Here is a 54,105-nt window from a genome sequence, read left to right on the forward strand (position 1 = left end):
GGCGGTGGATCAGTCATGCATGTAGTGACTGACACACTGCTATCGGGGGCAAGCCCCCTCCCACATTTCTGACCGAGTTCGGCTTGCAGGATCAGGTCGGATATAAGGCCGCGCCCAAGAGCAAGAGCAGAACGAGCCCTATCTGATCCATGGAGATCAAAATGTGGGAGGGGCAAGCCCCTTCCCACACTTTTTTGACCGCGTTGGGCTTTCAGGATCAGGTCGGCTATAAGGCCGCCGCGCGTTGGTTACTTTTCGGGTTGGCCATTACCGAAGAAACGCATCGCCACACCACCTAAACCTTAAACCGCGCCACCGTCTGATGCAGTTCCCCCGCCATCCCTGCCAGATCATGCCCCGCCGTTTCGGTATGCAAGGCCCCTTGCAATACCTGTTGCGACAGGTTCCGAATCCCCACCAGGTTGCGATCCACTTCCCGCGCCACCAGTGCCTGTTCTTCGGTGGCGCTGGCAATCATCAAGTTGCGCTCATTGATCTGCGAAATCGAGCGGGTGATTTCATCCAGCGCCTCCCCCGAGCGTTGCGCCACGCCCAAGGTCGCCTGCACCCGTTCGCTGCTGCTGTGCATGGCGGCCACGGCGTGTTCAGTGTCCTGGCGGATGTTGCCGATCATCTGCTCGATCTCCTGGGTCGAGGTCTGGGTACGATGGGCCAGGGCGCGCACTTCATCGGCGACCACCGCAAAACCGCGCCCGGCATCGCCGGCCCGGGCCGCTTCGATCGCGGCGTTGAGGGCCAGCAGGTTGGTCTGGTCGGCGATGCTGCGGATCACGTCCAGCACGCCGCTGATGTCTTGCACGCGGCCGGCGAGTTGCTGGATGCGTTCGGAGGTTTCCACCACACCGGTGGCCAGGGTGTTGATCGAGGCCACGGTTTCCTGCACCTGCGCCCGCCCAAGCTGGGCGGTCTGTTCCGACAGGCGCGAGGCTTCGCTGGTGCTCACCGCGTTGCGCGCGACTTCATCGACGGCGGCGGTCATTTCGTTCACCGCGGTGGCGGCCTGTTCGATTTCCTGGCCCTGCAACTGCAGGCTGCTGCTGGTCTGGCTGCTGACTGCGCTCAACTCTTCGGATGAACTGGCCACGCCATCCACCGAGGCGGCGATCTGCCGGACCATCTGGTTGAGGTTCTGCTGCATCTGGTGCAGGTTGCGCATCACGCTGCCGTCGGCACTGTTGCCCAGCGGCACCTCGATGGTCAGGTCGCCCTGGGCGATATGGCTGAGCACCCGCGCCACCTCGTCCGGCTCGCCGCCCAAAGGCCGGGTGACGCTGCGCGTGACGATCACGGCGGCCGCCACGACCAGGCTCACGCATAGCAGGAATAATCCGATCATCGTGCGGCGCGCATCGTCGTAGAGAATTTGCGCAGCCTGCTCGCGCTCGACGAACAGTCGGCCTTGCATGGCCATCAACGCATCGAGGCTCTTGAACACCTCAAGCTCGGCCGGCACCACCTGCTGTTTGAGCTGGGCCAGGCCCTGCTCGCGGGCGCCCTGCTTGATCAGCGCCTGCACCTGGGTAAAGGCCGCGACGTAGGTTTCCCGATGGGTTTTCAACGCGGCATAGGCCGCCTTGCCTTCGGCGGTATCGAACAGTGGCTCCAGGGTGGCGAACGCCTGGGTAATGCGCTGCCGGGTGGTGCCAATGGCCTCTTGGGCCTGCTGGTTATCCTGGTCGATCAGCAGGTCGCGGGTGTTGCGCCCGTTATCGCGCACGCCGGTGGCGATCACCATGATCGGTGCGATTTTCGGCCAGTCCTGCTGCACGATCTGTTCGGACTGTTGCTTGAGGGTTGCCAGGTCGTGCAAGGCGTAAAACACCAAACCGACCAGAGCCAGCGGCGCAATCGCGAAGCCGATGACAATGCGTTGTGCCGTGGTTAACTGCGTCATTCTAAACATTCCTTGATGAATACCTGCCCAAAACGGGCAGCATCTTTAAAAATCCTGGGAGGGCGATCGGTCACCCTCGTAATACAAAAGCCGGAAACAACTCGCGCATGTGGCCCCACAACTCCGGCAATGCCATCTGTGCCGGGGCAATCGGCAGTTGCTCATCGAGCATACTTGCCGTGCGGACCATCTGCACGGCGAAGCGCTTGACACCACTGGCTTGCAAACGCTGGGCCAGGCGCAACAGGCGCGACGTATCGATCAGATGCCAATGCACCGTGGTGCGACACTCGTAGTCCACGCCACTGGCCAGCAAGGTCTCCAAACTGCGCCAATTAGCGGTGCCGCTGCCTTTGACCTGGGTGACCAGTTGATAGTCCTCGACCAGGGCCTTCACATCGAAGCCCACCCAGTCGGCATGGCGCAGCGCATTGGCAAAGCCTGCCGGTTTGATCCCCGCACTGTGCAGGCCCACGCGAAAGCCCATGGCGCGTACCTCGTCCATCGCCGCTGGCAAACCTTCCTGCAAGGTCGGCTCACCGCCGCTGAACACCACCGCGTCCAACAGGTCCTGGCGGCGCTGCAAAAACAGCAAAACCCGGCGCCAATCGATCTCCGCGCTACCGCGCGGTGCAATCAGGTCCGGGTTATGACAGTAACGACAGCGCCAGGCGCAACCCTGGCAGAACAGCACACAAGCGAGCATGCCGGGGTAGTCGAGGGTGGTCAGGGGCACCATGCCCCCAACCCGTAGCATTCGACTCATTGGCGCCCGGCCGCGCAAGCCGCTTCGGTAAAGTGAACACGCTCCTTGTGTTCGGACTGTTTGCCGGGGTTGAACGCGGACACCGGCCGGTGGTAACCCATCACCCGGGTCCAGACTTCGCAGCGCTGACGTTGTGGCTGGGATGTTTGCATGGTGAATCTCCTTGCGGGTTGAAAAACAGGTTCAAGACTGGGCGGCAAGCGCGAGGATCTCATCGCACTTGGGGCAGAACTCGTGTTCGCCGGCGAGGTAGCCGTGTACCGGACAGATCGAGAAGGTCGGGGTCACGGTCAGGTACGGCAGGCGGAAACGCCCCAGCGCTTTGCGCACCAATTGCTTGCAGGCCTGCGCCGAGGAAATCTGTTCGGCCATATACAGGTGCAGCACGGTGCCGCCGGTGTATTTGCATTGCAGTTCGTCTTGCAGCTCGAGGGCTTCGAAGGGGTCTTCGGTGAAGCCCACCGGCAGTTGCGACGAGTTGGTGTAGTACGGCGCATCCAGGCTGCCGGCTTGCAGGATGTCCGGGTAGCGCTTGCGGTCTTCCTTGGCGAAGCGGTAGGTGGTGCCTTCCGCCGGTGTGGCTTCGAGGTTGTAGAGGTGACCGGTTTCTTCCTGGAAGCGCAGCAAGGTGGCGCGCACATGATCGAGCAGGCGCAGGGCGAACGCGCGGCCTTCTTCGGTGTGCGTGCCCTGCGTGTCATCCGTGAAATTGCGCAGCATCTCGTGCATGCCGTTGAGGCCGATGGTGGAGAAGTGGTTGCGCAACGTCCCCAGGTAACGCTTGGTGTAGGGGTACAACCCGGCGTCCATGTGGTGCTGGATCACCTTGCGCTTGACCTCCAGGCTTTCCATGGCCATTTCCATCAGGCTGTCCAGGCGTTGCAGCAAGCCGCCGGTATCGCCCTTGAACAGGTAACCGAGGCGCGCGCAGTTGATTGTCACCACGCCCAGGGAGCCGGTCTGCTCCGCCGAACCGAACAGCCCGCCGCCGCGCTTGAGCAGCTCGCGCACGTCCAGTTGCAGGCGACAGCACATGGAGCGCACCTGGTTGGGTTGCATGTCCGAATTGAGGAAGTTCTGGAAATACGGCAGGCCATAGCGCGCGGTCATCTCGAACAGGCGGTCGGCGTTCTCGCTGTCCCAGGGGAAATCATGGGTGATGTTGTAGGTCGGAATCGGGAAGGTGAACACCCGCCCCTTGGCATCCCCGGCCTGCATCACTTCGATGTAGGCGCGGTTGATCAGCTCCATTTCCGTTTGCAGGTCGCCATAGGCAAATGGCATTTCCTCACCGCCGATCACCGGCACCTGCTCGCGCAAGTCTTCCGGGCAGACCCAATCGAAGGTCAGGTTGGTGAATGGCGTCTGGGTGCCCCAGCGCGACGGCACGTTGAGGTTGTAGATGAACTCCTGCACCGCCTGGCGCACCTCGGGGTAGCTCAACTGGTCTTTGCGCACATAAGGCGCAAGGTAGGTGTCGAACGAGCTGAACGCCTGGGCGCCGGCCCATTCGTTTTGCAGGGTGCCGAGGAAGTTGACCATCTGCCCCAGGGCACTGCTCAAATGCTTGGGCGGCCCCGCTTCGACGCGACCCGGCACGCCATTGAGGCCTTCGTGCAGCAACGAACGCAGCGACCAACCGGCGCAGTAGCCGGCGAGCATGTCGAGGTCGTGGATATGCAGATCCGCCTCACGGTGTGCGCGGCCGATCTGCTGGCTGTAGACCTCGTCCAGCCAGTAATTGGCGGTGACCTTGCCCGATACGTTCAGCACCAGCCCGCCGAGGGAATACCCCTGGTTGGCATTGGCCTGCACGCGCCAGTCTTCACGGTCGAGGTATTCGTTCATCGAGGTGGCGACTTCCACCAGGGTCTTGCGGTCGCGGCGCAAGCGACCGTGCTGTTCGCGGTAGACGATATACGCGCGCATCGACAGGAAGTAACCGGCATCCATCAACACCCGCTCGACGCTGTCCTGGATCTGCTCCACATCCAGCCGTTCGATGCCGCGCAGCCGCGCCAGTACCGCACCGAGCAACAGGTCGACCTCGGCCTCCCGATACTCGCCGGTGGCATTGCCGGCGGCGATCAGCGCCTGACGGATTTTTTCGGCGTCGAAGGCAACGAGGCTACCGTCGCGTTTGTGCAGGCGGTTACTGACCAGCGGGCTGAGCATGCTTTGCATTGGAAGGCTCCAGACACTACATATAGATTTAATAGATCTTTGAAACACAATATGCAGTGATATTACGGTCAAGCGTTTGGGCTGCCATTGATCAAGGTCAAGTCTGAACGAAGATCAAAATGTGGGAGGGGCGGTGCGGTGCGACGATTCGCACTTGTTCCCGATAGCGGTGGATCAGTCGTGCATGTATTGGCTGACACACTGCTATCGGGGGCAAGCCCCCTCCCACAGTAAGCCTCCTCCCACAGTAAGTTCCCTGCCACAGCAAGTCCCCTGCCACCTTCAACCGCCGCTCATATTCATGAAGCGCACCACCTGCACCTCCCCTGCCCCGGTGAAATCATGGCGCAGCGGCTTACCCCGCAATCCCTTGTGCAACGCCTCGATCAACGGCGCGTCGTCCAACGGGTAACGCCGCAGCAAAGCGCGGAAGTCCACCGCGTTGTCCTGCCCCAGGCACAGCAGCAACTGCCCTTCGACGGTCATCCGCACACGGTTGCAACTGCCGCAGAAGTTGTGGGAGTTGGGCGAGATAAAGCCGATACGCGTGCCCGGATGCCGCGCCAGGCGCACATAGCGCGCCGGGCCGCCGCTGTTTTCGGTGCTGTCGAGCAAGGCATGGTGACGGGCGATCACGCTGCGTACTTCATCACTGGCACAGAACGTCTCGCCGCGGGAGCGGCCCACGTCGCCCAGGGGCATTTCCTCGATAAAGCTGATGTCGATACCTTGGTCGATCGCGTACTGCACCAGCGCCGGCACTTCATCGAAGTTGCGCCCTTTCATCACCACGCAATTGAGCTTGACCCGCTCGAACCCGGCCTCTCGCGCCGCCTCGATACCGTCCAGCACCTGGCGCAGATCACCGTTGCGGGTGATCGCGCGAAAGCGCTGCGCATCCAGGCTGTCGAGGCTGATGTTCATGCGCTTGACCCCGGCGTCCACCAGCGGCTGCGCGAGGCGCGCCAACTGCGAGCCGTTGCTGGTCATCACCAGTTCGCGCAAGCCCGGCAGTGCCGCGATATTGCGGCACAACCCGACAATGCCCGGGCGGATCAACGGCTCGCCGCCGGTCAGGCGGATCTTGCGCACGCCCTGGCCGACGAACAGCGCGGCCAGGCGTTCCAGCTCTTCCAGGGTCAGCACCTGCTGGCGCGGCAGGAACGTCATGTTTTTCGCCATGCAGTACACACAGCGGAAATCACAACGGTCGGTCACCGACAAGCGCAGGTAATCGATCGAACGGCCCACCCCATCCACCAGGCTCATGTCACTGCACCAGCGGCGAGTCGGCGCCCTGCAGCGCGATGCCACGAATGTCCGCCGCGCCGATCAGGGTTTGCAGGTACTGCACCAATGCCTTTTGCCACACGCCTTGCTGCAACTGGGTGCGGATCGCCACCGCCACCGCTTCATACGGCAGCGGTTGGCCTTCGATACGCTGATCGACATAGATCACATGCCAGCCATAACGACTCTCCAGCGGCTTGCCGGCCAGGCCCGGCGCGAGGGTGAACAACTGACGCTCCAGCTCGGGCACGGTCTGGCCCTTGCTCACCTGGCCCAGCGAACCGCCCTGGGCCTTGGACGGGCACGCCGAATACTGCAGGGCCAGCTCGGCGAATTGGCCGGGCTGCTCGTTCAGGTTCTGCAGCAGCACTTCCGCCTGGCCGTGCGCCAGATGGCGCGCCTCGGCGTCGTCCGGCGCGCACTCGAGCAGAATGTGCCGCACCGCCAGCAACGGCGCGCTGTGAAAGCGCCCGCGGTTGTTCTCGAAGTAGCGCACACAGGTGGCCTCGTCGCACTCAGGCACCTTGACCTCACGCTCGAGCAGCAAGCGCGTGGCGGCTTCTTCTTCGTTCTCGCCGGCGGCGATCTCCACCGCCAGGCCCAGCTCGGCGATCCGCTGCTGCAACAGCTCGCGGATCACCAGCGCACGGGCGGCCAGATACACCGCCTCCTCGCGGCTTTCGGCCGGGTGATATTGCAACTCCAGGGCCATGGCCTCCGGCGTGACGGGCACGCCGTTGACGCTGATGATCGGCCATTCCTGTTCACTGCTGGCGATCAACTCAGGCGCCTTGAGTTCCTCGAACAGAGCCGGGGCCGCAACCTCGGCCACCACCGGTTCTTTGACCGACGAGCCGCAACCGCCGCTGCCGCCATTACCGCCACCACATCCGCATCCAGTTGTCATGACGCTCTCCTCAATACTTCTGCCGCACGATTTGATAACGACGCCCCAGGTACCAGATCGGCGCGCTGACCATATGCACCAAGCGGGTAAACGGGAACAGCACGAACAGGGTCAAACCCAGCGCCACATGCGCCTTGTAGATCAGGCTGACCGGCTCGATCGACGCCGCCGCGTCCACTGGTCGCAACAGCACCACGTTCTGCGCCCAGTCGGCGAGCATCACCATGACCGAACCGTCCATATGCCCGGTGGACGCGACGATGGTCAGCAAACCGAGCACCAACTGCGCGAGCAGCACCAGCAGGATCAGGATGTCCGACGGGCTCGACGTGGCCCGTACACGCGGGTCGCCCAGGCGGCGCTTGACCAGCATCAGCAAGCCCACCAGGCACAGCAGGCCGAAGACGCCACCGGAGACCATCGCCAGCAACTGCTTGTGCTCAGTGCTGATCACATGGTGATAGACCGACGCCGGGGTCAGCAGGCCGACAAAGTGCCCGGCCAGCACGAACAGCACGCCAATGTGGAAGAAGTTGCTCGCCACGCGCATGCCACGGTTGTTGAGCATCTGGCTGGAGCCAGCCTTCCAGGTGTACTGCGACAGGTCGAACCGCGCCCAACTGCCCAACAGGCAGATCGCCAGGGCGACATAGGGGTACACCCCGAATACCAGCAAATTCCACTTAGACATTACTCACCTCCGTGGCCGGCACTGTGGCCTGCCCTTCTTGCTGAAAATCCACCCAGTGCAACGGCACCGCGCTTTCTTCGCGGGCTTTGCCCGGTGCGCTGGGCATCGAGCTGCAACGGTCTTGTTGTTCGGCCTGCATAAAGTCCACCGCTTCCTCTTCCCAGATCTTGTCCAGGGCTTCGAGGGAGTCGTCACGCGGCTCGGCGGCGACCTGCGCGCGCAGTTCGGCCACGGCCTGGTGCGGCTCGGCACCCGAGATCTGCAGCAACGCACGGAAGCAACTGGCGTAGGCGCTCTCGCGCTCGTCCAGACGTGCGGCGAGCAGCGCCAGCAGGTGCGCCACATCCGCCAGGCCCTCGCGGGCCTCGATGTCTTCGCGGGTCGAGAGGAACTCCAGGTACAGCGGGATATAGTCCGGCAGCTCCTTGACGCCGATGGCAAACCCGGCCTCTTCGTACTGGGCCATCATGTCGACCATGGCCTGGCCACGGTCGCGGGACTCGCCGTGGACGTGTTCGAACAACAGCAACGACAGCGAGCGCCCACGGCCGAACAGCGCGCCGTAGTGTTCCTGGCCGTCCATCAGGTCATTGGCGCAGATCAGCTCGAGCAACTCGAACAACGCGCCGCGCTGCTTGGGGCTGATCTCCCGCGACTCGATGATCGCCTGTTCCAGTTCGTCGCGGCCGCTCACCAGGGTTTCGGTGGGGTAGTCCAGCAGCAACGAAATCACTTTGAGAATACGCATGCTCAGTCCTCCCAGATCTGTACGGTTTTCAACACGTCGCGACGGTTGGCCTTCTTGGCACCGAACATGTTGGTGTCGGAGCTGCCGCTGCAACCGCTGCCGAAGCTGAAACCACAGCCGGAGCGTTCGGCGAACGCGTCGCTCATGGCGTCTTCACGGTGCGCGCTCGGCACCACAAAGCGGTCTTCGTAGTTGGCGATCGCCAGGTAGCGGTACATCTCTTCCACCTGTTCCACGCTCAGGCCGACGTCTTCGAGCACTTGCAGGTCCTGCACGCCGTCGACTTGCTGGGAGCGTTTGTAGGCACGCATCGCCAACAGGCGTTTGAGCGCACGCTTGACCGGTTTTTCATCGCCGGCGGTGAGCAGGTTGGCCAGGTAACGCAGCGGAATGCGCAGGCTGTCGACATCCGGGATCACCCCGTTCATGCCCACGGTGCCGGCGGCGGCAGCGTTCTGGATCGGCGACAGTGGCGGTACGTACCAAACCATCGGCAAGGTGCGGTATTCCGGGTGCAGCGGCAGTGCGAGTTTCCAATCGACGGCCATTTTGTAGACCGGCGAGCGCTGGGCCGAGTCGATCACCGACTGCGGCACGCCATCGGCCAGGGCCTGGCGAATCACCGCCGGGTCATTCGGGTCGAGGAAGATTTCCAGCTGTTTCTCGTACAGGTCTTGCTCGTTGGCGGTGCTCGCCACTTCGCTGATGCGGTCGGCGTCGTAGAGCAGCACACCGAGGTAGCGAATCCGGCCGACGCAGGTTTCGGCACACACGGTGGGCATGCCGGCTTCGATGCGCGGGTAGCAGAAGATGCACTTCTCGGATTTACCGCTCTTCCAGTTGAAGTAGATCTTCTTGTACGGGCAGCCGCTGATGCACATGCGCCAGCCGCGGCACTTTTCCTGGTCGATCAGCACGATGCCGTCTTCTTCACGCTTGTAGATCGCACCGCTCGGGCACGAGGCCGCGCACGCCGGGTTGAGGCAGTGCTCGCACAGGCGCGGCAGGTACATCATGAAGGTGTTTTCGTACTCGCCATAAATGTCGGCCTGGATCTGGTCGAAGTTCTTGTCCTTGCGGCGCTTGGCGAACTCGGTGCCGAGGATTTCTTCCCAGTTCGGGCCCCACTCGATTTTCTGCATGCGCTTGCCGGACACCAGCGAGCGCGGACGCGCGGTCGGTTGGTGCTCGCCCAAAGGCGCGGTGTGCAGGTGCTGGTAGTCGAAGTCGAACGGCTCGTAGTAGTCGTCCAGGCTCGGCAGGTCAGGGTTGGCGAAAATGTTCGCCAACACGCGGAACTTGCCGCCGATGCGCGGGTTGATCGAGCCGTTGGCGTTGCGCACCCAGCCGCCCTTCCACTTGTCCTGGTTTTCCCATTCTTTCGGGTAACCGATGCCGGGCTTGGACTCGACGTTGTTGAACCAGGCGTATTCCATGCCTTCACGGCTGGTCCAGACGTTTTTGCAGGTGATGGAACAGGTGTGGCAGCCGATGCATTTGTCCAGGTTCAGGACCATGCCGATCTGTGAGCGAATCTTCATCTCAGTTCTCCTCGATATCAGTCGGCAATGGGCGCGGCAAGTCATCGCCGGTGGAACCATCGAGCCAGTCGACCTTGGCCATTTTGCGCACCACGACAAACTCGTCGCGGTTGCAACCGACCGTGCCGTAGTAGTTGAAACCGTAGGCCTGCTGGGCATAGCCGCCGATCATGTGGGTCGGTTTGAGCACCACGCGGGTCACCGAGTTGTGGTGGCCGCCGCGGGTCTTGGTGGTTTCCGAACCCGGCACGTTCACGATGCGTTCCTGAGCGTGGTACATCATCACCATGCCTTCCTTGACGCGCTGGCTGACCACCGCACGGGCGGTCAGTGCGCCGTTGACGTTGAAGCACTCGATCCAGTCGTTGTCCTCGATCCCGGCGCGCTTGGCGTCGATCTCCGAGAGCCACACAATCGGCCCGCCGCGGCTCAAGGTGAGCATCAGCAAGTTGTCGCTGTAGGTGCTGTGGATGCCCCACTTCTGGTGCGGAGTGATCCAGTTCAGCACGATCTCGGTTTCGCCATTGCTGCGCTTGCCCTTCACGCCTTCGATGGTCTTGGTGTTGACCGGTGGCCGGTAGCTCATCAACTGCTCGCCGAACGCCTGCATCCACGGGTGATCCTGGTAGAACTGCTGGCGGCCGGTGATGGTGCGCCATGGGATGTTTTCATGGACGTTGGTGTAGCCGGCGTTGTAGCTCACGTGTTCGTCTTCCAGGCCGGACCAGGTCGGGCTGGAGATGATCTTGCGCGGCTGCGCCTGGATATCGCGGAAGCGGATCGCTTCATGGGCCTTGGAAATCGCCAGGTGGCTGTGGTCGATGCCGGTGAATTCCGACAGCGCGGCCCAGGCTTTCAAGGCGACCTTGCCGTTGGTTTCCGGGGCCAGGGACAGGATCACCTCGGCCGCGTCGATAGCCGTGTCGATTTTTGGCCGGCCATGGCTGATCCCGGCATCGTTTTCGTGATGGTTCAGTTCGCCGAGGAACTCGACTTCTTCATCAGTGTTCCAGTTGATGCCCTTGCCGCCGTTGCCGAGTTTTTCCAGCATCGGGCCCAGCGACGAGAACTGTTTGTAGATGTTCGGGTAGTCGCGTTCCACCACTGCGATGTTCGGCGCGTTCTTGCCGGGTACCGGGGCCACGCGTGCGCTTTTCCAGTCGGTGCCGCCAAACGGTTGGGCCAGTTCGCCGACGCTGTCGTGCATCAGCGGTACGGTGACCAGGTCTTGTTCCACACCCAGGTGACCGACCGACATGGCCGAGAACGCCTTGGCGATGCCTTTGTAGATTTCCCAGTCGGAACGCGATTCCCACGCCGGGTCGATAGCCGCCGACAACGGGTGGATGAATGGGTGCATGTCCGAGGTGTTCATGTCGTCTTTTTCGTACCAGGTAGCGGTCGGCAAGACGATGTCGGAATACACGCAGGTGGAGGACATGCGGAAGTCCAGCGTGGTCACCAGATCGAGCTTGCCGATGGCGCCGTCCTCGACCCATTCGGCCTCGGTGGGCTTGCATTCGGTGCTGTGGCCGATGTCTTCGTTCATCACGCCGTTCTTGGTGCCCAACAGGTACTTGAGCATGTACTCATGGCCCTTGCCCGACGAACCGAGCAGGTTGGAGCGCCAGATGAACATGTTGCGCGGGAAGTTCACCGGGCTGTCCGGCTGTTCGCAGGCAAAACGCAGGCTGCCGTCCTGCCAGGATTTGACCACGTAGTCTTTCGGCGTCATGCCGGCTGCGGCGGCCTCACGGCAGATGTGCAGCGGGTTGGTGTTGAGCTGCGGCGCGCTGGGCAACCAGCCGGCGCGTTCGGCGCGGATGTTGTAGTCCAGGGCGTGCTCGGGGAACTGCGACTTGTCGGCCAGAGGCGAGAGCACATCGTGCATGCTCATTTTCTCGTGGCGCCATTGCGAGCTGTGGCCGTAGAAGAAGCTGGTGCCGTTCATCTGGCGCGGTGGGCGGTTCCAGTCCAGGCCGAAGGCCAGGGGCAGCCAGCCGCACTGCGGGCGCAGTTTTTCCTGGCCGACGTAGTGGGCCCAGCCGCCGCCGGTCTGGCCGACGCAACCGCAGAGCATGAGCATGTTGATCAGCCCGCGGTAGTTCATGTCCATGTGGTACCAGTGATTCATCGCCGCGCCGACGATGATCATTGAGCGACCCTTGGTCTTGTCGGCGTTGTCGGCGAACTCACGGGCGATCTGGATGGCTTTCTCGCGGCTGACGCCGGTGATCGCTTCCTGCCACGCCGGGGTGCCCGGCACGCTGGCGTCGTCGTAGTCCTTGGCCACGTTGTGGCCGCCCAGGCCACGGTCGATGGCCAGGTTGGCCGCCGACAGGTCGAACACGGTCGCCACCTTGGCCACGCTGCCGTCGGCCAGGGTCACGTTGTGGACCGGCACGCGGCGGTACTGCACCGCCTCGCCAGCGACGTGCTGGAAATGCTCCTGGACTTCGCCGGCGAAGTACGGGAACGCCACTTCGGCGACGTCGTCACCGATCAGGCTGAGTTTCAGGTCGATCGCGCGGCCTTCACCGCCCTCTTTGGCGAGGATGTTCCACTTGCCCTTCTCGCCCCAGCGATAGCCGATGGAGCCTTGCGGCGAGACCAGTTCACCGCTCTCGTCGAGGGCGATGGTTTTCCATTCCGGGTTGTTGTCCTGGCCGAGGTTGCCGGTGAGGTCCGAGGCGCGCAGGAAGCGGTCCGGCTGGAAGCCTGCGCCGGGAGCGAAACCGGTCATCGGCTTGAGCATCACCAGCACCGGCAAGTCGGTGAAGCGCTTGGCGTAGTCGGTGAAGTAGGCGCTCGGCTTGTCCAGGTGAAATTCTTTGAAGATCACATGGTTGAAAGCCTGGGCCAACGCGGCGTCGGTGCCCTGCTTGGGGTTGAGCCACAGGTCAGTGAGCTTGGCCACTTCCGAATAGTCGGGGGTGATCGCCACGGTCTTGGTGCCCTTGTAGCGCACCTCGGTGAAGAAGTGCGCGTCCGGGGTACGGGTCTGCGGGACGTTGGAACCCCAGGCGATGATGTAGTTGGAGTTGTACCAGTCGGCCGATTCCGGCACGTCGGTCTGCTCGCCCCACACCATCGGCGAGGCCGGTGGCAGGTCGCAGTACCAGTCGTAGAAGCTCAGGCACACGCCGCCGATCAGCGACAGGTAACGCGAACCCGCCGCGTAGCTGACCATCGACATGGCCGGGATCGGCGAGAAGCCGACGATGCGGTCCGGGCCGTATTGTTTGATGGTGTAGACGTTGGAGGCGGCGATGATTTCATTCACCTCCTCCCAGTTCGAGCGAATGAAACCGCCCATGCCGCGCTTGCTTTTATAGGAGTCGGCCTTGGCCTTGTCCTCGACAATGCTCGCCCAGGCTTCCACCGGCGCCAGGGTCTGGCGCGCTTCACGCCACAGCTTGAGCAGCGGCTTGCGGATCTTCGGGTACTTGAGCCGGTTGGCGCTGTAGATGTACCAGCTGTAGCTCGCACCGCGCGGGCAGCCACGGGGTTCGTGGTTGGGCAGGTCGTTGCGGGTGCGCGGGTAGTCGGTCTGCTGGGTTTCCCAGGTGATCAGGCCGTTCTTCACGTAGATCTTCCACGAGCAGGAGCCGGTGCAGTTCACGCCGTGGGTGGAACGCACGATCTTGTCGTACTGCCAGCGCGAACGGTAGACGTTTTCCCAGTCGCGGGACTCTTTACGGGTCTCGCCGTGGCCGTCGGAAAATTCGTTTTGTTTGCGGTTGAAGAACCGCAGTTGATCCAACAAATGACTCATGGTGCTTTCCTCATCAGGCGTGCTGCGGGGTGCGTTGCCCCGCGAATTCAGGTCGGACTAGCAGGGGGTGGCGCAACCTTTGCGGGCATACCACCACCAGGTCACGACAATGCAGCTCAGGTAGAAACCGACAAACATGTAGAAGGCCATCGCCGGGCTACCGGTGGCGGCCATGGAGGTGCCGAAGGACTTGGGAATGAAGAACGCACCGAAGGCGCCCATGGCCGAACTGAACCCCAGTACGGCGGCGGATTCCTTGCCGGCATTCTTGATGGCCTGCTCGCGCTCGGCGGCGGATTTACCGGCGCTGGCTTTCTCGTGCTGGGTGCGGAAGATCACCGGGATCATGCGGAAGGTGGAGCCGTTGCCCACGCCTGTGGTGATGAACAGCAACATGAACAGGCCGAGGAAGCCGTAGAAGTTGCCGCCCTGGCCGTTCTGCGGCAGGAAGTGCAGCACGCCGAATACCATCACGATCATCAGCACGAAGTTCCACAGGGTCACTCGCGCGCCGCCCAGTTTGTCCGCCAGCCAGCCGCCCAGTGGGCGCACCAGGGCGCCGACCAGCGGGCCGAGGAAGGCGAACTTCAACGCCACCACGTCCGGAAACGAGGTTTTGATCAGCAGCGGGAACGCCGCCGAAAAGCCGATGAACGAACCGAAGGTCGCCAGGTACAACCAGCACATCAGCCAGTTGTGCTTGCGTTTGAAGATCACCGCCTGCTCGCTGAACGAAGCGCGGGCGCTGGACAGGTCATTCATGCCGAACCAGGCCGCCACGGTGACGGTGAGGATGAACGGCACCCAGATGAACCCGGCGTTCTGCAGCCACAGCTGGCTACCGTCGGGCAGGGTTTGCGCTTGCCCGCCGACCATGCCGAACACCCCGAAGGTGATCACCAGCGGCACGCAGAACTGCATCACCGACACGCCCAGGTTACCGAGGCCGGCGTTCAGGCCCAGGGCCGTGCCTTGCTGCGCCTTGGGGTAGAAGAAGCTGATGTTGGACATGCTGGAGGCGAAGTTGCCGCCGCCAAAGCCGCACAACAAGGCGATCAGTACGAACACGCTGTAAGGGGTGTTGGGGTCTTGCACCGCGAAGCCCATCCACAGCGCCGGCAGCAACAGCGACGCGGTGCTCAGGGCAGTCCAGCGACGCCCGCCGAAGATCGGCACCATGAACGAATAGAACACCCGCAAGGTCGCGCCGGACAGGCCGGGCAACGCCGCCAGCCAGAACAGCTGGTCGGTGGTGAAGCTGAAGCCGATGGCGTTGAGGCGCACGATCACCGTGCTCCACACCATCCACACGGCGAAGGCCAGCAGCAGCGCGGGAATCGAGATCCACAGGTTGCGGGTAGCGGTCTTTTTGCCGCTGGCCCCCCAGAACGCGGGGTCCTCGGGGCGCCAGTCGTGAATCACCGGGCCCGAATCGGGCTTTTGCGCGATGGACATGTTCATTCTCCTTGGAGACGTTGGGCGGTGTTGCCCAGCAGCGGTTGTTTGCGGATTTCGCTGAGGTACATCCAGGTCAGGGACACCCAGACCACGCCGTACATCAACATGAAGCAGGACGAGCGCACGCCGGTGAGGTCCACCAGGGCGCCAAACAGAATCGGCAGCACAAAGCCCCCCAGGCCACCGGCCAGGCCGACGATGCCGGACACCGCGCCCATGTTCTGCGGGTAGTCATTGGCGATGTACTTGAACACCGAGGCTTTGCCGAACGCGAAGGCGATGCCCATCACGAACAGCAGCACGGTGAACAGGGTGGGGTTGAGGCCGATATGCAAATCCAGGGGACCGTTGACGGTCTGCACCTGCAATTGGGTCTGCGGGTAGCTGAGCAGGAACAGGCAGACCCAGCTCACCCACAACACCCACCAGGTCACGCTCTGGGCGCCCCAGCGGTCGGACATCCAACCGCCGACCGCGCGCAGCACACCGCCGGGCAGGGAGAAACAGGCGGCCAGCAGCGCCGCGCTTTGCAGGCTGAAACCGTATTCCTGCACGTAGTACTTGGTCATCCACAATGCCAGGCCGACGTAGCCGCCGAAGACAATCGAGTAGTACTGGCAGTAGCGCCACACGGCCGGGTCTTTCAGGCACCGCAGTTGCTCGCGCAAGGTGGCGCCGCCGGCACTGCGGTGGGCCTTGTTCTCGCTGGTGAGGAACCAGAACAACAGCGCGGTGATGAACAGGATCGCGCCGAACACCTTGGGCACCAGGTGCCAGGTGCCAAGGGCGATCAGCGCCGGGGCGAGGAACTTGGTGACCGCGGCCCCGGCGTTACCGGCGCCGAACACGCCCATGGCGAAGCCCTGGTTGTCCTTGTCGAACCACTTGGCGACGTAGGCGATGCCCACCGAGAACGAACCGCCGGCCAGGCCGACAAACAGGCCCAGCACCAGGAACTGCCAATAAGCGGTGGCGTAGGTGATCAGGTACAGCGGCAGCACGCAGGCCAGCATCAACAGGAAGAACACGATGCGCCCGCCGAAGCGGTCAGTCAGCAAGCCCAGGGGCAGGCGCACCAGGGAACCGGTCAAGACCGGCGTGGCGGCCAGCAGGCCAAACTGGGTTTCGTTGAGTTGCAGCAGCTCTTTGATGGGCACGCCCAACACGGCGAACATCATCCACACCATAAAGCAGACGGTGAAGGCCAGCGTGCTCATGCCCAGCACCAAGCCTTGTCTTATACGGGGTTGAGTCACGGTATGCGCTCCGAAAGGTGATTTCATGAGCGCAGGTTAGGGGCGACACCCCCTTGGAACTTGACGCAGATCAACGTCGGCCAGGTGGGTATAAGGCTATGCTGATCCCATATACCTCTAAGGAGGTAGTTCCTATAACAAGAGAAAGTCTTTATTTATCAATGGATTGATCTCTTGTGCCGGCGTTTTCCCGTGGGAGGGTTTGCCGGCAACTCTTTAGAGGTAGTGCGCCAGGGATCGCCGTTTTCCAGCTCGTTTTTCCTTTTCAGGTGCCGCCATGCAGGCTTTCTCCCCCCTCCGACTACGCCGTGATGTTTAGCTGGCTACGCAGCTCCCTGCCCGCACGCGCCGGCTTGGCTGTGATCCTGATCGCTATCCTGGCCCTTGCCAGTTCCTTGAGTGCGGGGCTGATCGCCTGGTTCAGCCAGGGCGACGCCGCCGCAATCAACACCGCCGGCTCCGTGCGTATGGAGACCTACCACCTCAGCTGGCGGCTCGCCGCCGCCGCGCCGGCCGAAGAGATCGACAGCATCACCCAGAGCCTGCAAGGGCGCCTCGACAGCGACTCGCTCAAGGCGGTGCTGGAAGACGGCCCGAACAGCGCCCTGCTGCAGAGCTACCAACAGATCCAGCAACGCTGGAACGACGAGCTGCACCCGGCCCTGACGCGCGGTGATACGGCGCAGTTCCAGGCCAGCGCGCCGACATTCGTCGAGCAAATGAATCAATTCGTCAGCCTGTTGCAGCAACAGAGCGAACGCAAACAAAGCTGGCAGCAAGGCATCCAGGGCCTGGCGCTGTTCAGCACGTTGATCATCCTGTTGATCGGCCTGTATGAGTTGCAGTACGGCGTGGTCAACCCTTTGCAGGAACTGGTACAGGCCACCCGGCGCTTTCGCGACGGCGATTTCAAGACCCGGGTCAACCACCGTTCCGAAGATGAGCTGGGGCAACTGGCCCTGAGCTTCAACACCATGGCCGAGACCATCGAGGCGTCCCACCGCACCCTGGAAAGCCAGGTGCGCCTCAAGACCCTCAACCTGCAACAAGCCAACGCCGCCCTCGAACTGCTGTACCAGAGCAGCAGCAGCCTGGCCACGCGCCTGGCCAATGCCGAGGGCCTGGACGAATTGATCCGGCGCTTCCAGAAACGCCTGCCGGGGTTGCGCCTGTCGTTGTGCCTGCAAGGCCACTTCCTCGCACCGGCCCAGCAGATGCTCGCCTTGCACGGCGGCGACAGCCGTAACATCTGCGCCATCGGCGATTGCGCGAGCTGCCATAAACACAAAGTGGCGCCGCCGCAGATATTCAGCATCAGCAACCAGGGCTCGGAACTGGGCGAACTCAAGGCCCACTTCGACGATGGCCACCCTCCGCAAGACTGGGAAAAGCAATTGATCCAGGCCCTGGCCAACCTGATCGGCACTTCGCTGTCGCTCAAACGCCAGCGCGAACAGGACCATCGTTTGCTGCTGCTCGACGAGCGCACCATCATCGCCCGGGAACTGCACGACTCCCTGGCGCAGGCGCTGTCGTACATGAAGCTGCAAGTCAGCCGCATGCAAACCCTGATCCGCCGGGGCGAACCCGTGGAAACCCTGGCCACCGTCACCGCCGAACTGCGCGACGGCCTGAACAACGCCTACCGCCAACTGCGCGAGCTGCTGACCACCTTCCGCCTGCAAATCCACGATGCCGGGTTGGTACAAGAGCTATCGGAAACCGCCGAAGAGTTCTCCCGGCGCGGCGAATTCCAGGTCCACCTGCACGTCGACGCCCTCGCCTTCCAATTGTCGGCCAGCGAACAGATCCACTTGCTGCAGATCACCCGCGAGGCCTTGTCCAACTGCCTGCGCCACGCCCATGCGCAAAACGCCTGGCTGCAACTGCGCCAGGAGGGCGAGACCGTGAGCCTGAGCATTGAGGACGACGGCCGTGGCTTTTGCGGCGCCGTCGACCAACGCGAACACCACGGCCTGACCATCATGGACGAACGCGCGCGCAGCCTGCACGGCCAACTCGACATCAGCCCCCGCGAGCCCCAGGGCACGCGGGTGCATTTACGTTTTCAACCGGAATTTCTCGGGCAACCTCTACAAGGTAACCTCCCATGAGCACACTCCCCCGCCACCGCATTTTGCTGGTCGACGATCACCCGATGATGCGCCATGGCATGCGTCAGATACTCGAACTCGAAGACGATCTGCAGGTGGTCGGCGAAGCCGGCAATGGCCAGGAAGCCCTGGACCAGATCGAAACCCTGCAACCGGACCTGGTGCTGCTGGACAACAACATGCCGCAGATGAACGGCCTGGAAACCCTGCGCCGCCTGCGCGCCATGAACTATGCGGGCAAGGTGCTGCTGTTTACCGTGTCCGATGCCGAGGATGACATTCGCGATGCATTGCGCCTGGATGCCAACGGGTATCTGCTTAAAGACATGGAGCCGGAGTTGGTGGTGGAGTTCATCCGTGATGCGTTGCATGGAGCGCTGGTGATCAGCCCCGGGTTGACGCGGGTGCTGGCCCAGGCACTGCGCTCGCCGCAACCCCATGCGGCAGTGGACTTGACGGAGCGGGAACGGCAGGTGCTGCGCACGATTGCCAGTGGCTACAGCAATAAGGTGATCGGGCATAAGTTGGGGATTACCGAAGGGACGGTGAAGGTGCATGTGAAGAATCTGCTGCATAAGTTGGGGTTGCGGTCACGGGTGGAGGCGGCGGTTTGGGCGATGGAGCACTTGCGGCAGGCGGGTTGACGGTTTTTCGGGGGATTGGGTACATATCTGTTTCTTCGGTAGCGGCGGCTGGTGGCTCCGCTCTTACAGTGGGTCATCTTGGAAAACTCCCAAAATAACCAAAGGGCTCTTGCCCCAACACTCGGCACCTCGCTAATGCTCGGGCAAGAGCAAGAGCGAGAGCAAGAGCAAGAACAGATCAAAAGCAGAGCAAGGTCTATCTGATCTATGGAGATCCAAATGTGGGAGGGGGCTTGCCCCCGATAGCAGTGTGTCAGCCACTACATGCATGACTGATCCACCGCCATCGGGGGCAAGCCCCCTCCCACATTTTTGACCGCGTTCGGCTTCCAGGATCAGGTTGGCTATAAGGCCGCGCCTAAGAGCAAGAGCAAATACAGAATGAGGTCAGATCCACCGCCATCGGGGGCAAGCACCCTCCCACATTAAGGCCGCCTCTTTAACCCAAGCTGACCGAACGTGGGAAGAGGTACCCCCTTCGAGGCATATCCCCAAACCCCGGGCCGCCCTACCCTGATGAACCGCGGAGGCCCTTATGCTCACCCATCCCAACATCGTTCTAACCCTGCGCAGGCATCACCTGTTCAGCCGGCTGCCTGAAAAAACCTTCCAGGATGTCTGCACCCTGGCCAGTCTCAAGCGTTTGCCCAATCACACCCCGCTCATGCACCAGGGCGATCCCGCCGATCGGTTCTTCCTGCTGGTCAGCGGCCAGATCAAGCTGCACCGGGTCACTGGCGAAGGTCAGGAGCATCTGGTGGAAGTCATCCGCCCCGGCCAGACGTTTGCCGAAGCGCTGCTGTTCACCCAGGCCAAGGCGTACCCGGTGAGTGGCACCGCGCTCAAGGACAGCGTGCTGGTGAGTATCGAAGGCCAACACTATCGCCGCGCCCTGGAAGACCAACCGGCCATTTGCCTGGCGATTCTGGCGAGCATGAGTATTCACCTGCATCAGCGCCTCCAGGACATCGACACCCTGACCCTGGCCAATGCCAGTCGCCGGGTGATCAATTTCCTGTTCCAGGAGCGCGACGACGTCAGCGGTGAGGTGGTGTTGCAGGTGCCCAAGCGCCTGGTGGCGTCGAAGCTGGGGATTCAGCCGGAGACGTTTTCGAGGATTCTGCATCGGCTGGTGGAAGGCGGGTTGATCGAGGTGCGCCAACGCACCATTCGAATCCTGAACGCAGAACAGTTGATGGGGTATCAAGCCGGTTGATACCCCCTCGCGGTCAATGCCCGCTGTGCATCATCGGCATCGGTTGCTGCAACAGCGCCAGGTCGATCTGCTCGAAACGCAACAGCCGGCCACCGGTGTCCGCCGCGACTTTCTGCGCTTTGGCCTCATCGGCAAACGAAGCCAGTACCACGCCCATGGCGCCCTTGAGCCCGGTGCCGATCACGTAGTACGCGGTGCGGGCGTCGATCAGGTGCTTGTCGTCCGGTGCATTCCATTGGCTGCGGCCCATGTCGTGTACGTACAGCTTCGCGTCGTCGTGCCGGTTTTCCGGTTGCAGCCACCAGCCGAGCATTTCGGCGGTAGAACAGAATTTCTTCACCCCGCCCCGCTCCACCACTTGGCCCTTGGGCCCGGGGAATTCGTTGATCACCATACCGCACACGTGGCACTCGTCGTTGGGATGAAACGCCACCGGCGCGTCACTGAAGCTCGACTCCGGCGCCTTGTCGCAGGCGCTCATCAACAAGCCGACCAGCAAGGCCGCCACTACCCGTGTCTTGAAACCCATTTCACTCACTCCAGCAGTCATAAAAAATCCTCACGCCGCGCGGCGGCGGAACAGCCCGTAGGCCAGCGCCAGCGGCACGGCCACCCACGCCAGCAGGCACGCCCACAGGGCCAGCGGCGGCACGTCCAGGTCCGAACCCAGGGCCATGACCCCGACGGAGTGGGTGCCCGTACCGAAACCCGAGAGGTTGATCAACCGATACACGTCGGTGGGGTTGAGCAGCAGCAACCAGGGCAGCCCCTGCGGGTTGAACTGGCCTTTGCTGAGCACCAGCAAGGCCAGCAGCGCCAGGTCGAAGACCAGCACGAAGAAGAACCACACGCCGAGCGCCAGCCCGGCGGCGGTGGATTTTTCCGCGCACAGGCTGCTCAGGCCATAAGCCAGCCCGAGAAAGCACCAGCCAAGCAGGGCCGAGGTCAGCATGAACCGGCCAAAGGCCCAGAGCAGCATGGCGAAGTCCACGTCGTCGACCAGCAACGCAATGGCGAGCATCGCGCAGCCGAAGCCGAGGACCGTGGCCAGCGCGAGGATCAGCCCATGGCCGACGAACTTGCCGAGCAGGATCTGCCCGCGCCCCAACGGATAGGTGAGCAACAGCAACAAGGTGCCGCTCTCGTCTTCGCCGACGATCGCGTCGTAGGCCAGCAACAGCGCGATCAGCGGCATCAGGAACGTCGCCAGGCTGGCCAGGCTGGCGATGGTCGCCGGGATCGAGGTGAAGCCCAGTTGCCCGGCGGCGGCGGCGCCCAGCCAGGCGATGCCGATGGCCAGCACCGCGAACAACAGGCTGATCGCCAACAGCCAACGGTTGCGCAGGCCGTCGCAGAACTCTTTGCGGGCCATGTTCCAGATCGGGTTCATAAGGCCGCCTCCTGTGCCGTGACCATCGCGCTGTCCATGTAATGCCGGTAGATGTCTTCAAGGGACGGCGGCAGGATTTCCACGTCGCTGGGGCTGTCCTCGGCCAGCAGTTGGCGCAGCAGTTGCACCTTGCTGCCGTTGTGCGCCGCCACTTGCAGCCCTTCGACGCCCCAGCGCCGGGTGACATGGCCGGCGGCGCTCCAGCGTTGTTGCAGCGATTCGACGCGCTGCAAGCCGCAGGTGCGGATCAGCGTCGGCAAGCCGGCCTCGGCGCGCAACTGCGCCAGGCTGCCCAAGGCCAGCAGGCGGCCCTGGGTCAGGATCGCCGCACGGTTGATGTGCGCCTCGACGCCCGGCAGCACGTGGGAACACAGGATGGTGCTGGTGCCGGCCGCACGCAGGCGGTCGAGCAGGCGATACAAGTCCTGGGTAGCGAACGGGTCGAGGCCCACGGTGGGTTCGTCGAGCAGCAACAGGCGCGGCTCGCCGAGCAAGGCCTGGGCCAACCCGAGGCGCTGGCGCATGCCCTTGGAATAGGTCTTGACCCGCCGCCCTGCCGCCGCAGTCAGGCCGACGTCGTCCAGCAGGCTGTCGACCTGATGCATCGGCGCGCCCTTGAGCCGGGCGAAGTGACGCAGGGTTTCGACGCCGCTCAACTGTGCATAGAACGTGACGTTTTCCGGCAGGTAACCGAGCCAGCGGCGCACGTGGGGATCACTCGGCGCACGGCCGAACACTCGCACCTCGCCGGCGCTGGCGCGCAGCAGACCGAGCACCAGCTTCATCGCCGTGGTCTTGCCCGCGCCGTTGTGCCCGAACAACCCCAGGACTTCGCCGGGGGCCAGGCTCAGGTCCAGGTCGTGCAGTACCGTGGCACGCCCATAGCGCTGGCTGACGCCTTCGATCTCGACGACATTCATCATGCAGGTTCCTTCTGAGTGGGGGCTTGCATCAGGGGGTGGCTGTCCATCACACCCGGCGACTTCATCACCGGAAACGCACGTTGCACCCAGCGCAGCAACTCGATGCCGGGGCTGTTCATCAACAGCCGCACCTGGGGGTACAACCACAGCAGGCGGTCGACGTTGTCGTTCGGCTCATACGCCACATCGCCGAGGCCATCGCCGTTGCGGTCCCAGCCGAGGTAGTCGCTCCAGTAGTTGCCCCGGCCGTCCGCCGACCATTCCTGCAAGCGACTGGCGACGTATTTGACCTGGCGCTGGTTGTCGATGAAGGCGTTGCCGGCGATGCGGTTGTCTTCGGAGCCGGCGGTCAGGTGGATGCCCACCGCGCTGCGCGCGAAGCGGTTGTTTTCGATGCGGTTGAACAGCGAGTTGTAGATGAACAGTGCCTTGCCTTCGCCGCCGGCGATCATGGTGTCGCCGGTGGAGCCGTCGCGCACATCGGTGACGACGTTGTCCTGCAAGGTCGAATAGGTGATGTAGTTCATCAGGATGCCGTAGTTCTGGTCCTGCTCGGAGCGATTGCCGATCACCGTCAGCTTGCGGCTTTGCATCAACGCATAGCCGGTGCGGGTGCGGCGGGTGGTGTTGCCCAGGACCTGGTTGTCGTTGGCAAACATGTAGTGGATGCCGTAGCGCAGGTCTTCCAGGGTGTTGCCTTGCAGCAGGTTGCCGTTGGAGGTGTCGATGTAGATGCCGTCGCGGGTGTCGCGCACGTGGTTATCGATGACGCGGGCACCGTGTACCGCGTACAGGTGAATGCCGTTGCCCCGGTCCTGCGAACGTACCGAGGTGTCACCCTGGATGCGGTTGCCGATCACGCTCACGTCCTGGGTGCCATCGACCCAGATGCCAAAGCCCTGGCCTTGCAGGCGGTTGCCCAGCACTTGCGCGCCGCGCGCCTGGGGCTGGATGAACACAGCGGCGTTCATGGCCGTGAGGTCGTCGCCCCAATCGAGGAATGTGCAGCCTTGGACGCTGACATCCGGCGCGCTGATCAGCAGGCCGTTGCCCTGCCCTTCGGCCTGGAAGATGGCGCCGGGGGCGCAGGTCAATTGCAGCGGTTGGTCGATGCGGAACGAGCCCCGGTACTCGCCAGCAGGCAAGCGCCAACGGTTGGGGCCGTCGGCTTGCAGGGGTAAGTCGGTGATGGGGCGAACGGCGGCGACCGCTCCCGCCGAAGCCACTATCAGCATCACCAGGATGACGAGTGATCGAGCCACGATGATGTCCTCTTAAAGGAAATGCGGCTAAAAGTGGGAGGGACGGTGCGACGATTCGACTTGCTCCCGATGAGGGTGTGTCAGTTGATGCATCTGTGACTGATTCACCGCCATCGGGAGCAAGTCGAATCGTCGCACCGTCCCTCCCACATTTGCCTTGTGTCGTTTCTCAAACAGCGTGTCAGGCGGGCTCGACCTTCATCCGCCCGACCATTTCCATGTGCAGGGCATGGCAGAACCAGCTGCAGTAGTACCAATGCAGCCCGGGCTTGTCGGCAATGAACGTGATCGACGAGGTCTGCTGCGGGCTGATCTCCATGCTCGCGCCGTGGTTGACCATGACAAAGCCGTGGGTCACGTCTTCGATCATGTCGATATTGGTGATGGTCACGGTGACTTCATTGCCCTGTTTGACGGTGAACTCCGAAAGCCCGTAGGCCGGGGCCATGGAGGTCATGTACACGCGCACCTTGTTGCCGTCGCGGATCACCTTGCTGTCGGTTTCCAGGTTGATCCCGTCCTTCTTGGCGATGGCCACCGTTTCGGCGAAGAATGGATCGTTGCGCTCCCAGATTTTCTTGGTCTTGATCTGGTCGCGGCGCGCCATCACACAGTCATGGGGTTCGGCGAAGGCCGGGCCGTCGTGGACCAGTTTCATTTCATCGCCGGAGATGTCGATCAACTGGTCGTTTTCCGGGTGCAGCGGGCCGGTGGGCAGGAAGCGGTCCTTGGAGAACTTGCTCAAGACCACAAGCCACTGGCCGTCGGCGTCGCGGGTTTCGGTCAGCGACGCATGGTTGTGACCGGGCTGGTACTGCACATCGAGCTTCTGCTTGATGTAGTTGACCTTCTCGCCGCCATAGGCACGGATGGCCTCGGCGATGTTCCACTTGACCACCTGGCTGTCGATGAACAGCGTGGTGTAGGCAAAGCCGCGTCCGTCGTAGGTGGTGTGCAGCGGGCCCAGGCCCAGCTCCGGTTCACCGACCACCACACCGCGCGGGTCGCTGATCTTGCCGCTGAACAGGTCGTCGAGTTTGTCGATGGCGATAATGGTGCAGGTCGGCGACAGCTTGCCGTTGGCGATGAAGTACTTGCCATCCGGCGAGGTGTTGCAGCCGTGGGGGTTTTTCGGCACCGGAATGTAGCGGGTGAACTCGCTGTCCTTGCCGTCCTCGGATTTGCGTCCGTCCACCACCGGCACCTTGACGCCGTCCACATTGATGAACTTGCCGGCCTTGATCGCCGCTTCGATGCGCGGGATGTTGAACACCACCACCCAATCGCGCTCATTGCGCATCATGCCGGCCAGGTCGGTGGCCTTTTCCGAGTTGTAGCAGGTGGCCGCTGCGTACTTGCCGGTGTAGTCCATGTCGGCGTTGTCGAGGTTGCCGTCGACGATCACCTGGAAGGCCATCTCCATTTTTTCCGCATCGATGGCGTTGAACATGGTGAAGCTGTTGCGATCCTGCAGGTCGAAGTTTCGGCCGTCATTGGGGTGCGGGATGATGAATTCGGCGTTGCAGAACACGTACTTGGTGTAGGGCACCTTTTGCAGGCGCAGGCCGTGGATGGCCTGGACATTCGGTACGGTGAGAATTTTGTCGCACTTCATGATGTCCAGGCGGATGCGCGCCACCCGGCTGTTGGCCTTGTCATTGATAAACAGGTACTTGCCGTCGTAGTGGCCGTCGGTGGTGGACAAGTGCGGGTGATGGCAATCGCCGTTGGAGTACTTGGCGCCCTCGCCGAGGATGCGCTTGCTCTCGTTGGTCAGGCCCCAACCGGTGGCCGAATCGACGTTGAACACCGGGATACGCATCAGCTCGCGCATCGACGGGACGCCCATCACCCGCACTTCGCCCTGGTGACCGCCACTCCAGAAGCCGTAGTAATCGTCGAGCTGGCCGGGTTCCACATGGATTTTCGATTTGGCGTCCTTGGCCGCCGCCGCGAAGGATTCACGGGTAAACACCGCGCCGCCGAGGGCCGACGCACCCGCCAGTACGGCGCCGGTCACCGCACCGGTGCCGAGGAAACTGCGCCGGGTCAGGCCGTCATGTTTATCGTCTGTATCGTTCATGGGTTGCTCCTTCAAGTGTTGGGATTTATCTGCACTACGGGAATCTGTTCGGGCGCCGCCTTGTTGCGCTTCTTGCGTTTGTTGATCAGCGGCGGGCATTTGTTTTCGTTGTGCCAGGTCATCTGGCAGTCGAGGCAGTAGTGGCATTCGTTGGCGTTGATATGGCCGTCCGGGTGGATCGCCTGGATCTCGCATTCCTTCGCGCACAGCTGGCACGGGTTGCCGCATTCCTGGCGCCGCTTGAGCCAATCGAACAGGCGGAATTTGCTGGGGATCGCCAGGGCGGCGCCGAGGGGACAGAGGTAGCGGCAGTAGACTTTGCGGGTGAACAGGTTGATCACCAGCAACGCCACGGCGTAGAGCACAAACCACCACTGGCGGTCGAACTTGAGCGTGATGGCGGTCTTGAACGGTTCCACTTCGGCAAAGCGTTCGGCGGTGGCCATGGATTCCAGGGAGAGGCCGAACAGCACCAGCAGGATCAGGTACTTGATCGCCCACAGCCGTTCATGCACCGCGAAGGGCAATTCGAACTGGCGGATCTTCAGGCGGCGCGCGGCCTCGTTGAGCAGTTCCTGCAAGGCCCCGAACGGGCACAGCCAGCCGCAGAACACCCCACGCCCCCAGAGCAGGATGCTGGCGGCGGTGAAGACCCAGAGCATGAAGATCAGCGGGTCGGTGAGGAACAGTTCCCAGCGGAAGTCCTGGACCAGCGCATGCACGAAGGTCAGCACATTGACCACCGACAACTGCCCCAGCGCATACCAGCCGATGAACCCCACGGTAAACACCAGGTAGCCGCGGCGCAGCCAGTGCAGCAGGCGCGGGCGCCGGGCCAGGCTGTCCTGCAGGAACAGGATTGCGGTAAGCAGCAGCAGCGCGACGCCGAGCACCATGACCTGCACCTGTTTCTGGTACCAGATGCTCAACCACAGTGGGCGGCTGGCCTCATCCAGCGCGGCTTGTTCGGCGGCGGTGGGCAGCGGCCGTTCCAGGTACTGTTCGGGCATCTGGTAAGGCAATTCGAAGCTGCTGAACGTGCCGCTGACCGGGCCGGTCTGGCGCCGCACCAGCAGTTCCAGGGTCCAGGGCGAGCCGGGGTCGAAGCCGGCCTGCGGGCGCACGATGAATACCGACATCTCGTCGAAGGCCGGGATGCCCTCGGCGTAGACATCGTCGACGCGCTGGTGGTCGAGGTCGCGGAAGCTGATCACGTTGCCGAACTGGCGCAACTGCACCCGGTCGAAAATCCCGCCGCGCACATAACCCGAACCCTTGAACGAAAACAGCCCACGGCCGAGCACGGCGATGGCCTGTTCGCCGGGTTTGAGCCCCTGCATCAGGTTGCGGTAGTGCTCTTCGCCCAGCAGGTTGCGGCCGATGCTCGGCGGGTTGATGTCGGCCACATAGAGGTCGATGAAGGTCTCATCCGCGGCCTCGGCGCCTTCGGCGGCGGTGTCCTTGAAGGCCGCGTCGACCTGCCCCCGGGTCAAATGCAGGCGGCGGATCGCGCCATTGCCGGTCAATTGTGCCCAGGTGGCGGGGTCAAACCGGTCGGTGCGGATCAACGCGACTTTCTGCGCGGTCGCGGCCTTGCCGTCGATCAGCTTGAGCCACACCGCCACGTCATGGGCCGCCCGCATCACCACTTCATTGACCACCATCGCGGTCACGGTCGCACCGGCAATCGCGTCCACCGTCACCGCCTTCGGATCGCTGGAACGCCCGACCACCACGCGCTGGCGCACATCGACGCCGGAATAGTGCGCGGTGAATTCGTGCAGTTTGATCTCGGGAATACCGATCAACAGGATCGGCTCGTGGTGTTCCAGCACGTAGGCATCGCGGATCACCCCGGCGGCGTCGAGGATCACCAGGGTGTTGATCGGCTTGCCCGAATACGCCGGGATCGCCACCACATCCAGGCTCTGAAACACGTAGCCAATGGGCTTGCCGGCAGTCGAAATGGTCCGCACCTTGAACGGCCCGTCGGGTGCGGAGACCGCATCCTGGGCGGGGAAAGCGCGTTCGATACGCTGCTGTTCGATGTCGCCGTAAGGCCGGGCCTGGGCGGTGAAGCTGGTGATGAGCAACACCACCAGCAGCGTCAGCCAGTGGCGTGTCAAGCGCGCGGAGCAAGTCATGGAGTCCCTTGAGGCGTCGGGCTGAAGATGGGACGGATGGTAGGGGTGGTGATGGCAGGTGGCCCTTGACCAGAATCAAGTCTGGCCGGTAGGTAGTGCGGCAGATACGCACAGCTGGCGTGTTGTCACACCCCTTACTTGAGCTTCAGGCGCCGCGCCAGCTTGTGCAGGTTGCTCGCGTCCACGCCGAGCAAACGCGCGGCACTCGCCCAATTGCCGGCGCAGTGTTCCAGGGCGTGGCGAATGTTCCAGCGCTGGCACTCGTCCACCGCCACCGCCAAGGGTTGGAAGGCCTCGATCGATGACGCGGGCATGGCTCGTTCCACCGCGACGGCGGCCGTGTCCAGGCCCAGAGCGTGCGGTTCCAGGCGGATCACCGAACTGCGCGGTTCGCCACGACTGAGCTGCTTCAACGCGGCGCGACTGATCACATGCTCCAGCTCACGCACATTGCCCGGCCAGGCGTACTCGAGCAGCGCCTGTTGCGCCGTCGGCGACAGTTGCAGGTCATGCAAGCCCAGGCGCTCGCGGTTGAGCTCAGCGAAATGCCGCGCCAGCAGCAACACATCCTCGCCACGCTCGCGCAACGCCGGGATCGGCAGCGGGTACACCGACAGCCGGTGATACAGGTCGGCGCGAAACAGGCCGTCACGCACGCGGTCGGGCAGGTGGCGATTGGTGGCGGCGATGATGCGGACATCCACATGCAATGGCCGATCGGCGCCCAGGCGTTGGATCTCGCCATTCTCCAGGGTACGCAGCAGCTTGGCCTGGATGCTCAAGGGCAATTCGCCGACCTCATCGAGGAACAAGGTGCCGCCGTTGGCCGCATCGAACCGCCCGGCGCGGTCGTGGGTGGCGCCGGAGAAGGCGCCCTTGACGTGACCGAACAGCTCGCTTTCGGCCAACGCCTCCGGCAGCGCCGCGCAGTTGACCTGCACCAGAGGCTTGTTGCCGCGTTGCGACAGGCGATGCAGGCGCCGCGCGAACAGCTCTTTGCCGACCCCGGTTTCGCCGAGCAACAACACCGGCAACTGCGTTTCGGCCAGCAACGCCAGCTCGTCGAGCAACTCCTGCAACACCGCGCTCTGGCCGAGGATGCCGTCGAGCGGCGCGGTCATTTCGACCCTCCTGGGGTTCAGAGCACCCTGGCAGCGTGTGGTCATGATTACCTTACTCCGGGATAAATCGTTACTTTTCAATGCGTTAAAATTGGCACGCAGCCTGCAATCACTGGTTCATACCCGTACTGCCGATGAGGAAAGCCCGATGACCGTGAGCGACTGGAACACCCAAACCCAGGACCACTTGATCGACCATCTGCTGGCGCGCTACCACGCACGTCATCGCGAGCAATTGCCGGAACTGGTCCGCATGGCGAGCCGCGTCGAACAGGTCCACGGTCAGCACCTGCAATGCCCCAACGGCCTGGCCGACCTGCTGCTCGACATGCAGCAGGAACTGGAGAGCCATATGCTCAAGGAGGAACAGGTATTGTTCCCGATGCTGCAAATGGGCATGGGGCCGCAGGCGTCGACGCCGATCCAGGTGATGCGCTACGAGCACGACCAACACGCCGAGGCCCTGGAGCAGCTGTTGAGCCTGACGAACCAGATCACCCCGCCGGCCGAGGCCTGTAATACCTGGCGCAGCCTGTACCGCGAGCTGAGCGCCTTTCATGCCGACCTGCGCGAACACATCCGCCTGGAGAACGACATATTGTTTGCCCGGGCCGCGCCCAGCCTCGCCGCGGCCCGCGCATAGCGCACTTTCGCAAGCGTTCACTGCGACGATCGTGCAGCGTTGCCTGTGCGCTGCCCTTGTCGTAGATCAAGTACGGCCGACGCCAACAGGATTAACCTTGGGTATCCCTTCCCGATATTCCCCGAGGTCAAGATGGTGCTCCATCGTGTTCATCACCAGATCCTGCGCAGCCACCACTTGTTCGAACCCCTGGACGAGGCGCAGTTGAACGAACTGATGAGTAGCAGCCAATTGCTCAGTGTCGACAAAGGCGAACCGCTGTTCCGCCAGGGCGAACCGGCCGATGCGTTCTACTTCGTGATCGCCGGCGCGGTGAAAATCTACCGCCTCACCCCGGACGGCCAGGAGAAGGTGTTCGAGGTGATCGGCGAACGGCAGACCTTCGCTGAAGCCATGATGCTGATGGATACGCCCAACTACGTAGCGTGCGCCGAAGCGGTGTGCCCCACGCAGTTGTACCGGCTGTCCAATCTCACCTACATGCGTTTGCTGCAGAGCAACAGCCGCCTGACCTTCGCCCTGCTCGGCAAGTTGTGCGTGCGCCTGCACCAGCGGGTCAACGAGATCGAAACCCTGTCGCTGAAAAACGCCACCCACCGCGTGGTGCGCTACCTGCTCACGCAACTGGTGCGCTTGCAAAGCACCACCGACTGCAGCTTCGAGCTGCCGATGGCCAAGCAACTGATTGCCGGGCACCTGTCGATCCAGCCGGAGACGTTTTCGCGGATTATCCGGCGCTTGATCGACGAGAAAATCATCACCCAGGACGGCCGGCAGATCGCAATTCTCGACCGCCCGCGCCTGGAGCAATTCGAGTGAAAACCTGCCTGGTCTGCCAGCACGGCAATGCCGTGGAGCGCGACCTGTGCGAGCGTTGCGCCACACCGCTGCCCGAGGCCCACGCCAGCACCCAGGCGCGCCGACTGAAGCGTTTCCAGTGGTTCTGCCTGGGCCTGACGCTGTTCTGCGTGGTGATGTTCTTCTGGTTGCCCAGGGACTTTTACTGAGTCTCGGTCAACTGCCGATACAGCTGCGGCAGGCGTTGCGGTAATTGTTCCGGGCGATGGATCAGGGTGAAACCATGGGCGCCGAACATGTACGGCAGATAGTCGCCGGCCTGTTTGTCGATGGTGATGCAGAACGGAATCAAGCCCTGGCGCCGCGCTTCGACCACCGCCTGGCGCGTGTCCTCCACGCCGTAACGTCCCTCATACAGGTCCAGGTCATTGGGCTTGCCGTCGGTGATCAACAACAGCAACTTGCGCCGCTGCGGGCAGGCGCCCAGCAACTGGGTAGCCTGACGGATAGCCGCGCCCATGCGCGTGTAGTAGCCCGGTTTGAGGCCCTGGATCGCGCCGCGCGTGCGGTCGTCATAGGCTTGCTGGAACGTTTTGAGCACCTGCAAGCGCACCTGGTGCCGCCGCAGTGAAGAAAACCCATACAACGCAAAGCGATCCCCTGCCCCGGCCAGGCTTTCGCCGAACAGCAGCAGGCTGTCGCGTATCACATCGATGACCTTTTGCTCATCGTTGACATGGGCATCGGTGGACATCGACAGATCGGCCAGCAACAGGCACGCCAGGTCGCGGTGGGTGTGGCGTTGTTCAAGGAACAGCCCGCGTTCGGCGCAGGCGCCCTGCTGGCGCTGCACATGAAAATCCAGCCAGGCCTGCAGGTCGACCTCTGACCCCTGGGGCTGCTGGCGCTGCCATTGGCGGTCGGTGCGCAGGCTCTGGAATTGCCGGCGCAAGCGCTGGGCCTGGGCCTGCAACCGCGCGGGCAAGGGTTGCGGTGCGTCGCAACGCGGCTGCATCAATTGCAGGTTGACGAAGCCTTCCTGCAAGCACTGCCGGCGGTAATCCCACTCGGGCAACTTGATGCCGTCGCCCAAGGGGATGTCGTCGACATCGGCGGGCGGCAGATCCAGGTGCAGCTTGAGCCCGCCGCTCTTGCGCACGCGCTGGCGCGACAGGCTCAACTGGTCGAGGTCTTCGGCGACGCGGGCGGCGTCCGGGTCCTGGCTGTCGTCGGACCAGCGATCGAGGTCGACGTGTTCGCTCCAACTGAACAGGTTTTCCAGGCGCACCACCAGCAGGCCGCCATCGCGGCTCGCGTCGTCAACGCGGGTGGCACGCTTGGGCCCGCCTTGCTGCTCGCCGGGCGGGGCTGAGAGGTCGTCGCCCTCCTCCTCCAGGTCGGTATTTTGCGCGGTGTCCAACTGCAGCGCCGGGTACAGCCATAACGGCAACGGCCAGGCGGCCCGTGAACTGCGCGGCAAGTGACGCACGCTGCCGGGTTCGCGCAGGGCCTTGCGCAAGGCCCGCTCCAGGGCGGCTTCGTCGGGTTTGAGGCTGGCGGGGTCGGGGCGCAGTTGCAGGTGCGCCTCCACCAGGCGTTGGTAGCGCGGCAGCATCGCCGGGTAGCGCTGCAACAGCAGCCAGGTCCAGCGTTGGTTGTCGCGGGCCCAGTGGCTCATCGGCCCGGCGTGGGCCGCGAGCAGCGCCAGCCAGCGGTACAACTCGTGATTCAGCGCCGCGTCGGGAAATACCGCCAGGCGTGCCGGCAAGCGCAAGCGGTTACCGTCGCAGGACGCCAGGGGGGCTTGCTTGCAGGTGCCGGCGATACGCATCAACAGGTTGCGGCGCAGCAACAGGTCGCGCTCGCAGGCCGCCTCCAGCGCCATCCCGCCAGCGCCGCCCAGGGCGCGGAACAACAGGGCCAGGCTGCGCTGATGGTCCGTCAGCGCGACCTGCGCCTCGGGGAAATCGACATTGGCACGGCGGGTGATGAAGCGGTGCCAGACGCTGCCAACCCACTCTTCCAATTCCAGGGTAAAGGCCATGAGCCGTGCTCCAAACGTAAAACGGCCCGCTGTACCAGCCGGGCCGCCGTCTTAGGGATTGACGATCAATACACAATCGGCGCCGGCGCACCGGCGACGGCTTGGCGTTGGCGGAAGCTGTATAGGTAGCAGAGCAGCCCCAGCAGGAACACCACGCCACTGGCCAACCGGGCCCAGAACAAGACGGTCAAATGCTCGACCGTGGCCATGAACGGCAAGGCCACACCGTCCGCCGGCCAGCGCTGCAACCACACCTGCACCACACCGGCGGCGGTGAGGAGCAAGGTGATCATCACCATCGACAGCACCATCAGCCAGAAGCCCCAGATTTCAATGGTCTGCGAACGCGCATCGGGCGCTTCGCCGAGGCCGCGCAAGCGTGGCATGGCGTAGCTGATCAGGGTCATCACGATCATCGCGTAGGCCCCGAAGAACGCCAGGTGACCGTGGGCCGCCGTGAGCTGGGTACCGTGGGTGTAGAAGTTGACCGGTGCCAGCGTATGCAGGAAGCCCCAGACCCCGGCGCCGAAGAACGCCGTCACCGTGGTGCCCTTGGCCCACAAGGTCGCCGCGCGGTTCGGGTGCTGGCGCCGCCGACGTTTGACCATGGTGAAGGCGAACATCACCATCGCCAGGAACGGCAGCGGCTCCAGGGCCGAGAAGATCGAGCCGACCCACAGCCACACCTCGGGTGCGCCGATCCAGAAGAAGTGGTGCCCGGTGCCGATGATCCCGGTGATCAAAGCCATGGCGATGATCACGTACAGCCATTTCTCCACCACTTCACGGTCGACGCCGGTGACCTTGATCAGCACGAACGCCAGCATCGAGCCCATGATCAGTTCCCACACGCCTTCTACCCAAAGATGCACCACCCACCACCAGTAGAACTTGTCACGTGCGAGGTTGCCGGGGTTGTAGAAGGAGAACAGGAAGAACACCGCGAGGCCGATCAGGCCGGTCATCATCACCATGCTGACCGTGGTTTTGCGGCCCTTGAGCAGGGTCATGCCGATGTTGTAGAGAAAGCCCAGGCACACCACCACGATGCCCATTTTGGTAATGGTCGGTTGCTCGAGGAACTCGCGGCCCATGGTCGGCAGCAGTTCGTTATGGGTCAGCTTGGCCAGTGCCGCATAGGGCACCAACAGGTAACCGAGGATGGTCAACACCCCGGCTGCGGCAAACACCCAGAACAGCAAGATCGCCAGTTTGGGGCTGTGCAGCTCGCGGTCGGCCTCCTCGGGTATCAGGTAATAGGCGGCGCCCATAAAGCCGAACAACAGCCAGACGATCAGCAGGTTGGTATGGACCATCCGCGCCACGTTGAAGGGGATCAACGGGAACAGAAAGTCGCCCACCACGTATTGCAGGCCCATGATCAGGCCAAACAGCACCTGGCCGACGAACAGGATCAAGGCAAACACAAAGTAGGGTTTGGCCACGGCCTGGGATTGGAATTTCAGATAGGGATTGGCGCTGCGCATGGCTCAGCCCTCCTTGTTGGGTGGCCAGTTATTGGTATCGATCTTCGAGCTCCATTTGAGGAACTCGGCCATATCGTCCACCTCCTGGTCGCTGAGGTTGAATTGCGGCATGGCGCGACGCCCCGGCACCCCAAGGGGCTGCATTTTCATCCAGGCGTGCAGGAACGGCTTGAACCCTTCGTCACCCCCACGACGCTTGAACACATTGCCCAGCTCCGGCGCAAAGTACGCGCCTTCGCCCAACAGGGTGTGGCAACCGACGCAGTTATTACGCTCCCAGACGCTCTTGCCGCGGATCACCGATTCAGTGAGCTGGTCGACATTGCTACGGGCGGGAAAGGTTTGTTCGGTGTGGTAGGTCAAGGCCAGGAAAATCAGGAAGAAGAACACGCTTCCTCCGAAATAGATGTTCCTGGCCATGCCCTTGGTGAAGGTCTCTGACATGGTCGCTTCCTCATGGCTTGGCGGGGGTCATGATAGGAAGGTGGGGGGTGAAAACCGCTTGATGGCGATCAAGAATTGTTGATCGGGGTGGTCAGGTATTCTTGGGGGGATTGAGTAGCAGTCGGTTTGGCTCCGTGTGATTCAGGGTGTGGCGAAGAAGCTAAGCGTGCTCTTTAGCGTTGCCCAGTGAGCCGCTTCGGCGGGCCCGAGGGGTTGGGTCTTGACGTAACTCAACGCGATCAGGCGGCGTGTGCCCGGTAGTTGCAGCGCCAACTGGTACTGGTAAAAGCTGTCGCTGCCTTTGTTGAAACTGTTCTGCACTTCATAGGCATCGACATCCAGTGCGGCCCCCACCTTTATGGCTTGCACTGGCGAGTAACGAAGGTACTTCTCCTGTTGTTCGAGCGTCTTGAGCTGCGCTTCGAAGTTACTTTGCAACGTTTCGCCGTCCGCCAGCGGGCTACGGCTGACGACCAGCGTGGTGCCCAGGTGGGCGAACTTGAGGATATTGATCGAGGCATCCTGTAAGGCTGCATCGGGCAAGGTGAATTGGGCTTCATTGATCAAGTAGTTCATGGTGCAAGTATCTCGTTATTGGCCGGCGCCCGGCTTGTCCGCAAATGTTGATTCGACGGCGTTATGGATAGTGGCTCGCACACCCTGCTGACCGGGTGATGTGCCCTCGTCACTGCCCTGGTTGATATCCAGTTTGCCTTGTGTCTGGATCTTGCTGCTGCCGGAGGAAAACAGATTGAACGAGCCACAGGTCAGGTTGATGGCTCCGTCTGCCGTGAGCTCAATCACACTGTCGCCGCACACCAGGCGAATACTGTCTCCAGCTTCGATGGTATAGCGCGTGGCGGCGCTGTCAGACTTGGCGCCGCCCACCAGCACGGTGTCGTTGTTGCGCACTACGCGCAGGCGATTAGCGCCAATCGTCACCGTCTCGTTGTGCCCGATGCGCTTGTTGCGGTCATGCCCCACCGAATGGCTTTCGTCCACTTCGACGACGACGTCCTGATTCCTCTCGGCATGGATATACACCTGCTCCGACCCCTTCTTGTCCTCCATGCGGATTTCATTGAAGTTGGCCGGCGTGCCGCCCTTGCTCGAGCGACTTTTCATGCCGCTCTGGGTCGCGTTCTCCGGCAAATCGTAGGGCACCGTCTGCTCCGCGTTGTACACCCGCCCAGTAATAATCGGCCGGTCCGGGTCGCCTTCCAGAAAGCTCACAATCACCTCCTGGCCGATTCGTGGGATCTGCATCGAGCCCCAGTTCTTGCCGGCCCAGGATTGCGATACGCGTATCCAGCACGAGCTGTTTTCGTTGGACTGGTCGTGGCGGTCCCAGTAGAAATGCACCTTCACGCGGCCGTACTGGTCGGTCCAGATTTCCTCGCCTTTGGGGCCGACCACCAGCGCGGTCTGCGGGCCTTTGACGATGGGGCGATAGGTGTTGGCCAGCGGGCGGAAGCTTTGTTGGGCGTCGATGCAGGTCAGGCTGCTGTCGAACTGCGCCGAGCTGGAGCCGCCGCCGCTTTCCAGGCTTTCCTGAACGATGTAATAGCGGCAGCCGACGATCAGGTATTCGCGGTTCTGGTCCTGGCGGCTGAAGCCGGTGAGGCTGAACAGGTGGCCGGAACCGAGGCCGCGGGCGTTGCCGTTGAATTCGATTTGTTCATGCAGGGTTTGCAGGGCTTCGATGCGGGTGCGCGCGTAGTGTTCGCCGTCCGCGCTTTGCACGTAGGTGCCGGGGTAGTCGTACAGCGGGTAGTCGCCGGCGGCGTGCGGGCGCGGCATCGCCGAGCGCACGTCGATGCTCGCGCTGGGGCGCTGGAAGTCGTAGTCGTTGAGCTCCAGCGAGCCCGGCTGCACTTGCTGGGCCAGGTGCCAGTTGTACAGGTGGTCGCGTTCGCGTTGCTGCTCGTCCTTGGGGTAGTACGGAATCGACACGTAGCCCGGCACCGTGGCGTGGGCGCCGTAGGCATCGGCCAGCACCAGCACGTGGCGGTCCTGTTCATGGCGAAAGAAATAGTAGATGCCTTCCTGTTCCATCAAGCGGCTGACGAAATCGAAGCTGGTCTCGCGGTACTGCACGCAGTATTCCCACTCGCGGTACGGCCGGCTCAGGGCGTCTTCGAAGTCGGAAAAGCCGAGGTCGCGGAACACCTGCTTGATGATCTGCGGGATGCTCAGGTTCTGGAAAATCCGGCAGTCCGACGTGCGGCTCAGCAGCCACAGCCACGGGCGCAGCGTCACCTGGTAGCTGGCGAACTGGCCCTGGTCGATGCTCTGGCTGCACTGCGCGACGATGCCGTGAAAGTGCCGCTCGCCGCCGTCCGCCAGTTGCACGCCGACGCTCATCGGCTTGCCCAGCAACTGGTTGAGGTCGATGTTGGCGTCCAGGGAGGTCAGTTGCAGCTCATAGGCGAACAGCCGACCCAACTCTTCGCCGCCACCCATTTGATTGAGCAACAGCACGTCCGGCCCGAGGGGGCTGGTGATTTTGGCCAGGCGTGAGGTTTGGTTGAATAGCATCGGTTAACCCGTAAATTGCGTAATAGCTGAAGAAACCGGCTGCAAATGTGGGAGGGGGCTTGCCCCCGATAGCAGTGTGTCAGTTGATGCATCTGGTGACTGATTCACCGCCATCGGGGGCAAGCCCCCTCCCACATTTAAACCGCATTCCAACAGTCGTTATTCGGTGTCGCTGAAGTCGTAGTGCAGTTCGTTTTCCCGGCTACTGATCCGCACACCCGCCAGCGCCTTGCCTTCGAGCATGCGCGAGAGGAATTCATGCCCTTCAGGACCGTCTTATTTGTGCCTTTTTGCACTCGCTTAAGTGGCCGAAAAATAAACAGACTAAATAACAAATAGACCTATCCCGTCTTACGCGCCTGAGCGATAAGCGCTGAGTGATAGTCTTAGTCATTAGGCATAAGAACCTCACTAATATCAGCGCCTCTTAATTTTAATGATTTTATTGCGCTCTTTATTTCAAGTGCGGTTTCGATGCCGAGAATAATGGCCGGGCTTTTTTCTTTCCCGCTACCGAAGCCAATACTTGTGAAAAACATTCCATATTCTAGACGCTTCCCAGTTTCTTGATAGAAACTCGGGATGGGAACCACACAGTCAAAATATTGACCACACGTACTACAGAGATCTTCCAACTGTTGAGCACTGTATTTAATGATTTTTTGAGGCTGCATCATGAATAGCTGATTTTTTTCATTGACTAATGAAAATCCAACACTCAATTTTAAATTTTCGATGTATTCCTTGAAACGTAGCGACGCGATGAAGCGCCCATCATAAGTTGCACCAATATCAGCTTTGTTTGGTGTTTTAAGTTCTCTAGGCAGATAATTTTTATCAATGCAGCAACCACAGGTTTTGCAAAAAATACTATCAGGTGCTCCATCAAAAAAGTACGCGTGATTATCTATAGCGCTTAAGTCGTAGGCAATGGTTAAGAACTGAGTCACTACTTTAGCCCCTGGTGTTGTATGAAGAAGTCAAAAACAGCATCTTTGTATTGTGCACCCTTACCTTTGTAGAAGTCAGCAAGCGCTCTGAGCCTTTCAGTCCTGGTGAAATTCAACCGTATTTTTTTTCCGCTGTTACCTCGTTGAGGCCGCATATGCACGGTGCTGCCATTGATGTTTTTTGTTTTTCCGACTAAGAAGTCATTCATATCACGGTGAAGCTGTTTGTGATCAGTGTCGGTAAGTTTCGTCAGATTTTGGTTATGTTTTCCCCCCATGAATTTTGGATCGGAGTGATGCCCATGGTGACCACATGCCCAGCCAAAAGGATCGATCCATGTGACCGGGTTAGGGGCATACTGATAAAGGTTGAACCCACCCATCAGGTCAATAGGGTCGGTTGTTGTAAAGCGGCCTATATCGGGATCATAAAACCTAAACGTATTAAAATGCAGCCCCGTCTCCCGATCCAGATACTGCCCCTGAAACCGCAAATTCTGCTCTTCAATGAAGTAAGGTTCCCGCACCTCCTCCCGCGTATTGCCCCACACCCGATAAGTCGCTCGCCAGATGTCGTGGCCGTCGGCCTCGGTGAGTTGCTCCGGCAAGCCGTTCAGGTCGTTGTGGTAATACCGCACGCGTTGGTGTTCACCTTCACCGTCGACCCTGGCGAGTGGCTCGTAGCTGTCGCCATCGTAGAGATAAAGGCTGGTCTGACTGTGTTTATGCTCCTGCAACAACCGCAGGCCATCCCAGGTGAACCGGGTTTCGCCCAGCGGATAGCCATCGCTGCCGTGTTCAGTTTTTTCAATGCGCCGACCCAACGGGTCATAGACCATCCTAACCACGCTGCCGTTTTCATTACGCACTTCAACCAACCGGCTTTCGGCGTCGTAGGCAAAGCGCTGCAAACCTCGTGCAGCGCTGCGCTTTTCAACCATTCGCCCAAAAGCGTCGTAGGTATAGCGCTTGTCTTGATACGTCAGCAGCCGGTTATGCCGTACCAGGCCGCCTTGTTGTGGCCCGTCGAGCAGGTTGGCCGCCGCATCGTAGGCATAGGTTTCGATCCGGCCTATCTGTTGGCTGACGAGGATACGTCCGCTACTGTCGTAGGCCAGGTGCTCTTGGCGATCGGTACGGCGGCGTCCGATCAGGTTGTCGCTGGGGTCGTAGCTGTAGTGGGTTTCGACCAATGGCGGCAACTGCCACGGCTGGTCGATGCTGCGCCGCTGGCGTGAGCGGACCCGGCCACTGCGGTCATAGTCGGTATTTGTTCTGAGTTGACCCTGGGTGCGTTGCAGTTCGCGGTGCAGGCGGTCGCGTTCAAAGTCGCTGATGACGTGGCCGTCGAGATTCAGCTGATGCAGGTGGCCGCTGCCGTAGTACAGGCGATTGAGCCAGCGTCCGTCAGGCAAGTGGGTTTGAGTCAGGTTGCCCAATTCGTCGTAATGGTGTTGCAGACACCCCGCCGAGCTGTGTTCTTCAAACAGTTGCCCCAGCGCGTCATAGCTAAAGCCAAGTGCTTGCTCGCGACCGTCGAGAGCGGTGAAGGTGACCGCGACCAGTTGGTCGTTCAGGTCGTGCTTATAAACGGTGGTGCCGTCGGCGGTGACTTTGCTGACCAGGCGCCCGAGCGGGTCGCGTTGGAACTGGTGTGTCAGGGCGTCTACCGGCTCGCCTTCGGTGCCCGGCAGGTAACCGACGGCGACGACGTTATCCAGCGGGTCATAGGCATAGCAGCGCCGACTGTGGTCGAGGTCTTGTTGCTGCACCAGGCGATCGGCCGCGTCCCACTCAAAGCGATAGCTTTCGCCGTTTTCATTGGTCAGTTTCAGCAGTCGCCCGTAGGCGTCGTGGTCGAAGGTGACGCAGCGGTTGTGCGCGTCCCAGCGTTGTTTGACCTGGCCGCGCCGGTCGTAGGCATAGCGGGACGTGTTGCCGGCGGGGTCGACATAGCCCGTCAGATAACCACTGGCGTTGCGCTGGAAATGCTCAAGGCGCCCGTCCGAAAGTCGGCATTCCAGCAACAACCCTTGCCGGCTGTACTGATAGCGCACCGACTCACCTTCAGCATTGGTGTGCACCACCACATTGCCGAACGCATCGTACTGGTAGCCGGTGGCGTAGCCCGAGCAATCCACCTCCTCGATCAGTTGGCTCCACTCGTCCCAGTGCAGCTTCCGGGTTTTGTCGGTGGCATCGATGATCTGCACCGGCTGGCCGAAATCGTCGTAGACATAACGGGTGCGGTTGCCCAGCGGATCGATCTCTTCGATGCAGTTGCCATGCCGGTCGTAGCGGTAATGCCAACGGTTACCCGCCGGGTCGGTTTCCACTTCGGGCAATGCCCAATGCGCCAGCCACTGGGTGTTGCTGATCCTGGCCAGTGGATCGGTCACTGCGCTCAGGTTGCCGGATTCGTCGTAACTGAAGCGCCACTGGCCGTTTTGCGGATCAATCGCGCCGAGCAATTGGCGATCTTCGCTCCATTCGAACTGCCACGTATGGCCCAGGTTATCGACGTAGCGGGTGATCTGGTACTGCGGGTTCCAATAGCGTGTGCTGACCCGTTTCAGGCCATCGGTAACGCGCGTGATACCGGCATCCAGGTCGTAATCGAAGGTGAATTCATCGCCGGCGTCGGTCCAATGCCGGCTGACCCGCCATTCTTCACCCTGCGGGCCAGACACTGCGCGCCATTGGTAGAAGCAGCGCAAGCCACTCGGCAGTTGGTGTTCGACCATGCGCCGCGCGCTGTCGTAAGCAAAACGTCGTTGGCTCGTGCCTTGTGCGTCGAGGACTTCGGCCAGGTCGCCGTGGGTGTCGTAGCGATAGCTGACCAGCACGTCGCTGCGCCCAGCAAAATGTTGCCGATGCAGGTAACGGCGCTCGATATGGCTCACGCGCCGCGGATGCTCGACGGTGTAGCTCACGTCGACATGCATCAGCGCATGGCTGTCGCGCAGGCGACACAGGCGCCCCTGGGCGTCGTAATCCAGAAAGAGGCGCCCTTCGTTGCGATCACCCAGCAGATACAGGCGCATCCGCAAGGGGTTCAGAGGGTCGGGCTCGAAGAGCCGATACAGGCCGTCGATACTTTCGATCAGGATGGCGCCGTCGGCGCTGCGCCTGACCGCAAGGCCTTCGCCGGGGCTGAAGGCGCCGCCTGACAACGGGAGGTAGCCGATGTCTACGCGGCGCCCCTGTTCGTCGATGTAGGTGAGGTGTTCATCTTGATCGATCTCGACGGCGACCTCATAGGCAACGCTCCAGCCGGCGCCGAAAAGGCCGTCGTGGCGTTGATCGAGGCTGCTGTAGAAGCGCTGCCAGTCGATGGGGAGCAGGCCTGGCAGGACGAAGTCCAGTTCTTCTTCGGCGCCGAGGATTTTGGCCCCGGTCGGGCTATGCACCGGGTTGGGCGAACCGTTGACCGCGCTGTTGAGTGCCGAGGTGAGCTTGCCGGTTCCATACGCCACGGCCCCGCCCGCCAGCGCGCCGCCGGCCAGGCACGGCAATTTGCTCCAAAAGCCTTTCACATTGCCGCGTAGCGCAAGCAGCGCGGCAATCGCCAAGCCGACGCCCGGTGTCTTGCCACTGCGAATTTCGCGCACCACCACGGGGTCGCCACCGATACGCACATCGGCAGAAATCAGCCCCTCGACGCTGCCGATCTTGGCGTCACACGTGCTGCGGTCACCGCTGCGTGCGGCCGGTTGCCCGTTGATGAAGACCGAACTGGAACCCTCGGCAATAAATTGCTCGGGCATGGGCGGGTGCTTGGTGCAGGCGACCGTGTCCAGCGGACACGGCACGGTACCGGCAGCGGGTGTGGCGACCGTCGGGCGCCACAGTTGTGAGAAAAATCCCTGTGCGATGTCCAGAAAACGGGGGGCCGGTGGCTCACTGGGCGCGATCGGCACAGCCATCATCTGTCCGGCGGCCCGGGCCGCCGGTTTGCCATTGATGAAAACGTCGTTTGAGCCGCTGGTGATAAAGGCCTCGATCACCGGCGGAAAAACCCAGTTGGCGGCGGTTTCGCACCAACTGGAGATCTTCACGTCAGCCCCCGAGAGCCCGGCGCTGATCCCCACCACCGCGCCGACCGCCAGTCCCAGGGCGACGCATCCAACGCCACCTGTGGCAATGGTCACGCCGGTCGCTGCGGCAATCAGCGCGCCAGCGGCCAGGCAGCCCACGGACGTGATGGCGGCATAGGCGGCGACTTCCAGCACACCGCCGAGAACATCGGCCATCATTGAGGTGTGCAGCAGCGCGTCGCCTTCGCGGGCGGCCCAAAACGCGTCAGTCATGACCAGCAATCCCTGCCTGAAAAGGCCGGAATCAAATCACGCGACTAACGTGTTGCTCAGGTGAGACTTTCCGAGGGAGGCGTAAGAATTCTCCCAAAGCAGGCGGAGCGGAGGTGCCTGCGATGCAGACATCTCAGTCCATCAGGTCCACCCAGGCGATGCCATCGCAGGCAAGCCAGCTCCCACAGGTGACCGGGCCCGGCTTCCAGGATCAGGTCGGCTATACGGCCGCCTCGCTTCGGCTTTTGATCTTGGGCGCCCCGAGCCTAGACAAGCCCCACCACCAACACCAGAACCACCGGCCAGCCCAGCACCAGCCGACGCCAGAACCTGGGAGCATGCCGCAACTCCATGAACCCATCGGCAATCAGCCACGCCTTGACCACCGCCAGCAGCAAAACCGCCAGCCACAGCCCGGAGCCGCCGGCGAGCACGGTGCCGACGCTGAGCACGACCAACGTGGCCCAACACACGATCAGCCCTTGGGAAATGGACATCGGTACCTCATCCAATCACGTAAACCAACGGAAACAGCACCACCCACACCAGGTCCACCATGTGCCAATACAACACCCCCGACTCCAGCCCGCCGACCGACAGCCCGCCGCGCCAGCAGCCCAGCGCCAGCCACGCGAGAATCACCATGCCCAGCAGCACATGCAGGAAATGGAACCCGGTCAGTAGCCAGTACAAGGTAAAAAACGTGCTGTGCTCCAGGCCCAGCCCGGCAGCGCCGAGGTGGGCGTACTCGGTGAGTTTGATCGCCACGTAGACCAGCGCCACCAACAGCGCCGCGACGAACAAGCCGGCGCCGCGCCGCCAGCGCTGCAATCGCACCTGCTGCAACGCCAACGCCGCGAGCAGCCCGGCGGTCAGCAGGCTCAAGGTCATCGCCAGCCCGGTGGAGGTGTCCAGTTGCGCGCGCCCTTCGGCGAACACCTCGGGCTTGAGCACCTGGGTCACGGCGAACGCGAGGATCAGAATCGCGAACACCGACAACTCGGCGAGGATGAAAAACCACATCGCCAGGTCGCCCGGCAGGCGGCGCGGTTCAGGCAAAGTACACATCGACCACGTCCATCAAGGCGGTCACGGTGTGCGGGTCGTCCGTCAGCGCCTCGGCCAGGCATGCCAGGCAGGCTTCGCGAATGGGCATGCCGGCGGCGATCAGGCGCGCGGTGAAAATCAGCAGACGCGTGGAGGCCACTTCTTCCAGGTCGTGTTGATCGAGGCGGCGCAAGGCCTGGCCGAGGCGCACCACCTGGGTCGCCAGGGCAAGGTCCACCTGGGCCTCGCGCGCCACGATGCGCGCTTCGCCCTCGACGGCCGGGTAATCGAAGCGCATCGCGACGAAACGCTGGCGGGTGCTGGGTTTCATGCCCTTGAGCAGGTTCTGGTAACCGGGGTTATAGGACACCACCAGCATGAACGACGGCGGCGCCTTGACCACTTCGCCGGTGCGCTCCAGGTACAACTCGCGGCGGTCGTCGGCCACCGGGTGCAGCACCACGGCGGTGTCCTGGCGCGCCTCGACCACTTCGTCCAGGTAGCAGATGCCGCCTTCGCGCACGGCACGGGTCAGCGGGCCGTCCTGCCACCAGGTGCCCTCGGCGCCGATCAGGTGACGGCCGATCAGGTCGGCGGCACTCAGGTCGTCGTGGCAGGCCACGGTGTACAGCGGCAAGTTCAGACGATGCGCCATGTGCTGCACGAAACGGGTCTTGCCGCAGCCCGTGGGGCCCTTGATCAGCACCGGCATGCGGTGGCGCCAGGCGTGTTCGAACAGCAGGTGTTCATTGTCCAGGGGTTGGTAGAAGGGCTCAGTCATGACAGGCATCCACAGCGGGTTTGATGGCCACGCTAAGGGCGCCTGCGACAACCTGGCAAGCACCGCCCGAGACAAACTTGATCGTGATCAAGCGAAGTTTGCGGTGCTGCCCCCTAGTCTGGCCCCGCACGAAGAACCTGCGCCCCGCACCGTGTTGCGAGGCAACGCAAAGGTCCCGCCTGAGGAGTAAATGGAATGCTGACTCGCAACAGAAAACCCTTCACCCTGAGCCTCGCCGCACTGAGTTGCGCGTTGGCCTTGGCACTGCCCTTGAGCGCCCATGGCGCACCCCAGCCGGCCGAAGTGAAAACCGCCGGCGCGCCGGACATGAGTCAGGCGGACTTCGACACCTCCAAACAGATTTACTTCGAGCGCTGCGCCGGTTGCCACGGCGTGCTGCGCAAGGGTGCCACCGGCAAACCGCTGACACCGGACATCACCCAGGCCCGTGGCCAGGCCTATCTGGAAGCGCTGATCACCTACGGTTCCCCCGCCGGCATGCCGAACTGGGGCACCTCCAATGCGTTGACCAAAACCCAGATCAGCCACATGGCCAGTTTTATCCAGCACACCGCGCCAACCCCGCCGGAATGGGGCATGGCCGAAACCCTCAAGACCTGGAAAGTGCTGGTCAAGCCCGAAGACCGGCCGAAGAAACAGCTGAACGATCTGAACCTGGAAAACCTGTTCTCCGTCACCCTGCGCGACGACGGCAAGATTGCGCTGATCGATGGCGACAGCAAGAAAATCGTCAAACTGATCAACACCGGTTATGCCGTACACATCTCGCGGATCTCCGCCTCGGGCCGCTACCTGCTGGTGATCGGCCGCGACGCCAAGATCGACATGATCGACCTGTGGCCCGCCGAACCGACCAAGGTCGCCGAGATCAAGGTCGGCATCGAGGCGCGCTCGGTGGAGACCTCGAAATTCAAGGGCTACGAAGACAAGTACGCCATCGCCGGTTCCTACTGGCCGCCACAGTTCACCATCATGGACGGCGAGACCCTGGAGCCCAAACAGATCGTGTCCACCCGCGGCATGACCGTCGACAAGCAGGAATATCACCCCGAGCCCCGTGTCGCGGCGATCATCGCCTCCCACGAATGGCCGGAGTTCATCGTCAACATCAAGGAAACCGGCAAGGTGATGCTGGTCAATTACCAGGACATCAAGAACCTCACCATCACCACCATCGACGCCGCGCCGTTCCTGCATGACGGTGGCTGGGACAGCACGCACCGCTACTTCATGACGGCGGCCAACAACTCGAACAAGGTCGCGGTGATCGACTCCAAGGAGCGCAAGCTCACTGCCTTGGTCGAGGTCGGCAAGACCCCGCACCCAGGCCGCGGCGCCAACTTCGTACACCCTACCTACGGGCCGGTCTGGGCCACCAGCCACCTGGGCGACGGCGGCATCTCAGTGATCGGCACCGACCCGATCAACCACCCGCAATACGCCTGGAAACAGGTGGAATCGCTCAAGGGCCAGGGCGGCGGCTCGCTGTTCATCAAGACCCATCCCAACTCCCGGCATTTGTATGTCGACACCACCCTCAACCCCGACGCCAAGCTGAGCCAGTCGGCCGCGGTGTTTGACATCGACCATCTGGACAAGGGTTACACCGTGCTGCCGATCGCCGAATACGCCGGCATCAAGCAAGGCGCGCTGCGCGTGGTGCAGCCGGAATACAACAAGGCCGGCGACGAGGTGTGGTTCTCGGTATGGAACGGCCAGACCGAGGAATCGGCGCTGGTAGTGATCGACGACAAGTCCCTGAAGCTCAAAGCGGTTATCAAGGACAAGCGCCTGATCACCCCAACCGGAAAATTCAACGTCTACAACACCCAACACGACATTTATTGAGCCCCATCAACACAAGGACTTCCGATGAAAAATACTCTCTTCGCACTGCTGACCTGTGCCGCCGCATTCAGCCTGCAACCGGCCTTCGCCCAAGACGGGCTGGCCTTGTTCAGCAGCAAACCCTGCGTCGGCTGCCACATGGTTGACAGCAAACTGGTGGGGCCGGCCTTGAAGGACGTCGCGGCCAAGAACGCCGGCGTGAAAGACGCCGCCGTGACCCTCGCCAGCCACATCAAAAACGGCACCCAAGGCAACTGGGGGCCGGTTCCGATGCCACCGAATATGGTGACGGAAGACGAAGCCAAGGTCTTGGCCGAATGGGTCCTGACCTTGAAATAAGCACAAGGAGCGCGCCATGAATGCATCGATGATCGGTACGGCCATGGCGCTGTTCCTGCTGATTCCCACGTGGGCGCTGGCCACACCGGACGCCGCCCGCCTCGAACACCTGCTGACCCAGGACTGTGGCGCCTGCCACGGCCTGTACCTCACCGGCGGCCTGGGCCCGCCCCTCACCCCGGCGGCCCTCGCCGGGCAAAGCCGCGACAGCCTGACCGCCACCATTACCTATGGCCGCCCTGCCCGCGCGATGCCCGGCTGGGCGCCGTTGCTCAGTTCCAGCGAGATCGCCTGGCTGGTCGAACGCCTCTTGCAAGGAAGCCCCGCACCATGATGCGCCCCACTCTTCTATCGCTGTGCCTGCTGCTCGGTGCCTGTGCCCAACCGCCGCTGCGCGGTACTGGCGACCTGGGCCTGGTGATCGAACGCGCCAGCGCCAGTGTGCAAATCATCGAGACCAGCGGGATGACGGAGCTGGGCCGGATCGACGGCTTGGGCGACCTGTCCCACGCCTCGGCGGTGTTTTCCCGCGACCAGCGCTACGCCTACATTTTCGGCCGCGATGGCGGCCTGAGCAAAGTCGATCTGCTGCGCCAACGCGTTGAAAAACGCATCATCCAGGGCGGCAACAGCATCGGCGGCGCCATCAGCCAGGACGGCCGCCTGATTGCCGTGTCCAACTACCAACCCGGCGGGGTCAAGGTGTTCGATGCGCAGACCCTGGCCCAGGTGGCCGACATTCCCGCCACGCCCCTGGCCGACGGCAAACGCTCGCGGGTGGTGGGCCTGGTGGACGCGCCCGGCCAACGCTTCGTGTTCAGCCTGTTCGACACCGGCGAGATCTGGAGCGCCGACTTCAGCCAAGGCAACACCCCGCAGATCACCCGGTTCCGCGGCATCGGCGAACAACCCTACGACGCGCTGATCACCGCCGATGGCCGTTACTACATGGCCGGGCTGTTCGGTGAGGACGGCATGGCCCAGCTCGACCTGTGGCATCCCGAGCACGGGGTCAAACGTGTGCTCGCGGATTACGGGCGCGGCCAGGCAAAACTGCCGGTGTACAAGATGCCCCACCTCGAAGGCTGGGCCGTGGCCGACAACCAAGCCTTCGTGCCCGCTGTCGGCCATCACCAGGTGCTGGTGATGGATGCGCGCAGCTGGCAGCAGACCGCCGCCATCGACGTCGCCGGCCAACCGATTTTCGTCACCGCACGCCCCGACGGGCGCCAGCTATGGGTCAATTTCGCCTACCCGGACAACGACCACGTACAGGTGATCGACACCGAGACCCACAAAGTGGTGGCCGACCTGCGCCCCGGTCCCGGGGTGCTGCACATGGAGTTCACCGGGCGTGGCGAACAGCTCTGGCTGTCGGTGCGCGACGGTGAGCAGGTGCAGGTCTGGGACCCGTACCGCATGACCTTGCTCAAGACCTTGCCGGCCTTGAGTCCCAGTGGAATTTTCTTCAGCAGCCGCGCGCAAAAAATGGGGTATTGAGATGGACCTTGACCTGCTTAGCCGTCAATTGATCGAACGCTACCAGCACGGCATGCCGCTGTGCGCCGAACCTTATCGAGAAATGGCCCAGGTGCTGGGCTGCAGCGAGGCCCAATTGATGACGTGCCTGCACCGCCTGGAACTGGCCGGTTCGCTGTCGCGGGTCGGCCCGGTGTTCGAACACACCCGCGCCGGCGCCAGCACCCTGGCTGCCCTGGCGGTGCCGGTCGAACGCCTGGAACAGGTGGCACGGCGCGTCAGCCAGTACCCGGAAGTCAACCACAACTATGCACGCGAGCATCAGTACAACCTGTGGTTCGTGTTGACCGGCCCACACCGTCAGCACCTGCGACAGATCCTCGACGAGCTGGAGCAAGACACCGGCCTCATTCCCCTGGATCTGCCGATGCTCACCGCCTATCGCATCGACCTCGGGTTCTCCCTGGGAGCGCATCCGTGATCATCCCGCTGAGCCAGGAGCAAATGCTCGACCTGCGCCAATGCCTGGAGCGCGGCTTGCCTCTTGTCTCGCGGCCCTACGACAACCTCGCCGAACAGATCGGCGCGCATCACGACCAGGTGTTGCAGCAGATGCAGCAATGGCAGGACCAGGGCCTGTTCCGCCGTGTCGGCCTGGTGCTCAATCACCGCGCCCTGGGCTTTGTCGCCAATGCCATGCTGGTGCTGGACGTGCCCGATGCGCTGGTGGACGAAGTGGGCAACCGCCTGGGCCGCGCGCCCGGTGTCAACCTGTGTTACCAGCGCCCACGCCGCCTGCCGCAGTGGCGCTACAACCTGTTCTGCATGGTGCATGGCCGCGAACGCAAGGAGGTCACGGCGCATATCCAGCGGATGCTGGAACAGCAGCAACTGAGTGACCTGCCGCACCAGTTGCTGTTCAGCACCCACGCCTTCAAGCAATGCGGCGGGCGCTTTACGCCGCCGTCGTCGCAGGTATGGGCCCATGGATGATCTCGACCGGCGCCTGATCAATCGCCTGCAACACGGCCTGCCGCTGGTGCGCGAACCCTGGCGGCAGGTGGCGCAGGAACTGCACAGCCACCCGAGTGAAGTGCTCGACCGCCTGCACGACCTGCTCGAAGACGGGGTGCTGACGCGCTTCGGGCCGATGTTCGATGTCGAGCGCCTCGGCGGCGCCTTCACCCTGGCCGCGCTGGCCGTACCCGACGCGCGCTTTGACGCGGTCGCCGAACAACTCAACGCGCTGCCCCAGGTGGCCCACAACTACCGCCGCGAACACCGCTGGAACATGTGGTTCGTGCTGGCCTGCGGCACCGAGGCCGAACTGGCCGCCACGCTGTCCCGCATCGAGGCCCTGACGGGGTTGGCGGTGCTCAATCTGCCGAAGGAGCAAACCTACCATGTCGGTCTGTATTTCCCGGTCTGACCATCACCTGGCCCTGCGCCTGGTCGCCCTCACCCAGGGTGGCCTGCCGCTGCTGGACGATCCCTGGGCCTGGCTCGCCGAGCAGTTGGGCATCAGCGTCGAGTCGACCCTCGACTTGCTCAAGCACCTGCAGGCTGAAGGCGCGATCCGGCGTGTCGCCGCCGTGCCCAACCATTACCGCCTGGGCTATCGCCACAACGGCATGACCGTGTGGGACGTGGCCGACGTGCAGATGCCGCGCCTGGGCGAATTGATCGGTGCCCAGCCGTTTGTCAGCCATTGCTACCGCCGCCCGCGCCGTCCCGACTGGCCCTACAACCTGTTCGCCATGGTGCATGGGCGTAGCCGCGAGGAAATCGACAGCTACCGCGAGCACCTGCGGTTCCTGCTCGGCGATGCCTGCCGCGGCGACGAGATGCTGGTGAGCAGCCGCATCCTGAAAAAAACCGGCCTGCGCCTGACGCCGGCACCTTAGAAGGAGCGTCCTATGCTACGGATCAGTCAGTACCTGCGTACCCTGGCCGGAAAATGCCCGCCGCCCCGCACCTCGCCGCCCGGCAAGGAGCGGCCGCCGGTGGTGATCTGGAACCTGCTGCGGCGTTGCAACCTCACCTGCAAACACTGTTACGCCACCAGCGCCGACAGCGTGTTCCGCGATGAACTGGACACCCCGGCGGCGCTCCAGGTGATCGACGATTTGCACGCGGCCGGGGTGCGTGTGCTGATTCTATCGGGCGGCGAACCGCTGCTGCGCGCAGACCTGTTCCAGCTCAGCGCGTATGCCCGGGACAAAGGTTTTTTCGTCGCGCTGTCGAGCAACGGCACGCTGATCGACGAACACAATATCCAGCAGATCACCGACGCGCGCTTCGACTACGTGGGCATCAGCATCGACGGCCTGCAGGCGACCCACGATGCGTTTCGCCAGTTGCAGGGCAGCTTCCAGCGCTCGATGCACGCCATCCGCCTGTGCCGCGAGGCCGGCATTCGCGTGGGCCTGCGTACCACCCTGACCCAGGAAAACCATGGGCAGTTGCCGCAACTGCTGGCGCTGATGCGTGACTACGATGTGCAGAAGTTCTACCTGTCGCACCTCAACTACAGCGGGCGCGGCAAACGCAGCCGCCAGTTGGACGCGCACCGGCAGATGAGCCGCGATGCGATGACGCTGATTTTCCAGCAGGCCTGGCACGACATCGAAAACGGCGTCGACAGTGACTTCGTCAGCGGCAACAACGACGCCGACGCCGTGCTGTTGCTGCAGTGGGTCCACCAGCATCTGCCCGAGCATTACCCGCAGTTGGAACACCTGCTGCACGGCTGGGGCGGCAATGCGTCGGGCAGCGGCATCGCCAATATCGACAACACCGGCGAGGTACACCCCGACACGTACTGGTGGCAGCACTCGGTGGGCAATGTGCGCAACACCACGTTCCGCCAGCTCTGGCTGGACCGGCCCGACCCGTTGCTGCTGCGCCTGCGCGAACACCCGCGGACCATCGGCGGGCGGTGTGCCGAGTGTCGCTGGCTGCCGATCTGCAACGGCAACACACGCACCCGCGCCTGGGCCAACGGCGACCTTTGGGGCCCCGACCCGGGTTGCCACCTCAGCGACGCCGAGATCGCCCTGCAGCCTCGCAACCTGATCCCTTGCTCGACCACCCGGTGACACAACCGGGGGCAGCCTACCTGATGATGTATCAAGGACGTCTCATGCACACTCCGACCACCTTACCTGCCAGTTTGCACAGCCCCTTCCACCCCGGCGAAGTCGCCTTGGTGGGCGCCGGCCCCGGCGACCCGCGCCTGCTGACCCTGCGGGCCTGGAGCCTGCTGATGCAGGCCGATGCGGTGGTCTTCGACCGGTTGATCAGCGCCGAGATGTTGGCGCTGATCCCGCTGACCTGCGCGCGCCATTACGTGGGCAAGGCCAGCGGCTGTCACAGCCTGCCGCAGGATCAACTCAACGAACTGCTGGCCGAACTGGCCGACCAGGGGCAACGGGTGGTGCGCCTCAAGGGCGGCGACCCGTTTATCTTCGGCCGTGGCGCCGAAGAGCTGGAATACCTGCTGGCCCGAGGCGTGCCTTGCCAGGTGGTGCCGGGCATCACCGCCGCGTCCGGGTGCAGCGCCTATGCCGGCATCCCCCTGACCCACCGCGATCTGGTCAATTCCTGCCGCTTCGTCACCGGGCACCTGCAACGCGACGGCGCGTTGAAGCTGCCTTGGGCCAGCCTTGCCGAGCCGAGCCAGACGCTGGTGTTCTACATGGGCCTGTCTAACCTCGCGCTGATCGCCGAACACCTGGTGGCGGCGGGCCTGCCGGCGGACACACCGGCGGCGCTGATCAGCAACGGCGCGCGAGCCGACCAGCAGGTGGCCCGTGGCACCCTGCGCCAGTTGCCGACGATGGCCGCCGACTGCGAACCCGGTGTGCCGACCCTGACGGTGATCGGCCATGTGGTCAACCTGTTCGCCGGAGCCGCCCTGCACTTCCCTGCCAGCCTGTCGCCGGCCCGCGAAGCGGTGGCGGTATGAAACGCCTGCTACTGCTGCCCTTGCTCTGGGCCGCCGCCGCCCACGGCACACCGGCCGAGGACTACCAGCGTCACTGCGCGAGCTGCCATGGCGTCAACCGCATCGGCGCCAGCGGCCCGGCGTTACTGCCGGAAAGCCTGGGACGGATCAAGCCGGAGGAAGTGCGCAAGGTCATCGAGCAAGGGCGCCCGGCCAGTCAGATGGCGGCGTTTGCGCCACAGTTGAGCGCTGCGCAGATCGACGGCCTGGCGAATTTCCTGCAGCAACCGCCTGTCACACCGGCGACCTGGAACGAGCAGGACATCCATAACAGCCACACCCTGCTGGCAGACCTGAGCCGCTTGCCGACCACGCCTCAGCATCATGCCGACCCGCTCAACCTGTTTGTGGTGGTGGAGTCCGGCGACCATCACATCGACATTCTCGACGGTGACACCTTTGCCGTGCTGGACCGCTTCCCAACCCATTTCGCGGTCCACGGCGGGCCGAAATTCTCCCCCGATGGGCGCTTTGTGTACTTCGCCTCGCGCGACGGCTGGATCAGCCTGTACGACCTGCACAACCTCAAGCTGATCGCCGAAACCCGCGTGGCGCTCAACACCCGCAACCTCGCGGTGAGCAAGGACGGACGCTGGGTGCTGGTGGGCAATTACCTGCCGGGCAATCTGGTGGTGCTGGATGCCCGCGACCTGTCGCTGGTCAAGACCCTCGACACCGCGTCGCGGGTCAGCGCGGTGTACACCGCTCCGCCGCGCAACAGCTTTATCGTGGCACTCAAGGACGTGAATGAAGTCTGGGAACTGTCCTATGCCGCCGCCCGGCCCAGCTTCGAACCCCGGCGCATCCAGGCCCAGGACGTGCTCGATGACTTTTCGTTTTCCCCGGATTATCGCCAACTGGTCGCCACCTCACGCAAGGCCGGCGGCGGCCAGGTAATCGATCTGGACACCGGCCACGTGGTCACCGACATCCCACTGTCCGGCATGCCGCACCTGGGCTCGGGGACGTATTGGCAGCGCAATGGTGAGTGGGTGTTTGCCACGCCCAATATCAGCAAGGGGCAAATCTCGGTGATCGACCTCAAGACCTGGACGCTGATCAAGCAGATCCCCACCCTCGGCCCGGGCTTTTTCATGCGCAGCCATGCCAATTCGCGTTATGTGTGGAGCGATGTATTTTTCGGGCCGGACAACGATGCGATTCACCTGATCGACAAACAGACCCTGGAAATCGCCCACACCCTACGCCCAATGCCGGGCAAGACCGCCGCCCACGTGGAATTCACCCGCGACGGCCGCTACCTGTTGCTGAGCATCTGGGCCAACGATGGAGCGTTGATCGTCTATGACAGCCAGACACTCAAGGAGATCAAGCGCATCCCGATGAACAAACCGTCGGGCAAGTACAACGTGGGCAACAAAGTCGAATTTGCCGAAGGCACATCACACTGAACCTCGCGCCGGGCACCTGCTCGCCAGCGAGGAAACCCCGGCATGGGTTGAAATGGAAATCGACAACTCCCACAAAGAGACCGCGCTGCGGGCGGACATGGCGATCTAGTGTGGGAGGTGTCGAGCCCCGGCGAGGCTGCGACGGGGCCGGTACTGCTGACAGTTTTGCCGCCTGAGCGTCCGCTATCGCAGCCTCGCTGAAGCTCGACAGCTCCCACAAGGGGACCGCGCTGCGGGCGGACATGGCGATCTACTGTGGGAGGTGTCGAGCCCCGGCGAGGCTGCGACGGAGCCGGTACTGCTGATATTTTTGGCACCTGACCGTCCGCTATCGCAGCCTCGCTGAAGCTCGACAGCTCCTACAAAGGGACCGCGCTGCGGGCGGACATGGCGATCTAGTGTGGGAGGTGTCGAGCCCCGGCGAGGCTGCGACGGGGCCGGTACTGCTGACATTTTTGCCGCCTGAGCGTCCGCTATCGCAGCCTCGCTGAAGCTCGACAGCTCCCACAAGGGGACCGCGCTGCGGGCGG

At 62.7% G+C, this 54,105-nt stretch carries 45 protein-coding genes and 3 pseudogenes; 18 read left to right on the forward strand and 30 right to left on the reverse strand.

All coding sequences use genetic code 11. From position 1 onward, the window contains the following. Window positions 1–149 precede the first annotated feature (149 nt). Window positions 150–299, forward strand: coding sequence for a hypothetical protein (locus AC07W0_RS24340; RefSeq protein WP_017849314.1), 150 nt, complete (start codon window positions 150–152; stop codon window positions 297–299). Here AC07W0_RS24340 and AC07W0_RS24345 read toward each other — a convergent pair. The 12 genes from AC07W0_RS24345 to AC07W0_RS24400 form a co-directional block, all read right to left on the reverse strand. Next, complete coding sequence (locus AC07W0_RS24345) at window positions 296–1,915, reverse strand: methyl-accepting chemotaxis protein (RefSeq protein WP_046383089.1); 1,620 nt, start codon at window positions 1,913–1,915, stop codon at window positions 296–298. The genes AC07W0_RS24340 and AC07W0_RS24345 overlap by 4 nt on opposite strands. Before the next feature lie 70 nt (window positions 1,916–1,985). Next, window positions 1,986–2,681 carry an anaerobic ribonucleoside-triphosphate reductase activating protein gene (locus AC07W0_RS24350; protein ID WP_173677841.1) on the reverse strand — a complete coding sequence of 232 codons (696 nt, stop codon included), beginning with the start codon at window positions 2,679–2,681 and terminating at the stop codon, window positions 1,986–1,988. Beyond that, on the reverse strand, window positions 2,678–2,833 hold the full coding sequence (nrdD, locus tag AC07W0_RS24355) for an anaerobic ribonucleoside-triphosphate reductase (RefSeq protein ID WP_017849317.1): 156 nt from the start codon (window positions 2,831–2,833) through the stop codon (window positions 2,678–2,680). The genes AC07W0_RS24350 and nrdD overlap by 4 nt, the downstream gene beginning before the upstream one ends. Window positions 2,834–2,864: 31 nt before the next feature. Beyond that, window positions 2,865–4,865: a ribonucleoside triphosphate reductase gene (locus tag AC07W0_RS24360; RefSeq protein ID WP_046489186.1), complete on the reverse strand. Its 2,001-nt coding sequence runs from the start codon at window positions 4,863–4,865 to the stop codon at window positions 2,865–2,867. A gap of 282 nt (window positions 4,866–5,147) precedes the next feature. Next, window positions 5,148–6,134 (reverse strand): GTP 3',8-cyclase MoaA, encoded by a 987-nt coding sequence (moaA, locus tag AC07W0_RS24365; protein ID WP_017849319.1) that lies wholly within the window; start codon window positions 6,132–6,134, stop codon window positions 5,148–5,150. A gap of 1 nt (window position 6,135) precedes the next feature. Continuing rightward, window positions 6,136–7,062 (reverse strand): peptidylprolyl isomerase, encoded by a 927-nt coding sequence (locus AC07W0_RS24370; protein WP_046383086.1) that lies wholly within the window; start codon window positions 7,060–7,062, stop codon window positions 6,136–6,138. A gap of 10 nt (window positions 7,063–7,072) precedes the next feature. Then, window positions 7,073–7,753, reverse strand: coding sequence for a respiratory nitrate reductase subunit gamma (gene narI, locus AC07W0_RS24375; protein ID WP_017849321.1), 681 nt, complete (start codon window positions 7,751–7,753; stop codon window positions 7,073–7,075). Continuing rightward, a complete protein-coding gene (gene narJ / locus AC07W0_RS24380) occupies window positions 7,746–8,501 on the reverse strand; it encodes a nitrate reductase molybdenum cofactor assembly chaperone (protein ID WP_102618648.1) in 756 nt (251 codons plus the stop codon). Before narJ ends, narI begins: the two co-directional genes overlap by 8 nt. Before the next feature lie 2 nt (window positions 8,502–8,503). After that, window positions 8,504–10,042: a nitrate reductase subunit beta gene (gene narH / locus AC07W0_RS24385; RefSeq protein ID WP_017849323.1), complete on the reverse strand. Its 1,539-nt coding sequence runs from the start codon at window positions 10,040–10,042 to the stop codon at window positions 8,504–8,506. 1 nt (window position 10,043) lies between these two features. Further along, window positions 10,044–13,817, reverse strand: coding sequence for a nitrate reductase subunit alpha (locus tag AC07W0_RS24390; protein WP_017849324.1), 3,774 nt, complete (start codon window positions 13,815–13,817; stop codon window positions 10,044–10,046). A gap of 57 nt (window positions 13,818–13,874) precedes the next feature. Beyond that, window positions 13,875–15,272 carry a NarK family nitrate/nitrite MFS transporter gene (locus AC07W0_RS24395; protein WP_046489190.1) on the reverse strand — a complete coding sequence of 466 codons (1,398 nt, stop codon included), beginning with the start codon at window positions 15,270–15,272 and terminating at the stop codon, window positions 13,875–13,877. A 2-nt stretch (window positions 15,273–15,274) separates the two neighbouring features. Continuing rightward, complete coding sequence (locus AC07W0_RS24400) at window positions 15,275–16,531, reverse strand: MFS transporter (RefSeq protein WP_032804979.1); 1,257 nt, start codon at window positions 16,529–16,531, stop codon at window positions 15,275–15,277. A gap of 311 nt (window positions 16,532–16,842) precedes the next feature. Between AC07W0_RS24400 and AC07W0_RS24405 the strand changes: the two genes are divergently transcribed. The 3 genes from AC07W0_RS24405 to AC07W0_RS24415 all read left to right on the forward strand — a co-directional run bounded on the left by AC07W0_RS24405 (window position 16,843) and on the right by AC07W0_RS24415 (window position 20,505). Then, window positions 16,843–18,645 carry a HAMP domain-containing protein gene (locus AC07W0_RS24405; RefSeq protein WP_102618649.1) on the forward strand — a complete coding sequence of 601 codons (1,803 nt, stop codon included), beginning with the start codon at window positions 16,843–16,845 and terminating at the stop codon, window positions 18,643–18,645. Next, complete coding sequence (gene narL, locus AC07W0_RS24410) at window positions 18,642–19,289, forward strand: two-component system response regulator NarL (protein ID WP_017849328.1); 648 nt, start codon at window positions 18,642–18,644, stop codon at window positions 19,287–19,289. Before AC07W0_RS24405 ends, narL begins: the two co-directional genes overlap by 4 nt. Window positions 19,290–19,824: 535 nt before the next feature. Next, complete coding sequence (locus AC07W0_RS24415) at window positions 19,825–20,505, forward strand: Crp/Fnr family transcriptional regulator (RefSeq protein ID WP_046383082.1); 681 nt, start codon at window positions 19,825–19,827, stop codon at window positions 20,503–20,505. A gap of 13 nt (window positions 20,506–20,518) precedes the next feature. Here AC07W0_RS24415 and AC07W0_RS24420 read toward each other — a convergent pair whose 3' ends face one another. The 7 genes and pseudogenes from AC07W0_RS24420 to AC07W0_RS24450 form a co-directional block, all read right to left on the reverse strand. Next, complete coding sequence (locus AC07W0_RS24420; RefSeq protein WP_017849330.1) at window positions 20,519–21,034, reverse strand: nitrous oxide reductase accessory protein NosL; 516 nt, start codon at window positions 21,032–21,034, stop codon at window positions 20,519–20,521. A 30-nt stretch (window positions 21,035–21,064) separates the two neighbouring features. Next, window positions 21,065–21,895, reverse strand: a complete 831-nt coding sequence (locus AC07W0_RS24425; RefSeq protein ID WP_102618650.1) for an ABC transporter permease — start codon at window positions 21,893–21,895, stop codon at window positions 21,065–21,067. After that, entirely contained in the window at window positions 21,892–22,815 is a 924-nt protein-coding gene (locus AC07W0_RS24430; RefSeq protein WP_102618651.1) for an ABC transporter ATP-binding protein, read from the reverse strand. Before AC07W0_RS24430 ends, AC07W0_RS24425 begins: the two co-directional genes overlap by 4 nt. Continuing rightward, on the reverse strand, window positions 22,815–24,053 hold the full coding sequence (locus tag AC07W0_RS24435) for a nitrous oxide reductase family maturation protein NosD (RefSeq protein WP_057006108.1): 1,239 nt from the start codon (window positions 24,051–24,053) through the stop codon (window positions 22,815–22,817). Before AC07W0_RS24435 ends, AC07W0_RS24430 begins: the two co-directional genes overlap by 1 nt. Window positions 24,054–24,261: 208 nt before the next feature. Further along, window positions 24,262–26,163 (reverse strand): TAT-dependent nitrous-oxide reductase, encoded by a 1,902-nt coding sequence (gene nosZ / locus AC07W0_RS24440; protein ID WP_017849334.1) that lies wholly within the window; start codon window positions 26,161–26,163, stop codon window positions 24,262–24,264. A gap of 11 nt (window positions 26,164–26,174) precedes the next feature. Further along, complete coding sequence (gene nosR, locus AC07W0_RS24445; protein ID WP_102618652.1) at window positions 26,175–28,307, reverse strand: transcriptional regulator NosR; 2,133 nt, start codon at window positions 28,305–28,307, stop codon at window positions 26,175–26,177. Between the two features lie 134 nt (window positions 28,308–28,441). Next, window positions 28,442–29,407 (reverse strand): annotated as a pseudogene (locus tag AC07W0_RS24450) (sigma 54-interacting transcriptional regulator); the annotation flags it as partial. Window positions 29,408–29,615: 208 nt separating this feature from the next. Here AC07W0_RS24450 and AC07W0_RS24455 point away from each other — a divergent pair. From AC07W0_RS24455 to AC07W0_RS24465, 3 genes and pseudogenes are all read left to right on the forward strand, one after another. Beyond that, window positions 29,616–30,071 (forward strand): annotated as a pseudogene (locus tag AC07W0_RS24455) (hemerythrin domain-containing protein); the annotation flags it as partial. Window positions 30,072–30,203: 132 nt separating this feature from the next. Further along, complete coding sequence (locus tag AC07W0_RS24460; RefSeq protein ID WP_046489199.1) at window positions 30,204–30,890, forward strand: Crp/Fnr family transcriptional regulator; 687 nt, start codon at window positions 30,204–30,206, stop codon at window positions 30,888–30,890. After that, window positions 30,887–31,078 (forward strand): hypothetical protein, encoded by a 192-nt coding sequence (locus AC07W0_RS24465; protein WP_017849339.1) that lies wholly within the window; start codon window positions 30,887–30,889, stop codon window positions 31,076–31,078. Before AC07W0_RS24460 ends, AC07W0_RS24465 begins: the two co-directional genes overlap by 4 nt. On the opposite strand, the gene AC07W0_RS24470 is transcribed toward AC07W0_RS24465, so the two are convergent. The 11 genes and pseudogenes from AC07W0_RS24470 to AC07W0_RS24520 all read right to left on the reverse strand — a co-directional run bounded on the left by AC07W0_RS24470 (window position 31,072) and on the right by AC07W0_RS24520 (window position 44,470). Next, window positions 31,072–32,913, reverse strand: a complete 1,842-nt coding sequence (locus AC07W0_RS24470; RefSeq protein ID WP_017849340.1) for a nitric oxide reductase activation protein NorD — start codon at window positions 32,911–32,913, stop codon at window positions 31,072–31,074. The genes AC07W0_RS24465 and AC07W0_RS24470 overlap by 7 nt on opposite strands. A 65-nt stretch (window positions 32,914–32,978) precedes the next feature. Then, complete coding sequence (locus AC07W0_RS24475) at window positions 32,979–34,400, reverse strand: cbb3-type cytochrome c oxidase subunit I (protein ID WP_046383075.1); 1,422 nt, start codon at window positions 34,398–34,400, stop codon at window positions 32,979–32,981. Window positions 34,401–34,403: 3 nt separating this feature from the next. Next, window positions 34,404–34,844, reverse strand: coding sequence for a c-type cytochrome (locus AC07W0_RS24480; protein ID WP_017849342.1), 441 nt, complete (start codon window positions 34,842–34,844; stop codon window positions 34,404–34,406). A 141-nt stretch (window positions 34,845–34,985) separates the two neighbouring features. Then, a complete protein-coding gene (locus tag AC07W0_RS24485) occupies window positions 34,986–35,420 on the reverse strand; it encodes a DcrB-related protein (RefSeq protein ID WP_046489201.1) in 435 nt (144 codons plus the stop codon). Window positions 35,421–35,435: 15 nt separating this feature from the next. Next, window positions 35,436–37,382 (reverse strand): type VI secretion system Vgr family protein, encoded by a 1,947-nt coding sequence (locus AC07W0_RS24490; RefSeq protein WP_232589172.1) that lies wholly within the window; start codon window positions 37,380–37,382, stop codon window positions 35,436–35,438. Window positions 37,383–37,541: 159 nt separating this feature from the next. Continuing rightward, a pseudogene (locus AC07W0_RS24495) lies at window positions 37,542–37,640 on the reverse strand (hypothetical protein); the annotation flags it as partial. A 128-nt stretch (window positions 37,641–37,768) separates the two neighbouring features. After that, window positions 37,769–38,332 carry a hypothetical protein gene (locus AC07W0_RS24500; protein ID WP_146013205.1) on the reverse strand — a complete coding sequence of 188 codons (564 nt, stop codon included), beginning with the start codon at window positions 38,330–38,332 and terminating at the stop codon, window positions 37,769–37,771. Then, window positions 38,332–42,642, reverse strand: a complete 4,311-nt coding sequence (locus AC07W0_RS24505) for an RHS repeat-associated core domain-containing protein (RefSeq protein WP_256580908.1) — start codon at window positions 42,640–42,642, stop codon at window positions 38,332–38,334. Before AC07W0_RS24505 ends, AC07W0_RS24500 begins: the two co-directional genes overlap by 1 nt. Window positions 42,643–42,908: 266 nt before the next feature. After that, window positions 42,909–43,139, reverse strand: coding sequence for a cytochrome C oxidase subunit IV family protein (locus AC07W0_RS24510; protein ID WP_017849346.1), 231 nt, complete (start codon window positions 43,137–43,139; stop codon window positions 42,909–42,911). Window positions 43,140–43,146: 7 nt separating this feature from the next. Further along, a complete protein-coding gene (locus AC07W0_RS24515; protein WP_017849347.1) occupies window positions 43,147–43,710 on the reverse strand; it encodes a cytochrome c oxidase subunit 3 in 564 nt (187 codons plus the stop codon). Further along, entirely contained in the window at window positions 43,694–44,470 is a 777-nt protein-coding gene (locus AC07W0_RS24520) for a CbbQ/NirQ/NorQ/GpvN family protein (RefSeq protein ID WP_017849348.1), read from the reverse strand. Before AC07W0_RS24520 ends, AC07W0_RS24515 begins: the two co-directional genes overlap by 17 nt. Window positions 44,471–44,665: 195 nt before the next feature. On the opposite strand from AC07W0_RS24520, the gene nirS reads away from it, so the two are divergent. From nirS to AC07W0_RS24575, 11 genes are read left to right on the forward strand one after another with little or no spacing between them, the layout of a single operon-like run. Further along, entirely contained in the window at window positions 44,666–46,339 is a 1,674-nt protein-coding gene (gene nirS, locus AC07W0_RS24525; protein WP_102618930.1) for a nitrite reductase, read from the forward strand. Window positions 46,340–46,363: 24 nt separating this feature from the next. Continuing rightward, window positions 46,364–46,678 carry a c-type cytochrome gene (locus AC07W0_RS24530; RefSeq protein ID WP_017849351.1) on the forward strand — a complete coding sequence of 105 codons (315 nt, stop codon included), beginning with the start codon at window positions 46,364–46,366 and terminating at the stop codon, window positions 46,676–46,678. A 16-nt stretch (window positions 46,679–46,694) separates the two neighbouring features. Beyond that, window positions 46,695–47,012, forward strand: a complete 318-nt coding sequence (locus AC07W0_RS24535; protein WP_017849352.1) for a c-type cytochrome — start codon at window positions 46,695–46,697, stop codon at window positions 47,010–47,012. Continuing rightward, on the forward strand, window positions 47,009–48,178 hold the full coding sequence (locus tag AC07W0_RS24540; protein ID WP_102618931.1) for a cytochrome D1 domain-containing protein: 1,170 nt from the start codon (window positions 47,009–47,011) through the stop codon (window positions 48,176–48,178). Before AC07W0_RS24535 ends, AC07W0_RS24540 begins: the two co-directional genes overlap by 4 nt. A gap of 1 nt (window position 48,179) precedes the next feature. Then, the gene (locus tag AC07W0_RS24545) at window positions 48,180–48,638 is read left to right on the forward strand and encodes an Lrp/AsnC family transcriptional regulator (protein WP_017849354.1); all 459 of its coding nucleotides are present in this window, start codon (window positions 48,180–48,182) and stop codon (window positions 48,636–48,638) included. Between the two features lie 23 nt (window positions 48,639–48,661). After that, window positions 48,662–49,150 (forward strand): siroheme decarboxylase subunit beta, encoded by a 489-nt coding sequence (ahbB, locus tag AC07W0_RS24550; RefSeq protein ID WP_032804989.1) that lies wholly within the window; start codon window positions 48,662–48,664, stop codon window positions 49,148–49,150. Beyond that, entirely contained in the window at window positions 49,143–49,586 is a 444-nt protein-coding gene (locus tag AC07W0_RS24555; RefSeq protein WP_102618932.1) for an Lrp/AsnC family transcriptional regulator, read from the forward strand. The genes ahbB (AC07W0_RS24550) and AC07W0_RS24555 overlap by 8 nt, the downstream gene beginning before the upstream one ends. After that, window positions 49,561–50,061 carry a siroheme decarboxylase subunit beta gene (gene ahbB, locus AC07W0_RS24560; RefSeq protein WP_017849357.1) on the forward strand — a complete coding sequence of 167 codons (501 nt, stop codon included), beginning with the start codon at window positions 49,561–49,563 and terminating at the stop codon, window positions 50,059–50,061. Before AC07W0_RS24555 ends, ahbB (AC07W0_RS24560) begins: the two co-directional genes overlap by 26 nt. Before the next feature lie 12 nt (window positions 50,062–50,073). Next, window positions 50,074–51,255: a heme d1 biosynthesis radical SAM protein NirJ gene (gene nirJ / locus AC07W0_RS24565; RefSeq protein WP_017849358.1), complete on the forward strand. Its 1,182-nt coding sequence runs from the start codon at window positions 50,074–50,076 to the stop codon at window positions 51,253–51,255. Between the two features lie 44 nt (window positions 51,256–51,299). Continuing rightward, the gene (gene cobA, locus AC07W0_RS24570) at window positions 51,300–52,124 is read left to right on the forward strand and encodes a uroporphyrinogen-III C-methyltransferase (RefSeq protein ID WP_017849359.1); all 825 of its coding nucleotides are present in this window, start codon (window positions 51,300–51,302) and stop codon (window positions 52,122–52,124) included. After that, window positions 52,121–53,575: a cytochrome D1 domain-containing protein gene (locus tag AC07W0_RS24575; RefSeq protein ID WP_102618933.1), complete on the forward strand. Its 1,455-nt coding sequence runs from the start codon at window positions 52,121–52,123 to the stop codon at window positions 53,573–53,575. Before cobA ends, AC07W0_RS24575 begins: the two co-directional genes overlap by 4 nt. Window positions 53,576–54,105 lie beyond the last annotated feature (530 nt).

The sequence above is a fragment of the Pseudomonas sp. GW704-F2 genome (genome assembly GCF_059423025.1).

Bases quoted from the DNA above. Each gene is read 5' to 3' on its own strand.
- AC07W0_RS24460 (WP_046489199.1), top strand. From the start codon at position 30,204: ATGGTGCTCCATCGTGTTCATCACCAGATCCTGCGCAGCCACCACTTG.
- AC07W0_RS24435 (WP_057006108.1), bottom strand. From the start codon at position 24,053: ATGCTGATAGTGGCTTCGGCGGGAGCGGTCGCCGCCGTTCGCCCCATC.
- AC07W0_RS24555 (WP_102618932.1), top strand. From the start codon at position 49,143: ATGGATGATCTCGACCGGCGCCTGATCAATCGCCTGCAACACGGCCTG.
- moaA (WP_017849319.1), bottom strand. From the start codon at position 6,134: ATGAGCCTGGTGGATGGGGTGGGCCGTTCGATCGATTACCTGCGCTTG.
- nirS (WP_102618930.1), top strand. From the start codon at position 44,666: ATGCTGACTCGCAACAGAAAACCCTTCACCCTGAGCCTCGCCGCACTG.
- AC07W0_RS24360 (WP_046489186.1), bottom strand. From the start codon at position 4,865: ATGCAAAGCATGCTCAGCCCGCTGGTCAGTAACCGCCTGCACAAACGC.
- ahbB (WP_017849357.1), top strand. From the start codon at position 49,561: ATGTCGGTCTGTATTTCCCGGTCTGACCATCACCTGGCCCTGCGCCTG.
- cobA (WP_017849359.1), top strand. From the start codon at position 51,300: ATGCACACTCCGACCACCTTACCTGCCAGTTTGCACAGCCCCTTCCAC.
- AC07W0_RS24540 (WP_102618931.1), top strand. From the start codon at position 47,009: ATGATGCGCCCCACTCTTCTATCGCTGTGCCTGCTGCTCGGTGCCTGT.
- AC07W0_RS24415 (WP_046383082.1), top strand. From the start codon at position 19,825: ATGCTCACCCATCCCAACATCGTTCTAACCCTGCGCAGGCATCACCTG.
- AC07W0_RS24515 (WP_017849347.1), bottom strand. From the start codon at position 43,710: ATGTGTACTTTGCCTGAACCGCGCCGCCTGCCGGGCGACCTGGCGATG.
- AC07W0_RS24395 (WP_046489190.1), bottom strand. From the start codon at position 15,272: ATGTCCATCGCGCAAAAGCCCGATTCGGGCCCGGTGATTCACGACTGG.
- AC07W0_RS24340 (WP_017849314.1), top strand. From the start codon at position 150: ATGGAGATCAAAATGTGGGAGGGGCAAGCCCCTTCCCACACTTTTTTG.
- nrdD (WP_017849317.1), bottom strand. From the start codon at position 2,833: ATGCAAACATCCCAGCCACAACGTCAGCGCTGCGAAGTCTGGACCCGG.
- AC07W0_RS24520 (WP_017849348.1), bottom strand. From the start codon at position 44,470: ATGACTGAGCCCTTCTACCAACCCCTGGACAATGAACACCTGCTGTTC.
- nosR (WP_102618652.1), bottom strand. From the start codon at position 28,307: ATGACTTGCTCCGCGCGCTTGACACGCCACTGGCTGACGCTGCTGGTG.
- AC07W0_RS24480 (WP_017849342.1), bottom strand. From the start codon at position 34,844: ATGTCAGAGACCTTCACCAAGGGCATGGCCAGGAACATCTATTTCGGA.
- AC07W0_RS24505 (WP_256580908.1), bottom strand. From the start codon at position 42,642: ATGACTGACGCGTTTTGGGCCGCCCGCGAAGGCGACGCGCTGCTGCAC.
- nirJ (WP_017849358.1), top strand. From the start codon at position 50,074: ATGCTACGGATCAGTCAGTACCTGCGTACCCTGGCCGGAAAATGCCCG.
- AC07W0_RS24475 (WP_046383075.1), bottom strand. From the start codon at position 34,400: ATGCGCAGCGCCAATCCCTATCTGAAATTCCAATCCCAGGCCGTGGCC.
- narL (WP_017849328.1), top strand. From the start codon at position 18,642: ATGAGCACACTCCCCCGCCACCGCATTTTGCTGGTCGACGATCACCCG.
- AC07W0_RS24405 (WP_102618649.1), top strand. From the start codon at position 16,843: ATGTTTAGCTGGCTACGCAGCTCCCTGCCCGCACGCGCCGGCTTGGCT.
- narI (WP_017849321.1), bottom strand. From the start codon at position 7,753: ATGTCTAAGTGGAATTTGCTGGTATTCGGGGTGTACCCCTATGTCGCC.
- ahbB (WP_032804989.1), top strand. From the start codon at position 48,662: ATGCTCGACCTGCGCCAATGCCTGGAGCGCGGCTTGCCTCTTGTCTCG.
- AC07W0_RS24345 (WP_046383089.1), bottom strand. From the start codon at position 1,915: ATGACGCAGTTAACCACGGCACAACGCATTGTCATCGGCTTCGCGATT.
- AC07W0_RS24430 (WP_102618651.1), bottom strand. From the start codon at position 22,815: ATGAATGTCGTCGAGATCGAAGGCGTCAGCCAGCGCTATGGGCGTGCC.
- AC07W0_RS24545 (WP_017849354.1), top strand. From the start codon at position 48,180: ATGGACCTTGACCTGCTTAGCCGTCAATTGATCGAACGCTACCAGCAC.
- AC07W0_RS24420 (WP_017849330.1), bottom strand. From the start codon at position 21,034: ATGGGTTTCAAGACACGGGTAGTGGCGGCCTTGCTGGTCGGCTTGTTG.
- AC07W0_RS24575 (WP_102618933.1), top strand. From the start codon at position 52,121: ATGAAACGCCTGCTACTGCTGCCCTTGCTCTGGGCCGCCGCCGCCCAC.
- AC07W0_RS24350 (WP_173677841.1), bottom strand. From the start codon at position 2,681: ATGAGTCGAATGCTACGGGTTGGGGGCATGGTGCCCCTGACCACCCTC.
- AC07W0_RS24535 (WP_017849352.1), top strand. From the start codon at position 46,695: ATGAATGCATCGATGATCGGTACGGCCATGGCGCTGTTCCTGCTGATT.
- AC07W0_RS24470 (WP_017849340.1), bottom strand. From the start codon at position 32,913: ATGGCCTTTACCCTGGAATTGGAAGAGTGGGTTGGCAGCGTCTGGCAC.
- nosZ (WP_017849334.1), bottom strand. From the start codon at position 26,163: ATGAACGATACAGACGATAAACATGACGGCCTGACCCGGCGCAGTTTC.
- narH (WP_017849323.1), bottom strand. From the start codon at position 10,042: ATGAAGATTCGCTCACAGATCGGCATGGTCCTGAACCTGGACAAATGC.
- AC07W0_RS24485 (WP_046489201.1), bottom strand. From the start codon at position 35,420: ATGAACTACTTGATCAATGAAGCCCAATTCACCTTGCCCGATGCAGCC.
- narJ (WP_102618648.1), bottom strand. From the start codon at position 8,501: ATGCGTATTCTCAAAGTGATTTCGTTGCTGCTGGACTACCCCACCGAA.
- AC07W0_RS24490 (WP_232589172.1), bottom strand. From the start codon at position 37,382: ATGCTATTCAACCAAACCTCACGCCTGGCCAAAATCACCAGCCCCCTC.
- AC07W0_RS24425 (WP_102618650.1), bottom strand. From the start codon at position 21,895: ATGAACCCGATCTGGAACATGGCCCGCAAAGAGTTCTGCGACGGCCTG.
- AC07W0_RS24370 (WP_046383086.1), bottom strand. From the start codon at position 7,062: ATGACAACTGGATGCGGATGTGGTGGCGGTAATGGCGGCAGCGGCGGT.
- AC07W0_RS24390 (WP_017849324.1), bottom strand. From the start codon at position 13,817: ATGAGTCATTTGTTGGATCAACTGCGGTTCTTCAACCGCAAACAAAAC.
- AC07W0_RS24530 (WP_017849351.1), top strand. From the start codon at position 46,364: ATGAAAAATACTCTCTTCGCACTGCTGACCTGTGCCGCCGCATTCAGC.
- AC07W0_RS24510 (WP_017849346.1), bottom strand. From the start codon at position 43,139: ATGTCCATTTCCCAAGGGCTGATCGTGTGTTGGGCCACGTTGGTCGTG.